Consider the following 56033-nt stretch of genomic DNA (forward strand, 5'->3'; position numbering starts at 1 on the left):
TGAACCAGGTGGCCACGCTGGCCGAATCCACCGGCACCAACCAGATCAACCGCCGCGCCATGCTGCGCGAGATCCAGATCACCGCCAACACGCACGGCCGCGCCACCGGCGAGGTGTCCAGCGACATCCGCGCCGCGCTGGACCGGATGGCCTTCGCGCCCGGCTACGGCTACACCTTCGGCGGCGCCACCAAGAACATGCAGGAGTCCTTCGCCTACGCGCTGCAGGCGCTGGCCATGGCCATCATCTTCATCTACATGATCCTGGGCAGCCAGTTCAAGAGCTTCCTGCAGCCCTTGGCGCTGATGACCTCGCTGCCTCTCACGCTGATCGGCGTGGTGCTGGCGCTGCTGCTGTTCGGCTCGGCCATGTCGATGTTCTCCATCATCGGCATCGTCATGCTGATGGGCCTGGTCACCAAGAACGCCATCCTGCTGGTGGACTTCGCCATCCGCGCGCGCGAGGGCCGCGCCGGCGAGGCCGGCCACGCCGGCCCGATGGGGCGCGAGCAAGCCCTGCTGGCCGCCGCGCGCGTGCGCTTGCGCCCGATCCTGATGACCACGCTGGCCATGGTGTTCGGCATGGTGCCGCTGGCCTTCGCCGTCTCCGAGGGCTCGGAGCAGCGCGCGCCCATGGGCCAGGCGGTGATCGGCGGCGTCATCACCTCGTCGCTGCTGACCCTGGTGGTGGTGCCGGTGGTGTACTGCCTCCTGGACGACCTGGCCGCGTGGCTCAAGCGCCGCGCCCGCCCGGCCGCGCCGGAAGGCGCCCGATAGAATTCCCCGTCACCCCCACGCACCCTTTCCGGAGCACAGCGCCATGAACGTCGAACAAGCCCGCTTCAACATGATCGAGCAGCAGATCCGCCCCTGGGACGTGCTCGACGCCCACGTCCTCGAACTGCTGGCCGTGGTGCGGCGCGAGGACTTCGTGCCCCCCGCGCACCGCGCGCTGGCCTTCGCCGACCTGGAGATCCCGCTGCGCGGCGGCGAGGACGCCATCGCCCGCGGCCAGGTCATGCTGGCCCCGCGCGTCGAGGCGCGCATGCTGCAGGACCTGCAGGTCGCCAAGCACGAGAAGGTGCTGGAGATCGGCACCGGCTCGGGCTTCATGGCCGCGCTGCTGGGCCACCGCGCCCAGCGCGTGCTGACGCTGGAGATCGACCCCGGCCTGGCCCAGGCGGCGCACGCGAACCTGCAACGCGCCGGCGTGCTCAACGTCGAGGTCCGCGTGGCCGACGGCGCCAGCGCCGACCTGTCGGCCGACGGCCCGTTCGACGCCATCGTGTTGTCCGGCTCGGTCGCGCAGTTGCCCGAGCCGCTGCTCGCCCTGCTCAAGCCCGGTGGCCGCCTGATGGCCATCGTGGGCGACGAGCCCATGATGCGCGCCACCCTGGTGCACCACGCCGGCAATGGCCTGGTCAGCACCCAGCCCTGGGACGTCGTGGCACCGCGGCTGGCCAACTTCCCGGAGCCGGCGCGCTTCCGTTTTTGAAGCGCTCCGCGCAGGCAGGACGCGAGCTTGAGCCACTTTTTACCATGATCGAGCAAATCACCCCGCGCGACCTGCCGGCCTGGCTGCACGCCGCGGCCGAGGACGGCGCGCCGCTGCTGCTGGACGTGCGCGAGCCTGCGGAATGGCAGGCCGCCAGCGTGCGCGCGGCCGGCGCCGAGCTGCTGCAATGCCCCATGCACGGCGTCCCCGCGCGGCTGGCCCAGCTCGACCCCGACCGCCCGGTGGCCGTGCTGTGCCACCACGGCGGGCGCAGCATGCAGGTAGCGATGTTCCTGCAGCGGCACGGCTTCGCCCGCGTGGCCAACGTGGCCGGCGGCATCGACGCCTGGTCGCTGCAAGTCGATCCCACTGTGCCGCGCTACTGATCCGCCGCCGAAAGCCGTCCATGCCCCTGCCCTCGTCCCTGCGCTGCTTCCAAATCCTGGCACTCGCCGCCGCGCTCGCCGCCGGTGGCGGCGCCCAAGCGCAGTCGCTGCTGCAGCTCTACGACACCGCGCACGGCTACGACGCCGCCTACCAGTCGGCCCTGGCCCAGGCGCAGGCCCGCCAGGCCCGCGCCGACCAGGCGCGCGCCGGGCTGCTGCCGCAGGTCGGCCTGCAGGCCGGGGCGCAGCGCAACTGGGCCGAGACCAGCGTGCTGGACAACCGCGGCAGCCGCGTGTTCAACGTGCTCAACGCGGCGGTGGTCGGCTCGCAGCCGCTGTACCGGCCCGCCAACCGCATCACCTGGGACCAGGGCCGGCGCGCGGCCGAGGCGGCGCAGGTCAACCTGGCCGGCGCCGGGCAGGACCTGATCGTGCGCCTGTCGCAGGCCTACTTCGACGTGCTGGGCGCGCAGGACGCGCTGGCCTCGGTGCGCGCGCTGAAAGCGGCCGTCGCCGAGCAGCTCGAATCGGCCAAGCGCAACTTCGAGGTCGGCAACGCCACCATCACCGACAGCCGCGAGGCGCAGGCGCGCTTCGACCTGGCGATGGCGCAGGAGATCGCCGCCGACAACGACCTGCGCGTCAAGAAGCTGGCGCTCGACCAACTGGTCGGCCAGACCGGCATCGACCCGCGCCCGCTGGCCCAACCCATCGTGCTGCCCGCGCCACGGCCCGACGACGTGAACGCGTGGGTCGCCCAGGCCACCGACCAGCACCCCGGCGTGGTGCAAGCGCGCATGGCGCTGGACATCGCCCGGCTGGAAACCGCCAAGGCCAAGACCGGCCACCTGCCCACGGTGGACCTGCAGGCCAGCGTCGGCCAGACGCGCTACCCGGACGGCAATCCCAGCCTCTCGGCCGCGCCCAGCGCCCGCTACCGCACCACCAATGCCGGCATCGGCGTGGTGCTGAACTGGCCGCTGTTCGCCGGCTTCGCGGTCGAGAACCGCGTGCGCGAGACCCTCGCGCTGGAGGAAAGCGCCCGCGCCGACCTGGACAACGCCACGCGCACCGTCGCGCAAGCCACGCGCGCGGCCTTCTTCGGCGTGCGCTCCGGGCTGGGCCAGGTCAAGGCGCTGGAGGCGGCCGAGCGGTCCAGCCTGACCGCGCTGGAAGCCAACCGCCTGGGCTACCAGGTGGGCGTGCGCATCAACATCGACGTGCTGAACGCGCAAAGCCAGCTCTACCAGACCCAGCGCGACCTGGCGCGGGCGCGCTACGACGTGCTGGTGGGCCTGCTGCGGCTGAAGCAGGCGGCCGGGGCGCTGACGGCGGCCGACCTGGGGCCGGTCAACCAAATGCTGGCGCCCTGAGCGGGCCACGGCCCCGATTTTCAAGACGAATCGGGCCCAAGCCCGCGCGGATATTACGCCGGAAGCTATCAATAAAGTAGCGACCTCGGGTTCTCAGCCGTTCCTGGCCCGCGCTCCACCCGAAGCGCACGATCCCCCAGGAGTCCAACGGCCGCAGAGCAGGCCATGCCAGTGCACTCCTGGCCGGGGTCTCCCCGGCCAGCGGGTGCGCGCCCTTGGGGGGGAAGCGCAACATCGCGCAGCGAGTGGAGCCACGGGGGGTGGCTTATTTCATTGGGGTGCTGGCGCGCTGCTCGGGCGCCTCTTCCAGCGCCGCCTCCAGCCACAGCGCCGCCACGAAGCGCTTGTTGAACAGCAGCCACAGCATGATCGGCGCCACCGGCGTCAGCATGAGAAAGCCGAACTGGTAGCCGTAGGCCACCACCTCGGCCACCCAGGACGGGTATTTCAGATACGCCGCGCCGTAGGGCCCCGACAGCAGCACCACGTCGCGCAGCCACTGGAAGCAGATGCCCCAGGCCTGCGCCGGCAGCAGCAGCACGCTGCCGATCAGCCCCTTGAGCCACCAGCGCTCGGTGCGCGAGGCCAGCAGCATGGCCCACAGCAGCACCAGGCCATAGCCGTAGGTCGGGTAGCTGACCTCGGGCGCCAGCTCGCCCAGCGCGTCACCCTGGGGGCCGGTCATGCGCACCTGCACCAGGGTGTGCAGCACCGCGTTCACGCCGTCCTGCGCCCAGCCGTCCACCCAGGAGAACAGGCCTTGCATCACCGTGCCGGCCAGCCAGATCGCCGGCACCGCCAGCCAGCGCGCCGCCCAGTACCACAGCGGCAGCAGCAGCATCAGCCACAGGATGGCCAGCAGCAGGAAGCGGCCGATCAGGCTAGCCCGCATGGCTGGCCTTGCGCAGCGTGGGCTGGGGGTCGCGCTTGGCCACGTAGCGCATCCACAGCAGCCACACCACCAGCACGTCCAGCATGATCAGCGCCTGCCACATGTACAGGTGCGCGAACTCGAACACCTTGAGGTCCCACTGGCCGATGAAGAACAGGCTGACCACGCGCAGCAAGTTGACGAACTGCACCGCGATGAAGCCCAGGCCGATGCCCCAGAGCTTCATCTTCCAGCTCGACGGGAAGGCCAGCATCGCCGCCAGCAGCACGATGGTGGCCTCCACCCCGTTGCAGCCCGGCTCGATCGACACGCCGAAGCCCGTCTTGGCGCTCTGCAGCACCCGGCCGTAGGAGATGACCGAAGGGTCGAAGAAGTGCACGATCAGCGCGCTGGCCTTGGCCACCAGCCCGGTCCAGGGCTGCACCACGGCCTGCTGCACCGGCTGCAGCATCTCGACGCCGAACAGCACGGCCTGCACGCCCAGGAAGATCAGGAAGAAACGGAACATGGTGGATCAGGGGGCTGGGGAACGGCCGTCGGGCGCGTCCCCGCATGATGGCGATGCGGCGACTGTAGCATCGTGTTGTCCTTTTGCCCCCACCCGGAGCGCCATCGCCCGCGCCGTGCGCGCCGCCGCGCCCTGGTGCTGGCGCGCGAAGGCGCGGCCGGCCTCGGCCATGCGTGCGCGCCCGGCGCCGTCGGCCAGCAGGACTTGGGCGCGGCGCAGCGCGGCGGCCAGGTCGGGCACGCGCTCGGCGGCGCCGGCGGCCCGGGCCTGCTCGGCGGCCTGGGCGAAGTTGAAGGTGTGCGGCCCCATCAGCACCGGGCAGCCGCAGGCGGCGGCCTCGATCAGGTTCTGCCCGCCCAGCGGGGCGAAGCTGCCGCCCAGCAGCGCCACATCGGCCAGGGCGTAGTAGGCTGGCATCTCGCCCAGGCTGTCACCCAGCCACACATCGGCGGGTTCGGGGCCGTCCGCCCATTGGCTGCGCCGGCCCACGGTCAGGCCGTGCTGGCCGGCGAGCGCGGCCACCTCGTCGAAGCGCTGCGGGTGGCGCGGCACGACCAGCCACTGCGGGCGGATCGCCTCGTTAGCTTCTTTTTCGATAGCTTGTGGCGCAGATTCCGCGCCGGCCAGAGCCCGAATCTGCTTGAAAAACTCGGCCTCTTCCCCTTCACGCGAACTGGCCAGCAGCAGCACCGGCCGGCCGGCCCGGGCGCGCCACGCCTGGCCCTGGGCCAGCAGCGCCTGGGACGGCTGGGCGTCGAACTTGAGGTTGCCCAGCACGCCCTCGACTGGCGCGCCCAACTGGCGCAGGCGGTCGGCGTCCTGGTCGGTCTGCGCCCACACGGCGCCGAGGCCGGCGTAGGCGGCCTTGAGCAGCCGGCCCGCGCGCTGGGCGCCGCGCAGCGACTGGTCGGACAGGCGCGCGTTGGCCAGCACCAGGGGCACGCCCTCGTCCGCGCAGGCGCGCACGAGGTTGGGCCAGACCTCGGTTTCCATCAGCACGCCGATGTCGGGCCGGTAGCGGCGCGCGAAGCGGCGCGTGGCGGCGCGCGTGTCCCAGGGCTGCCAGAGCTGCACGTCGCCGGGCTGCAGCAGCTGCGCGCCTTCGGCGCGGCCGGTGGCGGTGCCGTGGGTGAGCAGCAGGCGCATGCCCGGCCATTGCGCGCGCAGCGCGGGCAGCAGCGCGGCGGCGGCGCGCGTCTCGCCCAGCGACACGGCGTGGAGCCACACCAGCGGCGCGCCATCGGCCGGCTGCGGGCGTTCGGGCGCCGCGCCGTAGCGGCCGAAGCGCTCGTCCACCGCCTGCAGGTAGCCGGGCTCGGCCTGGCCCCGGCGGCGCAGCTTGCGCCGCAGCAGCGGCTGGGCCAGCCACGTGGCGAGGTCGTAGAGGGCGCGCAGCATGGCCGGTGGATGCTACTGATTCAAGAGCTGCCGGCGCAATGCCGGCGCCGGCTGAAAGGCAAAATCATCTTGAACTTCAATGCGCCGCGCCGCCCACCCGCGCGTCGGGCTTGACGCGGCGCAGCAGCGCCAGCATGTCGGCTTCGATGCGCGCCAGCGCGGCCTCGCTCTGCCCCTCGAAGCGCAGCACCAGCACGGGCGTGGTGTTGCTGGCGCGGATCAGGCCGAAGCCGTCGGGCCAGTCCACGCGCAGGCCGTCGATGGTCGAAACGACCGGCGCCCCCACGCTCCCCGCTGCGCGTGGTTCGCTGCCCCCCGAGGGGCCGCTCGCGCCTTGGGACAGCCCGGCGGCGCTCGGCGCCGGCGCGGCGAACACGTCGCCGGCCAGCGCCTGCAATTCAGCCGCCAGGCGATGCGGCTCGCCCTCGGCGCAGGGCACGTTCAGCTCGGGCGTCGAGAAGCTGGTGGGCAGCGCGTTCAGCACCGCGCTGGGGTCGGGGTGGCGGCAGAGGATCTCCAGCAGCCGGCAGCCGGCGTAGGTGCCGTCGTCGAAGCCGTACCAGCGCTCCTTGAAGAAGATGTGGCCGCTCATCTCGCCGCCCAGCGGCGCGTCGACTTCCTTCATGCGGGCCTTGATCAGCGAGTGGCCGGTCTTGTGCATCAGCGGCACGCCACCGGCGGCTCGGATGGCGGGCGCCAGGCGCTGCGAGCACTTGACGTCGAAGACGACGGTGCCGCCCGGCACGCGCGCCAGCACGTCCTGCGCGAACAGCATCATCTGGCGGTCGGGGAAGATGGTCTGGCCGTCCTTGGTGACGATACCCAGTCGGTCGCCGTCGCCGTCGAAGGCCAGGCCCAGCTCGGCGTCGGTGGCGGCCAGCGCGGCGATCACGTCGCGCAGGTTCTCGGGCTTGCTGGGGTCGGGGTGATGGTTGGGAAAGCGGCCGTCCACCTCGGTGAACAGCTCGACCACCTGGCAGCCGATGGCGCGCAGCACGGCCGGCGCGCTGGCCCCGGCCACGCCGTTGCCGCAGTCCACCACGACCTTCATCGGCCGCGCCAGCCGGATGTCGCCCACGATGCGCCGCAGGTAGGCGTCAAACACGTCGTGCCGGCGCACCGAGCCGCCTTCGCGGCGCTGCCAGCCTTCAGCCTCCATCACGGCGCGCAAGCCCTGGATCTCGTCGCCGTGAATCGCCCGGCCGCCCAGCACCATCTTGAAGCCGTTGTCGTCGCGTGGGTTGTGGCTGCCCGTGACCTGGATGCCCGACGTGGCCAGCGTGTGCGCGGCGAAGTACAGCATGGGCGTGGTGGCCAGGCCGATGTCGATGACCTCGACGCCGGCCGCCGCCAGCCCCCGGATCAGCGCCTGGGCCAGCGCCGGCCCGGACAGCCGGCCGTCGCGGCCCACGGCCACCACGCGCTCGCCCAGGGCCAGGGCCCGCGTGCCAAAGGCCAGGCCCAGGGCCTCGGCCACGCCCTCGTCCAGCGTGGCGGGCGTGGTGCCGCGGATGTCGTAGGCTTTGAAGATGGCGGGATGGAGCTGCATGAGGCGGCATTGTAGGCAGCGCGGGGAACTATACTTTCAATAGCATCTTACGCAGTGTGCGAGCGGTCTGAAGCCCGGAATGACTTGAAACCCGACGCTGGCGGGCACGAACCGGAGGAGGACGGGGATGGAATCGGTGGTTCTCGTGGTGGCCCTGGGCGCCGCGGTCGCGGGCTTCGTGCAGGGGCTGTCCGGCTTCGCCTTCGGCATGGTGTCGATGTCGTTCTGGGCCTGGGTGCTGGAGCCGCGCCTGGCCGCCACGCTGGCGGTGTTCGGCGCGCTGCTGGGGCAGGTGCTGGCGGCGCTGACGGTGCGGCGCGGCTTCGACGGGCGGCGCCTGCTGCCCTTCGTGCTGGGCGGGCTGGCCGGCATTCCGCTGGGCGTGGCGCTGCTGCCGCACCTGGACATGGTGTGGTTCCGGGCCGTGCTGGGCACGCTGCTGGCGCTGTGGTGCCCGGCGATGCTGCTGTCGGCCCGGCTGCCGCGCCTGACGGCGGGCGGGCGCGTGGCCGACGGCGCCGTGGGCCTGGCCGGCGGCGTGATGGGCGGGCTGGGCGGCTTCACCGGCGCGCTGCCCACGCTGTGGTGCACGCTGCGCGGCTACCCCAAGGACGCGCAGCGCGCCGTGATCCAGAACTTCAACCTGTCGATGCTGGCGGTGACCATGGCCATCTACCTGGCCACCGGCATCGTCACGCGCGAGATGCTGCCCATGTTCGCGGTCGTGGCGCCAGCCATGCTGGTGCCGACGCTGCTGGGCACGCGCGTGTACATCGGCATCAGCGAGGCGCGCTTCAGGCAGATCGTGCTGGGGCTGCTGACGGCCTCGGGGCTGGCGATGCTGGCGTCGTCGCTGCCGCGGCTGCTGGAGCGGCTGGGGTGACCGCCGCCACGCCGGTGGACAGGTCCGGAAACGACCAGCCGCGCCGCGCACGCCGCCTATCATGGCCGGCGTGGGCCCGCTCGCCCCCGTGCTCGATGCCGACGCCTGCTACCGCGCCCTCGAGTCGCGGGACGCGCGCTTCGACGGCGCCTTCTTCACCGGCGTCACCTCCACCACTGGCCCGACGCCTTTCCCGCCGGCGACGTGGCCCTTCAGAAGGCCCTGGGCGTGCCCAGCGCGCGCGCCGCCGAGGCACTGGCCGAACGCTGGCGCCCGTGGCGCGGCCATGCCGTGGTCCGCGCCTGGCACGGCGCGCACCAGGCCGTGTCCGCCGGACTATGAATTCGATAGCTGCCACCGCTGGACCCGCGCCGGCAAAACCGCGAAAACCATGAAAAACCCTGCCCTCACCGCGCCCCCCTTTGCCCAGGACTGGCCGCCGGGCAATTCGATTGATGCCGCGCCGACATCAAAGCAAGGCGGCAATTTCATCGCCGCCGGCGCCGGCCACGGCGGCCGCCTCGCCCATACTCTCGGCCATGCCGGCATCGGTCGCACTCGAATTCATCCTCCTGGCGGCGCTCTGGGGCGCCTCCTTCATGTTCCTGCGCATGGGTGCGCTGGAGTTCGGGCCGCTGCCCACGGCGGGGCTGCGCGTGGCCATCGCCGCGCTGGCGCTGCTGCCGGTGATGCTGGCGCGCGGCCTGGGGCCGCAGTTGCGCCAGCACTGGAAGCCGGTGCTGTTCTGCGGCGTCATCAACTCGGCCGTGCCGTTCGCGCTGTTCAGCCATGCGCTGCTGTCCATCAGCACCGGACTGTCGTCCATCCTCAACGCCACCGTGCCGCTGTTCGGCGCGCTGGTGGCCTGGGGCTGGCTGGGCGACCGGCCGGGCGCCTCGCGCGCGCTGGGGCTGGCCATCGGCTTCGTCGGCGTCGCCATGCTGGCGGGCGGCGAGGCCGGCTTCAGGCCGGGCGCCTCGGCGTCGGCCACCTTCTGGGGCATCGCCGCCTGCCTGCTGGCCACCCTCAGTTACGGCGTGTCGGCCAGCTACACGCGGCGCTACCTGGGCGGCCTGAACCCGCTGATGACGGCCACCGGCAGCCAGATCGGCGCCGCGCTGGGGCTGGCGCTGCCGACGCTGCTGCTGTGGCCCGCGCGGATGCCCCGCCCGCAGGCTTGGCTGGGCCTGCTGGCGCTGGGCCTGCTGTGCACGGCCGTGGCCTACGTGCTGTTCTTCCGTCTGATCGACCGGCTCGGCCCGGCGCGCGCCATCACCGTGACCTTCGCCATCCCGGTGTTCGCGGTGTTCTACGGCGTGACGCTGCTGGGCGAAACGCTGACGCCCTGGATGCTGCTGTGCGGCCTGGTCGTGCTGTGCGGCACCGCGCTGGCCACGGGCGCGATCCGTCTGTTCGGCCGATAGCTATGATTTACAGAGCGCCTTGTGCTTGGCTGGCGCCAGTTGCGAGCATTCTTTCCACGTAGCGCGCAATCAGGTCGATCTCCAGGTTGACCGGCGCGCCCGCCGCCAGCGCGTGCAGCGCGGTGTTCTGCACGGTGTGCGGGATGAGGTTGATGCTGGCCTCGCAACCCGCCGCCAGGTCGGCCACGCGGTTGACCGTCAGGCTGACGCCGTTGACGGTGATCGAGCCCTTGTAGGCCAGATACTTGCCCAGCGCGCTCGGGGCCAGCACGCGCAGCTCCCAGCTCTCGCCCACCGGCGCGAAGTGCGTCACCTGGCCGATGCCGTCCACGTGCCCCGCGACGATGTGCCCGCCCAGCCGGTCGTGCGCGCGCAGCGCCTTTTCCAGGTTGACCGGGCCGAGCCGGTCCAGCCCCGCCGTGCGCGCCAGCGATTCGGCCGAGATGTCGATGGCGAAGCGCCCCGCAGGCCGGTCCACGGCCGTGGCCGTCATGCACGCGCCGTTGATGGCAATGCTGTCGCCCAGCCCCACGTCGTCCAGGTAGCCGGGCGGCGTCTCGACCGCCAACTGCTTGCCGTGCGCGCTGCTCGCGCCCAGATCGCGCACGTCGGCGATGCGGCCGACGGCGGTGATGATGCCTGTGAACATTGAGCGGCGCCCCTCAAAAAAATGCCCCACGCTCCCCCGCCGTGCGTGGTGCGCTGCCCCGGATGAGACGCTTCTGGCGTGGAGCGGCCCGGTGGCGAAACTCCCAAAAAACCTCGCCGGAGCACCAGAAGATCGAGGGCAGCCATCCGCGAACAACAAAGCCGCTGACGACGATCTCGTCAGCGGCTTCATGATACCAAGTGGTAGGCCGTGCTGGGCTCGAACCAGCGACCAAAGGATTATGCTTGCCACTTCGGTTTTCACCGCCCGTTTCCGGTTCGTGGTCTGGACTCTGTCTTGCCTTTCGGCCTTCCCGTCGAGTCTCTACACGTTCCCTCTGACGAAGGCTTCGCTCGGCGTTGGCATAGCGCCTCAGCGCCTTAGCGTTCACCGAATTTGAGAAGTTCTACCATCAAGGCAGAGTGAACTTACCTTGAGCAACCCGATGGGATGCTTCCGTTCCTTGGCAACGCCAAGGGGCAGGAATCCTCCCGTTAAGTCCTCTGCTCTAACCAACTGAGCTAACGGCCCACAGCTTTTGATTATCGCACTCAGATGCCGGTCGAGGTAAGGCAGCTCGCAAGGACGGCACGCTTGCGCTGATGCAGCGTGGCGCGCGCGGCACGCGCTGCATACCGGTGGTTGACGCTGTTAATATCCGCGCATCCTGAGCCGAAACGCCCTGGTCATCCTCGCGGCCCCAGGCAGGCCGCACTTCATCGGGTACCGACGTGATCAACAGGCCGAACCCCCTGCCGATGCCACTGGATTGACCTCGTTACCGCACACCTTTTTCCATGCGCCGCTGGCTCGCCATTCTTTTGCTCGTGCTGTTGCCTGCCCAGACGACCTGGGCAGTGGTGGCCAGCTATTGCGCCCACCAGCCAGGCGCGGCGGCAAGCCACCTCGGGCACCATGAGGACGGCTCGCATGGCCACACTTCCCCCCTGCTCGATGGATCGGGCACGCCGGATCCCAGCAGCAATGCCACGGCCAGCGCCAGTCACGACTGCGAGCACTGCCACGGGCAACACGCGGCCATGCCGTTCCGTGTCGAGCCGCTTGGACTCGACTTCATTCCAGGTTCATCCGCTTCGGCCAGCGATGATCTAGAGACTGCATCCGCGCCAGCCAGACCCGAGCGCCCCAAATGGGTTCACCTCGCCTGATCGGCGAGGCGGGATCTTCTTTTCCCTGATTCCCGTTCGTATCCGAGCGTCCTCTACGCTGGGCGTTCGAATCCGGCGCGGCCGCTTGGTCGCTGTTCGCCGATCTCCTGTGTGTCCCCCTCAACACTGGAGCATCGGATGCATCCGAAAACACGAATACCGATCCGTCTGCGGCAAGCCGTGCTTGCCATCACCGTGGCCGGCATGAATGCCGGCACATATGCCCAATCAACAAAGCCGCCAGCCAGCCTGAAGGATCTCTTCGACGCGGCCTGGGCGCAGCAGCCCGAATCTCAGGCACTGTTGGCGCGCAGGGACGCCGTGCAGGCACAGCGGCGTGCGGCGGCGGCCTGGGCGCCGGAGGCACCCGCACTCGAAGTCACCCACAAGACTGATCGGCTCAACCGCAACAACGGTGCCCGCGAGTTCGAGGTCGGCATTGCCATCCCCCTGTGGCTACCAGGCGAACAGCGCGGCAGCAGTGCGCTGGCGGATGCCGAAGCGGCAGCACTGGCGAGCCGGGTGGAAGCGGCGCGACTGCGACTCGCCGCCACGGTGCGTGAGGCGTGGTGGAACTGGCAGCTCGCACACACAGGTGCCGAAATGGCGCGCGCGCAGTTGGACAATGCGCGTCGCATTGCCGCCGACGTCGCGCGGCGCGCCAAGGCCGGCGACTTGGCACGGGCCGACCAGCACCAGGCCGATGGCGCCGTCGCTGCGGCCGAAGCCAGCGTGGCGCAGTCCGGGGCAGGGGCGACGACGGCGTTGCAGCAACTGAAAGCGTTGACCGGTGGCGTTGCCCTCCCAACGCTTGCGGACACGTCATCTGCCGAGCCTGAACCTGCGCCGGAAGACACGTCCGCACATCCCGCGCTGAGCGAACTGCAGGACCGTGCCACCGTGGCCGAGCGCACCGCGGCCCTGGCTGCCAGGCAGTCACGCGCGAACCCGGAGCTGATGCTGTCCACCACACGCGACCGTGGGGCGCTCGGCGAGCGTTACGACCAAACCATCACGCTGGGGATTCGAATTCCGCTCGGCGCAAGCCCTCGCCACGACAGCCGCGTGGCGGCTGCTCGGGCCGATGCGGTGGAAGCGCAAGCCCAGCTCGCGCTGGACAGGGCGCGGTTGCAGTCCGAGCGAGAGGCCGCCGCCGTCCGCGTCGATGCCGCTCGCGCCCAACTCGCAGCCACCGAACGCCGTTCCACTCTGGCGCGTGAGACCCGCGGATTCTTCGACAAGTCCTTCCGCCTGGGCGAGACCGATCTTCCGACACGCCTGCGCATCGAGGCTGAAGCCACCGAGGCCGAACGCCAAGCGGCACGCAGCCGCATCGAGTTGGCCGCGGCGATTTCCGCATGGCGCCAGGCGCTGGGCCTGCTGCCGCAATGAACCCGCTGACCGGCCACGAACCTTCTTCCGGATCTTCAACATGAAATTCACCTCCTTACTGGCAGTGCTGAGCGTCACCACAGCTCTCCTACTGTCTCCGCTGGCGCACGCCGATGATGGCCATGACCATGGCGATGCCACCCCTGTCGCCACCGGGCCCGCACTCCCGCGATTCGCCGCCGTCTCCGACATCTTCGAGCTTGTCGGAGTGCTCAACGGCAAGCACATCACCCTCTACCTTGACCGCGCCATCGACAACGCGCCAGTGACCGACGCCCAGATCGAACTCGAAGTCGCGGGCGAGAAGCACACCGCCGAGAAACATGAAGACGTCTACGAGGTCGTGCTGGCGGCCGAGCCCGCGCCGGGTTTACTGCCGATCACAGCGACGGTCACCGCGGGAGGCGACGTCGATCTCCTTGCCGGTGAATTCGACCATCACGGGGATGCGCATGCCGATACGACCGCGCCCGCCAAACCCTGGATGCGCCATGCGGCCTGGGCCGCAAGCGTGACCGCTGCGCTGGCGATCCTGTTCGTCATCGGCCGCCGCTTGACGGCCTCTCGTCAACGCCGCGCAGGAGATGCCGCATGACCTCGAAGCACATTCTTCTCGCAGTCACCGCCGGGCTGTCACTGGGCGCGGCCTCCTGCGCATTCGCTGGCGAAGGTCATGACCACGGCGGCGCGCCCGCGGCGCCGAACGCCAATGGCCCCCAGCGCCTGCCCGATGGCGGCGTATTCCTGCCCAAGCCCGCGCAACGGCAACTCGGCGTGCGCACCCTGCTCACCGACGAGGGAGCGTTGCCGCGTTCGTTCGAGCTGAACGGCAAGGTGGCGATGGACCCCAACGCCGGAGGCAAGGTACAGCCGTTGAACGCCGGCCGCCTCGAACCGGGGCCCCGAGGTCTGCCGAACCCCGGCCAAGTGGTGCGCAGGGGCGAGGTCCTGGCCTATGTCGTGCCCTCCTCAGCGCCCATCGAACGTTCGAACCAGGCCGCGCAACTGGCTGAACTGCGCGCGGCCAAGAGCCTGGCCGACAAGCGCGTCGCGCGCTTGCAGGAACTGGCCGACACCGTGCCACGCAAGGACATCGAGGCGGCCGAGAGCGAGGCACGCAGCCTGACCGAGCGCGTCGCCGCCGTTGGCCGAGGCCTCTCCAGCCGCGAGGCACTGGTCGCACCTGTTTCGGGCGTGATCGCCTCCGCCAACGCCGTGACAGGCCAGGTGGTCGATGCCCGCGAACTCGTCTTCGAGATCGTCGACCCGGCCCGGCTGCGCATCGAAGCGCTCGCCTTCGACACGACGATCGGCTCGGACATCGGCAGCGCCACGCTCGCCGTCGGCAAGGAGCGCGTGTCACTGACCTTCGTCGGTGCCGCGCGCAGCCTGCGCGAGCAAGCGTTGCCGCTGGCGTTCCGCGCGGAAGGGGCCGCGCTGTCGGCGCTGGCCGTCGGCCAGCCGGTACGCGTCTTCGTTCAGAGCAAGGCAAAGGTAAAGGGCATCGCGGTGCCGGTGGCCTCCCTGATGAAGAACTCCGCCAACCAGACCATCGTCTGGGTGAAAACCGCACCCGAGCGATTCGAGCCGCGCCCTGTCACGGCTGAGCCGCTGGACGGTGTGAACGTGGCGATCACGTCGGGCTTGGCGGCCGGCGACCGTGTGGCTACGCAAGGGGCCACACTGATCAACCAGGTGCGCTGAGGAGTCCACATGTTCAAGTGGCTTCTCGATAACAGCCTGGCCAACCGGCTGCTGGTGATCATCGCCAGCGTGGTGCTGATGGCCTACGGGGCATTCACGCTGTCCCAAACACCGGTGGACGTATTCCCGGACCTCAACAAGCCCACCGTCACGGTCATGACCGAGGCCGGCGGCATGGCCGCCGAGGAGGTGGAGCAGCTCATCACCTTCCCGCTGGAGACGACGATGAACGGGCTGCCCGGCGTCGAGTCGGTGCGCTCGACCTCATCGGCCGGCCTGTCCTTCCTCTACGTCACGTTCAACTGGAGCACGGACATCTTCCGCGCCCGGCAGTTGGTCTCCGAGCGGCTGGCCTCGATGGAGGAAGGCTTGGCCGAAGGTGTCGTGCCGCGCATGGGGCCGATCAGTTCGATCATGGGCGAGATCATGCAGATCGCGATTCCCGTCGATCCGCAAAAAATCAGCGCGATGGCCGTGCGCGAATACGCCGACTGGGTACTGCGTCCCAGGCTGTTGTCGGTGCCGGGCGTGGCGCAGGTGATCCCGATCGGCGGCGAGGTACGGCAATTCCAGGTGCAGCCGAACACGGCCCGCATGGCCGAACTGGGCATCACGCACGATCAGCTTGAAGCCGCGCTCAAGGGCTTCTCGGCCAACACCTCGGGTGGATTCCTGGAGCTGAACGGTCGGGAGTACCTGATCCGCAACCTCGGCCGCACCTCACGCCTGGATGATCTGAAGAACCTTGCGCTCACCGCCCATCAGGGCCAGCCCATCCTGCTGCGCCAGATCGCCGAGGTGAGTTTCGCCGCCGCCATCAAGCGCGGCGATGCCGGCTTCGAGGGCAAGCCGGCCGTGATCCTGGGCATCCAGAAGCAGCCCACCGCCGACACGATTGCCTTGACCACTGCCATCGAAGACGCATTGGCCGGGCTGCAGGCCTCGCTGCCCGCGGGCATGGAGGCGCCCCGCGTCACCTTCCGCCAGGCGAGCTTCATCGAGGCATCGATCACCACGCTGCAGGGCAAGTTGATCGGCGCGTCGGTGTTCGTCGCGGCAATTCTGTTCTTCTTCCTCGGGACGCTGCGGCCGACCGTCATCGCGTTGACGGCGATTCCCGTCTCGATCTTCATCACCGCCCTGGTCTTCCGCTATTTCGGCTTGTCGATCAACACGATGACGCTCGGCGGCCTGGCCATCGCGATCGGCGGTTTGGTGGACGATGCGGTGGTCGGCGTGGAGAACGTGCTGCGCAGGCTGAAGGAGGACCGGGCGAAGCATGCCGACAAGCGGCTGCACCCGCTCGAAGTGGTGGGCCGCGCGACGATGGAGGTGCGCTCGGCCATTCTCTATGCCACGGTGATCATCGTGCTGGTCTTCATCCCGCTGTTCGCGCTGCCGGGGCTGGAAGGCAAGCTGTTCGTGCCGCTGGGCATCGCCTTCATCGTCTCGACACTGGCTTCGCTGGTGGTGTCGGTGACGATCACACCGGTGCTGAGCTTCTTCCTGCTGCCACGCATGAAGAACCTCGATCACGGTGACACCAAGGTGCTCGCCTGGCTGAAGGCGCGCTACCGCAACGGCCTGGAGGCCGTGCTGGAACGGCCCAAGGCCGCGCTCGCCGCGGCGGCCATCGCGGTGATGGCCGCCACGGCCGCGGTGCCCTTCTTCCCGACCACCTTCCTGCCGCCGTTCAACGAAGGCACGCTGCTGATCGGCCTGCGGCTGAACCCTGGAGTCACTCTGTCCGAAAGCTCCGCCGTGGCGCGCCAGGCCGAGGTGCTGGTGAGCCAGGTGCCGGAGGTCACGCATGTCGGGCGGCGCAGCGGTCGCGCCGAGCTGGACGAGCATGCCGAGGGCGTGCACGTCAGCGAACTCGATGTCGGCCTCAAGCCAACCGCCGAACTCACACGCAGCATGGATGAGGTCAGGGCCGACATCCGCGCACGCCTGGCCAACCTGCCGGCCGCCATCGAGATCGGGCAGCCGATCTCGCACCGCATCGACCACATGCTCTCGGGTGTGCGTTCGCAGATCGCGATCAAGGTCTTCGGCGAGGATCTGGATGCACTGCGCGGGCAAGCCGAGGCGCTGCGGCAGCGGCTGGCGGCGATTCCCGGGATCGCCGACCTGCAGGTCGAGAAGCAGGTGCTCGCGCCGCAGATCAAGGTGCATATCGACTACGCCGCGGCCGCGCAGTACGGCGTACCGGCACCGCAGGTGCTGGCCACATTGCAGAGCCTGGTCGAAGGCGAGAAGATCGCGCAGATCGTCGAAGGGGGGCGGCGCTTTGCGCTGGTGGTGAAACTGCCCGAGGCGGCGCGGTCGATCGACGGGCTGAACCAGATCCTGATCGAAACGCCGACGGGCCGCATCCCGCTCTCGAAGGTCGCGACGATCGAGGACGGCGACGGCCCCAACCAGATCAGCCGCGACGACGGCAAGCGCCGCATCGTGCTGTCGGCCAACGCGTCAGGTCGTGCGCTGTCGGAGATCGTCGCGGACATTCGCAAGGTCGTCGCCGAAACCCGATTGCCCGAGGGGACCTTCATCACGCTGGGCGGCCAGTTCCAGGCACAGGAAGAGGCCTCGCGGCTCGTCGGCCTGCTGTCCATCGTGTCGCTGGTGCTGATGTTCGTGGTGCTGTACAGCCGCTACAAGTCGAGCACTCTCTCGGCACTGATCATGGTCAACATCCCGCTGGCCCTGGTCGGCGCGGTGATCGGACTGTGGATGTCGGGCCAGCCGCTGTCGGTGGCCGCGCTCGTCGGCTTCATCACGCTGGCCGGCATCTCGGTGCGCAACGGCATCCTCAAGGTCAGCCACTACATCAACCTGATGCGCTTCGAGGGCGAGAGCTTCGACCAGAAGATGATCGTGCGCGGCTCTCTCGAACGGCTGAGCCCGGTGCTCATGACGGCGCTGGTCACGGCCTTTGCGCTGGCACCGCTGCTGTTCGAGGCAGAGCAGCCCGGCACCGAGGTGCTGCATCCGGTGGCCGTGGTGATCTTCTCGGGCCTGATCAGCTCGACGCTGCTCGACACCTTCCTCACGCCCGCGATGTTCTGGCTGTTCGGCCGTAAGGATGCCGAGCGGCTGGAGAACGACAAGGATGTCGAGGCGCTGTGATTCCCAAGTTATCCGTTTTTCCATCCTCCACCCGAAAGGAAACGCCATGAAGACGCATGCTGTTGTCGCTGCCATCACCCTGACTTTCGCCAGCGCGGCTTTCGCCGCTGGCGGCAAACATGACCATGCCCATGAACACCAGCCGATGCACGGCGGCGTCGTGGTCGAGGTCAGGGACATGGGCTACGAACTCCTCGCCACGCCTGTCACGATCCAACTCCACGTGCGCGACCACGGCAAGCCTGCCGATGTCTCGAAGGCCAGTGCGAAAGTTACCCTGCTGACCGGGGCCGAGAAGCAGGAGGTCGAACTCAAGCCGGCTGGCGACAAGCTGGAGGCCACCGGCAGCTTCAAGGTTGGCCCTGGCACCAAGGCCGTGGCGGTCGTCACGATCAACGGCAGGGCGGCGACGGCACGTTTCACGTTGAAGTAGGAATTTCGGCGGCGGGACCCAAGCGGCCTTGCACCGTCGCCGGTTCATCCAGGCTGACCCAGCCCCAACCATCAGGCTGCGCCGGCATCCAGCGTGAACAGCTTGGCCCCGGACGCCGTATCGAAGTCCGGGTTCCGAGAACGTCGCGGCCATCGGTCAGCAGCAGCGTGCGCTGCTCGCCGATGAAGAATGCGTCGTCTACGGCAAACCTTGAAGGATGCCGGGTGGAATTGCCCGCCATCTTGGGTTACGGCGCGGTACAAGCCGTCAAAGGTCAAGGACGGTCACGGGCCACAAGCCCCAGCGGCGCGCAGCCCTTTCACGGTGCGAACGCCGTGATACGGCAGAGGAATAGCAAGCCGCTACACCCTCTCCCCTCTATTTGCTCTGGCTCAGGGCGTTGCTGACCAGGCGCGCGGTGATGTCCACGATCTGGATCATGCGGTCGTAGGGCATGCGCGTGGGGCCGATCACGCCCAGCGTGCCGACCACCTGGCCGTCCACCTCGTAGGGTGCGCTCACCACCGACAGGTCCTCGACCGGCACGATCTGGCTCTCGCCGCCGATGAAGATGCGCACGCCCTCGGCCTGGCTGGACACGTCGAGCAGGCGGATGAGCTGCGCCTTCTGCTCGAACAGGCCGAAGGCGCGGCGAAGCTGGTTCATGTCGCTGGAGAAATCGGTCACCGCCAGCAGGTTGCGCTCGCCGGAGATCACCACCTCGTCCTGCGCCTGGCTGATGGCCTCCGAGCCCACTTGCACCGCGGCCTGCATCAGCGTGGCGATCTCGCCGCGCAGCCGGTCCACCTCCTGGCGCAGGCGGGCGCGCACCTGCTCGATGGCCATGCCCGAGAAGTGCGCGTTGAGGTAGTTGGAGGCCTCGACCAGCTCCGACGCCGAGTAGTCGGCCTCGGTGAACGGCACGCGGTTCTGCACGTCGCCGTCGGGCGAGACGATGATGACCAGCAGGCGCCGCTCCGACAGCCGCATGAACTCGATGTGGCGGAACACCGACGAGCGGCGCGGCGCCATCACCACGCCCACGAACCGCGACAGGTTGGACAGCAGTTGCGCCGCGTTGGCGATGACCTTCTGCGGCTGCTCGGCCGGCAGTTGCGGCGTCTGCAGCTCGGCGCGCCGGGCCGTGAGCATGGTGTCCACGAACAGCCGATAGCCGCGCGCCGTGGGCACGCGCCCGGCGGAGGTGTGCGGGCTGGCGATCAGGCCCAGCTCCTCCAGGTCGGACATCACGTTGCGGATGGTGGCGGGTGACAGATCCAGCCCCGACGCGCGCGACAGGGTGCGCGAGCCGACAGGCTGGCCATCGGCGATGTAGCGCTCGATCAGGGTCTTGAGCAGCCGCCGGGAACGGTCATCGAGCATGGAGCCTGGGTGTGTCGCCAATTCAGCTTCCGGTTCAGCGCCCTCGCGCGGCGGGCGAGAAGTGTCGAATCATTATGATGTAATTTGCCGATGAGCCTGAAGTTCCCGCGTGTCGCCCTGGTCGGCAAGTACCACGAATCGGTCACCGGCAACCCCGTGGAATCGACCCTCGAACTGGTGGCCGAGATCGGCGACTTCCTGGCCGCGCAGGGCTGCCAGGTGAACCTTGAGGAACGCACCGCCGCCATCACCGGCCTGGCGCGCTTCTCCTCCCTCGACGTGCCCGGCATCGGCGCCGAGTGCGACCTGTGCGTGGTGGTGGGCGGCGACGGCACCATGCTGGGCGTCGGTCGCCAGCTGGCGTGCTACGGCACGCCGCTGATCGGCATCAACCAGGGACGGCTGGGCTTCATCACCGACATCCCGCTGGGCGAATACCGCGAGGTGCTGCCGCGCATGCTGGCCGGCGCCTTCGAGGAAGACCACCGCGCCCTGATGCACGGGCGGGTGATGCGCGGCGGCGCCTGTGTCTTCGAAACCTTCGCCATGAACGACGTGGTCGTCAACCGCGGCGCGGCCTCCGGCATGGTGGAGCTGCGGGTGGAGGTGGACGGGCATTTCGTCGCCAACCACCGCGCCGACGGCATCATCGTGGCCACGCCGACCGGTTCGACAGCCTACGCGCTGTCGGCCGGCGGGCCGCTGCTGCACCCGCTGCTGCCGGGCTGGGCGCTGGTGCCGATCGCACCGCACACCTTGTCGAACCGGCCGATCGTGCTGGCCGACCCGGTGGAGATCGCCATCGAGATCGTCGCCGGGCGCGACGCCAACGCCAGCTTCGACATGCAGTCGGTGACCTCGCTGCACCACGGCGACCGCATCATCGTGCGGCGCTCCGAATTCCGCGTGCGCTTTCTGCACCCCCGGGGCTGGAACTACTTCGACACCCTGCGCGCCAAGCTGCACTGGAACGAGGGAGGCGTCTAGCCATGGCGCTGCGCCACCTGAGCCTGCGCGACTTCGTCATCGTGCCCGCGCTCGACCTGGCGCTGGGCGCGGGCTTCTCGGCGCTGACGGGCGAGACGGGCGCCGGCAAGTCGATCCTCATCGACGCGCTGCAACTGGCGCTGGGCGGACGCGGCGACGCGCTGTGGGTGCGCGAGGGCCAGCCGCGCTGCGAGATCGGCGCCGAGTTCGACACCCCCGCCAGCGCCCAGCCCTGGCTGGAAGAGCGCGGCTTCGACACCGCCGCCGGGACGCTGCTGCTGCGCCGCACCATCGACGCCTCGGGCAAGAGCCGCGCCTGGATCAACGGCTCGCCCGCCACCGTGGCCCAGCTGCGCGAACTGGGCGAATGGCTGGTCGACATCCACGGCCAGCACGCCTGGCAGAGCCTGACGCGGCCCGCCGCCGTGCGCGCGCTGCTCGATGCCTACGCCGGCGCCGACGCGCGGGCGCTGGCCGCCGCCTGGCAGGACTGGCAGCGCGCCCAGACCGCCCTGGCCGAGGCCCGCGCCGCCCAGGACAGCCTGGCGCAGGAGCGCGAGCGCCTGCTGTGGCAGATCGGCGAGATCGACAAGCTGGCCCCCCTGGCCGGCGAGTGGGACGAGCTGAACCAGCGCCATGCCCGGCTGTCGCACGCCCAGGCCCTGATCGACGCCGCGCAGGCCGCGGGCGCCGCGCTGGAGGGCGACGAAGGCGACGCCGGCGCGCTGCCCGCCCTGGCGCGGGCGCAGGACGCGCTGGCCGCGCAGCAGGCCATCGAGCCCGAGTTCGCCGCCTTGCTGGAGGTGCTGCAAGCCTGCGAGGCCCAGGCGCGCGACGCCGCGCACAGCCTGCACACCTACCTGCGCCGCGCCGAGCCGGACCCGGATCAACTGGCCGCGCTGGACGAGCGCATGGGCCAGTGGATCGGCCTGGCGCGCCGCTACCGCCGGCCGCCGGAAGACCTGCCCGCGCTGCTGGCCGGCTGGCGCGAAGACCTGGCCCGGCTCGAATCGTCCGCCGACCTGGAGCGCCTGCAAACCGCCGCCGCGCTGGCCCGCGCCGCCTACGACCAGGCGGCTGGAGAAGTGTCCCGCCTGCGCCGCCAGGCCGCAGCGCGCCTGGCCGCCGCCGTGACCGCCGCGATGCAGGCGCTGGGCATGCCCGGCGGCGTGTTCGAGGTGCGGCTGGAGCCGCTGGCGGAACCTGCCGCCCATGGCCTCGAAAACACGTCTTTTCTGGTCTCAGCCCACGCCGGATCTGCGCCAAGAGCTATCGAAAGAGTAGCATCCGGTGGTGAACTGTCGCGCCTGGCCCTGGCCATCGCGGTCACCACCAGCACGCTCGGCCCGGCCGGCACGCTGGTGTTCGACGAGGTGGATTCCGGCGTCGGCGGCGCCGTGGCCGCCGCCGTGGGGCGCCTGCTGCGGCGCCTGGGTCAGGACCGGCAGGTGCTGTGCGTGACCCACCTGCCGCAGGTGGCCGCCTGCGCCGACCACCACCTGCGGGTCAGCAAGCAGCGGGACGATGCCGGCGCCACCGTCAGCTCGGTCACGCCCATCGAGGGCAAGGCCCGCACGCAGGAAGTCGCCCGCATGCTCGGCGGCGAGCACATCTCCGCGGCCACGCTGGCGCATGCGCTGGAGATGCTCCAACCCCCGACGTCAGCCCCCGCGGGCAAAGGCAGGCCGTCGCCGCCGTCGCGGCCGAAGGCGCGCGCGTGAGCCGCCGGGCCGATCCCAAGGCGAACACCTCGGCGCGCAGCGCGGAGGTGTTTCGATGAGCACCGAACTGGTCGTCATCACCGGCATGTCCGGCTCGGGCAAGTCCATCGCGCTGCACGCGCTGGAGGACGCCGGCTACTACTGCGTGGACAACCTGCCGCCCGAGCTGCTGGAGCCCTTCATCGGGCTGAAGGACGAGCTGCGCGCGCGCCAGCTGGCCATCGCCATGGACGTGCGCAGTGGCCACGCGCTGCCGCAACTGCCGCTGCTGCTGCACGGGCTGCGCGACAAAGGCATCGCGCTGCGGCTGATCTTCCTGGACGCCAGCGACCAGACGCTGGTGCGGCGCTTTTCCGAAACCCGCCGCCGCCACCCGCTGTCGCGGCCGGGCGACGGCGACGCGCAGCAGGCGCTGATGCAGGCCATCGCGCGCGAGCGCGAGCTGCTGGCCGACCTGCGCGAGCGCTCGCACGTCATCGACACCAGCTTCCTGCGCCCGGCGCAGTTGCTGGCCTTCGTCAAGGACCTGATCGCGGCGCCCGCCTCGAACCTCACGCTGGTGTTCGAGTCCTTCGCCTTCAAGCGCGGCATCACGCTGGACGCCGACTACGTGTTCGACGTGCGCATGCTGCCCAACCCGCACTACGAACCTGGCCTGCGCCCGCTGACGGGGCGCGACGAGCCGGTGATCGAGTACCTGGAACGCCAGCCCGAGGTGGCGCTGATGCTCGACCAGATCGCCACCTTCCTGCGCACCTGGCTGCCCGTGCTGGCGCGCGATCACCGCAGCTACGTCACCGTCGCCATCGGCTGCACGGGCGGCCAGCACCGCTCGGTCTACCTGGTGGAGAAACTGGCGGCGATGTTCGGCGGCGAGTGGCTGACGCTGCGGCGGCACCGCGAACTGGGCGCGCCCTGAATACTCCTCTTTTGATAGCTACTCGCGCAATATCCGCGCCGGCTTGAGGCCTGTTTGATTCAAGAAACGGCGCCCGGCCGGGCCGCTTCCGCCTGAGCGGCCAGAAAGCGGCGCACGGGCGCGGGCAGACCCAGCGCGGGCAACTGGCCGGCCGCGTACCACCGGCCGTCGCCGCCCGGCGGCGCGCCCTCCGGCAGCGTCGCCGTCAGCACGTGGATGAGGAGGTCGCGGTGCGTCAGCACGTGCGTGAACGGCGGATGCTCCACCACGCTATCGCGCGCGCCGGTGGGCACGCCGCGCAGCAGCGCGTCGCGGTCGTCGTGGGCGGGCAGGCAATACAGGCGCGCCCAGATGCCGCTGGCGGGGCGCTGCGCGAGCCAGACACGCCCGCCCCCGTCGATCGCGTGCAGCAGCCACAGCGTCTGCTGGCGGCGCACCAGCCGCCGGGTCTTGACGGGGTAGCGCTCGGGCTGGCCCTCGCGCGCGGCGGCGCAGCGGTCCACCACCGGACAGACCGTGCAGGCCGGGCGGCGCTGCGTGCACACGGTGGCGCCAAGGTCCATCAGGCCCTGGGTGTAGGCGGGCATGTCGCGTTCCGCGGCAGGCAGCAGGTCCTGCGCGCGCTGCCACAGCGCGCGCTCGTGCGCCGCCACGCTCAGGTCGTCGCCAATGCCGAGGACGCGCGTGAGCACCCGCTTGACGTTGCCGTCCAGGATGGCGCTGCGCTCGCCGAAGCAGAACGCCGCGATCGCGGCGGCGGTGGACCGGCCGATGCCCGGCAGCGTCTGCAAGTCCGCCGCCGCGCGGGGAAACCGGCCGCCGAAGCGCGCCACCACCTCCTGCGCGCAGCGGTGCAGGTTGCGGGCGCGCGAGTAGTAGCCCAGCCCGCTCCAAAGCGCCAGCACCTCGTCCTGCGAGGCCGAGGCGAGCGCGGCGACGTCGGGAAAGCGCTGCAGGAAGCGGGCGTAGTAGTCCAGCACGGTGCTCACCTGCGTCTGCTGCAGCATGATCTCGGACAGCCAGACGCGGTACGGCTCGCGCGTGCCCTGCCAGGGCAGGCCGTGGCGCCCCTGGCGGCGCTGCCAGGTGACGATGCGCTCGGCGAATTCGCCCGGCGCCCAGTTCACGCGGCGACGGCCTCGGGCTCTTCGGACCGCGCGGCCCGCAGCGTCGAGACCTGCAGCTCGCCCGTCAGGCGCGCCAGGCGGGCTTCGACGCCCATCGGCGCGGCGTCCTGCTCCGCGAGCATGCGCTGGCGGGCGCCCGGCGTTTCCTTGCCCAGCATCACCTCGTCGGAGCGCAGCAACTCGATCAGGCGCTGGATGCCCTCCTGCGCGCCGTCGCCGAACAGATGCTGCTCCCGCAGCCAGTCGCCCAGCACCTTCAGGCGCAATCCCATCTCGCGGCGCCACGTGCCATGTCTGTCGAACTGTTCGGTGAAACCTGTCACGGCCGGCGCCCCTTCCAATGATCGCGGCATATTACACCGGGCCTTTGCGCAGGGTGCCCCGGACGACGGGTGCTCAGGCACGCTGGCACAGCGGGCAGAAATAGGTCGATCGCTGGCCCTGGCGCAGCAGCCGGATCGGCGTGCCGCAGCCGTGGCAGGGCTGTCCCGCCCGGCCGTAGACCGCCGCCTCGAGCTGGAAATGCCCGGCCTCGCCCGCCGCGTTGGAAAAGTCGCGCAAGGTGCTGCCGCCCCGCTCCACCGCCCGCGCCAGCACCGCGCGGATGGCGGCGTGCAGCCGATCGGCGCGCGGGCGCGAGAGCCGGCTGGCGCGCACCGTGGGCCGGATGCCGGCCATGAACAGCGCCTCCGACGCGTAGATGTTGCCCACGCCGACCACCACGTCCCCCGCCAGCAAGACCTGCTTGATCGGCGCGCGGCGCGACTTCAGCCCCGCGTGGAAGGCGGCGGGGTCGAACTGGTCGCCCAGCGGCTCCGCGCCCAGCCGCGCCAGCAGCTTGCGCGCCGGCTCCACCTCGGTGCCGGGCGACCAGACAACGGCGCCGAAGCGGCGCGGGTCGTGCAGGCGCAGCACGCCCTGGCTGGTCGCCAGGTCGAAGTGGTCGTGCGAGCCGGGCGCCGGCGGCGTGGGCTGGAAGGTCAGGCTGCCCGACATGCCCAGGTGCACCAGCAGCACCCCTTCGTCCAGGTGCAGCAGCAGGTACTTGCCGCGCCGCCCCACGTCCTGCACGATGCGCCCGGCCAGGGCCTCGGGCGGCAGGCCCAGCGGCCAGCGCAGGGGCAGGCCAGGGCGCGCCGCCACGATGCGGGCGCCCTGGATGCGGTCGGCGAAGCTGCGCCGGGTCACTTCGACTTCAGGCAGTTCGGGCATGGTCGCGGCAGGGCATGGAACATGAAAAAGGGGGCATGGATTATTATGATTCGATGCTCCATTCCACCCGTGTCCTGGCCTGGCTGGCGCTGTCCCTGGCCAGCCTGCCCGCGCTGTCGCAAACGCCCGCCGCGCCGGCCGCATCCGCCCCGGCAGCCGGCGGCGCCGAGGCCCCGCTGCGCTCGCGCCTGACCGCGCGGCTGATGTACGAGCTGCTGCTGAGCGAGCTGACCTTCGACGAAGGCAACGGGCAGGCCGGCTCGGCCTACATGCTCAACGCCGCCCGCCGCACCGGCGAGGAGTCGCTGTTCCGGCGCGCCACCGAAATGGCGATTCAGTCGCGCTCGGGCCCGGCGGCGGTGGAGGCCACGCGCGCCTGGCGCCAGGCACACCCGGATTCCGCCGACGCCAGCCGCTACGAGCTGCAGGTGCTGATCGTGCTGGGCCGCGTGGCCGAGTCCGAAAGCCCGCTGCGCGCGGTGCTGAATTCGCTGCCCGCCGCCGACAAGGTGTCCTTCATCACCGCCCTGCCCGCGCTCTACCAGCGCGTGCCCGACAAGAACGAGGCCGCGCAGGCCATCGAGCGCGGCCTGGCCGAGGCCCTGAAGACCCCCGCGCTGGCGCCGGCGGCCTGGACCACGATCGGCCGCATGCGCCTGCAGGCGGGTGACCAGGCCGGCGCGCTGTCGGCCGCCACGCTGGGCCAGGACGCCGACGCCCACTCCGAATGGCCCGCGCTGCTGGCGCTGCAGTTGCTGGCCGGCGCTGGCGAGGCGCAGGCCGAGCCGCTGATCCGGCGTCACCTGGCCAGCCCCGCCGCCAAGCCCGAGGTACAAATCGGCTACGCGCGCGCCCTGGCCGAGCTGGGCCGCCCAGTTGATGCCCACGCCCAGTTGTCCGCCCTGACGCAGCGCCTGCCGCGCTACCCCGATGGCTGGCTGGTGCAGGGCGCGCTCTACGCCGACGAGCGCCAGGACGCGCAGGCCGAGCAGGCGCTGCAGCGCTACCTGGATCTGTCGCGCGAGCAGGCCGACGAGCCTGGCGCCGACGGCGGCGCCGGCCGCAACCAGGCGCAGTTGGCGCTGGCGCGCATCGCCGAGCGGCGGGGCGATTACGCCACCGCCGAGAAGCTGCTGGCCGCCGTCGATTCGCCCGACCAGATGCTGACCGTGCAGACCCGCCGCGCCAACCTGCTGGCGCGCCAGGGCCGCATCGAGGAAGCGCGTCAGGCCATCCAGTCCGTGCCCGAGCAGCAGCCCGAGGATGCCCGGCTCAAGCTGCTGGCCGAGGCGCAACTGCTGCGCGACCACGGCCAGGCGCAACTGGCCTACCAGCTGCTGAGCAACGAGCTGAAGCGGAACCCCGACGACGACGGCCTGCTCTACGACGCCGCCATGGCCGCCGAGCGCATCGACCGCATGGACGAGATGGAGCGCCTGCTGCGCCGCGTGATCGAGCTCAAGCCCAACGCGGCCCACGCCCACAACGCGCTGGGCTATTCGCTGGCCGATCGCGGCGTGCGGCTGACCGAGGCCAAGACGCTGATCGAGAAGGCCGTCCAATTGTCGCCGGACGACGGCTACATCCAGGACAGCCTGGGCTGGGTCGAATTCCGCCTGGGCCGCCCGCGCGAAGCCCGCCGCATCCTCGAAGCCGCGTACAAGAAACGCCCCGACGCCGAGATCGCCGCCCACCTGGGCGAGGTGCTGTGGACGCTGGGCGAGCGCGAGGCGGCCCACGCCATGTGGCGCGAGGGGCTGCGCCTGGATCCCGTGAACGACACCCTGGTCAAGACGCTGAAGCGCCTCCAGGTGGCGCCATGAGCAGGGCCGTGCGCGCCGGCCTTTGCCTGCTTGCGGTTGCTACATTTTTAATAGCTGGATGCGCAACACCGGCGCCGGCTATAGGCCAATTCGACTCGAAAATCGGGCCCTGGAGCGGACGCCTCGGCCTCACCGTCGCCGCCGAGCCGCCCCAGCAGTTCTCCGCCGGCTTCAGCCTCAGCGGCGGCCCGCAGGCCGGCGAACTCAGCCTGACCTCGCCGCTGGGCAGCACCCTGGCCGTCATGCAGTGGCAGCCCGGCCAGGCGGTGCTGCGCCAGGGCGAGCAGACGCGGCACTACGTCTCCCTGGACGCCCTGGCGGCCGAGGTCACGGGCACCGCCCTGCCCGTGCGCGCCCTGTTCGCCTGGCTGCGCGGCCTGCCGCAAGCCGTGGAAGGCTGGGAAGCCGACCTGAGCCGCCTGCCCGACGGCCGGCTGCTGGCCCGCCGCCTGGCGCCGCCGCCCGCGGCGGAGCTGCGCGTGGTGCTGGATCGATGACCCACCCCAGGCGCGAGCAGGCAGCACGCGGCGCCATGGACAGTTGACCATGCGCGCCCTCCACGACGTGCCGGCGCCGGCCAAGCTCAACCTGTTCCTGCACGTCACGGGCCGGCGGACGGATGGCTACCACCTGCTGCAATCGGCCTTCATGCTGATCGACTGGTGCGACACCCTGCACTTCGAGCGGCGCGCCGATGGCGCCGTCACGCGCGAGGACCTCGGCGCCCCCCTGCCGCCCGACGACCTGGTGCTGCGCGCCGCCCACGCGCTGCGGCAGGCCACCGGCTGCGCCGAGGGCGCGCACATCGGCGTGCACAAGCGCATCCCCGCGCAAGCCGGCATGGGCGGCGGCTCCTCCGACGCGGCGACCACGCTGCTGGCGCTCAACCGGCTGTGGGGGCTGGGCTTGCGCCGGGTGCAACTGGCGCGCATCGGCCTGGGGCTGGGCGCCGACGTGCCCTTCTTCCTGCATGGCGGCCACGGCTGGGTCGAGGGCATCGGCGAGCACATCCAGCCCCTGGCCCTGCCTCGCGCGCATTTTGTGGTGCTGAAACCACCCCAGGGGCTGGACACGGCAGCGATTTTTCAGGCCTGGGACCTGAAACGTGACACGGAGCCTGCTATACTCTCGGGCTTTGCTGCAGACCCATACGGCTTTGGCCGCAACGATCTGCAGTCGGTCGCCGAGCGGCTTTGCCCGCAGGTCGCCGAAGGGCTCGGGCTGCTGGCGCGGCACGGCCTTTCAGGCAGGATGACCGGCTCGGGCAGCGCGGTTTTCGCGCGGGTGCCGCAGATGCAGGTTCAGGAAGGCATCGCCTTCCAGGCCCCGCCGGACTGGCGGATGCGTCTGTGCAGCAATTTGGAGGTTCATCCGCTCAGCGGCTGGGCCGCCAGCGACGATTGAAAAGGTGGCAGGCAGCACGTTGCAGCCGGCAGCCGGTGTAGGGGAGTCGCCAAGTTGGTTAAGGCACCGGATTTTGATTCCGGCATGCGAGGGTTCGAGTCCTTCCTCCCCTGCCAAACCACCGTCCCGGGCGGGCAGCCCGGGGACCCACGGGGTCTCTTGTGATCCGCCGGAAAGCGCATGCAGCCGTCATCTACCTCTGACTTTCTGGTGTTCACCGGCAACGCCAACCCGGCCTTGGCCGCCGAGATCGCCAGCAACCTGGGCATCACGCTGGGCGCGGCCGACGTCGGCCGCTTCTCCGATGGGGAAGTCACCATCGAGATCCAGCAGAACGTGCGCGCCCGCGACGTCTTCGTGGTCCAGCCCACCTGCGCGCCGACCAACGAGAACCTGATGGAGCTGCTGATCATGGTCGATGCGCTCAAGCGCGCCTCGGTCGAACGCATCAGCGCCGTCATCCCCTACTTCGGCTACGCCCGCCAGGACCGCCGCCCGCGCTCGACGCGCGTGCCGATCTCGGCCAAGGTCGTGGCCAACATGCTGCAGGCCGTGGGCGTGAACAGCGTGCTGACCATGGACCTGCACGCCGACCAGATCCAGGGCTTCTTCGACATCCCGGTCGATAACATCTACGCCTCGCCCGTGCTGCTGGGCGACCTGCGGCAGCAGAACTACGACGACCTGCTGGTCGTCAGCCCCGACGTCGGCGGCGTGGTGCGCGCGCGGGCGCTGGCCAAGCAGCTGGGCTGCGACCTGGCGATCATCGACAAGCGGCGCCCCAAGGCCAACGTGAGCGAGGTGATGCACGTCATCGGCGACATCGAGGGCCGCAACTGCGTCATCATGGACGACATGATCGACACCGCCGGCACCCTGGTGAAGGCGGCCGAGGTGCTGAAGAAGCGCGGCGCCAAGAAGGTGTACGCCTACTGCACGCACCCCATCTTCTCCGGCCCCGCCATCGAGCGCATCGCCAAGGGCGCGGCGCTCGACGAGGTGGTGGTCACCAACACCATTCCCCTGAGCGACGGCGCCTCCCGGTGCGGCAAGATCCGCCAGTTGTCGGTGGCGCCGCTGATCGCGCAGACCATCCAGCGCATCGCGCGGGGCGAATCGGTGATGAGTTTGTTCCAGGAGCAGGAAAACCTGTTCTGAGGAACGTCCAGCGGCCGCGCCGCCCATCGGGCGCTCGCGGTCTTTTTCAAACGGAGCCGCACTGGTCGCGGTCGGCTCATCCAGGAGTTACACCATGAAATTCGTCGCTTTCGAGCGCACCAAGCAGGGTACGGGTGCGAGCCGCCGTCTGCGCAACGCCGGCAAGGTGCCCGGCATCGTCTATGGCGGCGAGGGCGAACCCCAGCTCATCGAACTGGACCACAACGCCCTGTGGCAGGCCCTCAAGAAAGAAGCCTTCCATTCGAGCGTGCTCGACATGGAACTGGCCGGCCAGGCCAGCCAGGTGCTGCTGCGCGACGTGCAGGTCCACCCGTTCCGCCAGCAGGTGCTGCACATCGACTTCCAGCGCGTGTCGGCCAGGCAGAAGATCCACATGAAGATCCCGCTGCACTACCAGGGTGAGGAAGAGTCGCCTGCCGTCAAACTGGACAAATGCCTGATCAGCCACATCCTGACCGAACTCGAAGTTTCCTGCCTGCCGGCCGATCTGCCGGAGGCGATCAACGTCGACCTGTCCACGCTGGAAAAAGGCGCCACCCTGACGCTGAGCGACGTCCAGTTGCCCAAGGGCGTGGAAGCCGTGCTGCACGGCCAGGACAACCCGGTGCTCGTCTCCGTGGTGCAGCCTGCCGCCGAGGCCGAGCCTGCAGCCGACGCGCCCGCGGCCGACGCCGACAAGAAGTAAGCCCGCGTCCGCCGCCACGGCACCCCACGGCCCGCTTCGGCGGGCCGTTTCGTTTGGGCCAGGATAATCGCCCCATGATCAAGCTCCTCGTCGGCCTGGGCAACCCCGGCCCCGAATACGAGTCCACGCGGCACAACGCCGGCTTTTGGTGGATCGACGCAGTGGCGCGCGCGCTCGGCGCGCACCTCGCCCTCGAACGCGGCTTCCACGGCCTGGTGGCGCGCGCCAGCGTGCAGGGGCGCGGCGTGTGGCTGCTGCAGCCGCAGACCTTCATGAACCTGTCCGGCAGGTCGGTGGCCGCGCTGGCGCGCTTCTACAAGATCGCGCCGGAGGAAATCCTGGTCGTCCACGACGAGCTGGACCTGCCGCCCGGCCAGGCCAAGCTCAAGCAGGGCGGCGGCCACGCCGGCCACAACGGCCTGCGCGACATCCATGCGCAGTTGGGCAGCGCCGACTACTGGCGCCTGCGCCTGGGGATCGGCCATCCCGGCGCCAAGAGCGAGGTCGTGGGCTGGGTGCTGAAGAAGCCGCCGCTGGACGACCGCATCGCCATCGACCAGGCCATCGACCGTTCGGCCACCGCGCTGGCACCGCTGTCGGCCGGCGACATGGCGCAGGCCACCCTGCTGATCCACACCGCCAAGCCGCCGCGGCCCAAACCGCCGCGCCCGGCGGTGGCTACGCCGGCCACTGCGTCGGCGGGTCCGCCGGCCGATCCATCGGCGGGCTGACCAGCCCGGCTGCGCGCTCCCGCGGCGACAGCGTCATGCGCAGCGCCAGCCGGGTGCCCTCGCCCGGCCGCGACTGCAGGTGCAGCGTGCCGCCCAGCGCGTGGGCCCGTTCGCGCAGGCTGCCCAGGCCCAGCCCCTGCCCTGGCGCGCGCTCCAGGTCGAACCCGGCGCCATCGTCCTCGACCACCAGCCCCAGCACGCCGCCATGCTGCTGCAGCAGCACCCGCACGCGGCGAGCGCCGCTGTGTTTGACGACGTTGGTCAGCGCTTCCTGCAGCGTGCGCAGCACGTTCAGGCCGCGCGAGCCGGCCAGGCGCAGGCCTTCCAGGCCCTGCATGTCCCAGCGGGTCTCGATGCCCAACTGTTCCATCCGCTCCTGCAGGCGCAGGCGGGCCGGTGCCAGCAGGGCGATGAAATCGGCGTCCGCCGCCGCCCGCGCGCTGTCGATGATCAGCCGCAGGTCGTCGTCGATCTGCTGCAGCACCTCCAGCGACTGGGAGACCACCGGCGCCCGCGGCTCGGCGCGCCCGACCCGCAGGCGGGCGATGGCGCTGGCCAGCGAGCCGCCCAGCCCGTCGTGCAGGTCGCGCACCAGGTTCAGGCGCTCGGCGTGGCGCACGGCGGCCAGCTCCAGCTCGTGCTGACGCCGCAGCGCGGCGCCCAGCTCGGCCTGGACGGCCCTCACCTGCTGGCGCAGATCGGCGCTGTAGAAAGCCGCGCGTTCGAACGCGCGGCGCAGGCGCCAGGCCATGATCAGGGCCATGGACATCATCAGCAGCGTGGAGGCGCTCACCCGGTAGTGGCGGTCGCCCGGCAGCCACTGCAGCACCACGGCCATGTCGTGCAGGCCCGCGGCGCAAGGCAGCAGCACGGCGACGGCCAGAGCCACGGCAGGCGGCTCGCGCACGCGCCAGGCATGCGCCACCAGGTACGCCGCCACGGCCATGAAGCCCGCCACCGCCGCCAGCAGCAGCCCCAGCCGCATGGCGCCGCGCGCCTGCGGCAGACCCACCAGCACCAGCACGCCGAGCGCCACCGCCAGCACGAACACCGCCGCCAACCCGCGCTCGATGCGCGGGTGGCGCGCTTCCGCGAAACGGAACGCGAACTTCGTGAAGCAGACGACGAAAGCCAGCGCCACCAGGGCCATCGCCATCTGCCACTGGTGCGTGTCGCGCAGCGGCCAGGGGCTGCGCGCGGTCAGGTTGCAACTGAACAGCGCCCAGCACATCGACGCGGCGGCGTACCAGCCGTACAGCTGCTCGCGCGGCCAGCACACCCAGAGCATCAGGAACAACAGCCCCACCGCGAGGTTCATGCCCAGGCTCCACTGCTGCAAGCCCAGGCGCGCCCATTGCTCCTGGGCGTGCAACGCCTGCAGGCGCCCAGCGTCGCCCAGCCAGACCCGGCCCAGGCCGCCCAGGTACTCGGCATGGCCGGCCACCTCGATCAGCAGCGTGTGCTCGGTGCCCCGGCCCAGCGGCCCGGCCGCGCCCACGCCACCGCGTCCCAGGCGCCACAGGCGCGGCTGGTTCCAACTGCGCGAAAGCGGCTCGGACAGGCTCGCGTCGCGCCAGATCGGCACGCCGTCCAGCGTCACGGCGCCGGCCATGTTCAGATAGGTCATCAGCAGACCCACGTCGCGGTCGGCGGGCCAGTCGGCGGGCACGGCAAAGCGCAATCGGTACCACACGCGCCCCTCGTGGCCGGGCCAGCGCTGGTGCCACGCGTCGGGCAGGACGACGGGCGCCCATCCGCCGGACGGCGTGTGGCCGGGCAGTCGGCCGCGCGCGGATTCAAGACCCCGCATTTCGATCAGTTGGCCCGTCTCGAACTCGGCCACCGGCGGCAGCATGGCCCGGGCCAGCAGCAGGCCGACCGCCAGGGCCAGCAGCGCCGCCAGCCCCACGGTCAGGCCCACGCCGCGCCGGCCGCGGCCGGTACTCGGAAAGGCTGCTTGCGGCAAAAAAGCCTGGAGCATCGGATGGTTCGCCGTACAGCTTGATGAAGAGTCGCATTGTAACGTTTAGAAACTCAACGTTACCCCGCGCTGCCCTTGACCTGCTTTCGAAGCCAAGGTTCGGCAGGCGCCCTCGCCCGCTGGATCAGGCCTCGGCGCGCCCGGCCGCCTGCAGCCGGTGGAACTTCCGCCACAGGGTGTCCTGGTCCTCGGCGTGGCGCGGGTCGAGGGGGATGCACTCCACCGGGCACACCTGCACGCACTGCGGCTCGGCGAAGTGGCCGACGCATTCGGTGCACTTGCGGGGGTCGATCTGGTAGATCTCGGGGCCCATCGAGATCGCCTCGTTCGGGCACTCGGGTTCGCAGACGTCGCAGTTGATGCACTCGTCGGTGATCATCAGCGCCATGGCGGGGCTCCAGGGATGCGTGGCATAGGGAAACCGGGATTATCCCCCGGCCGCCGCACGGGCGTCCAAGCCACCAGGGATTGTGTTGATAATGCCACCGACCCTTCGGCCAGGTGCATATGCTATCTATTCAGTAGCATCCGGCGTAATACGGGCACTGGCAAACGGCCTATTTCATTCAAAAAGCAGCACGCCATGACCCACCTGCACGACCTGAGCGCCCACGAACTGCTGGCGGGCTATCGCATCCGCGCCTTCTCGCCGGCCGAGGTCACGCAGGCCGTCATCGCCCACATCGACCGCTGGGAGCCGCGCCTGCGGGCCACCTACCTGTACCGCCCCGAGGCCGCGCTGGAACAGGCCCGCGCCAGCGAGGCGCGCTGGCTGAAGGGGCAGCCCATCGGCCCGCTGGACGGCGTGCCCGGCACGCTGAAGGAAAACATCGCCACCGTCGGCGACCCCCTGCCCGCCGGCACGGCCGCCGTGCCGCCGCGCATCGCCGCGCAGGACGCCCCGCCCGCCGCACGGCTGAAGGAAGCAGGCATGGTGGTGGTGAGCAAAACCACCATGCCCGACTACGGCATGCTGTCCTCCGGCCTGTCCAGCTTCCACCGCCTGGCGCGCAACCCGTGGGACCCGAGCCGCACGCCCGGCGGCAGCAGCGCGGGCGCCAGCGCGGCGGCGGCGGCCGGCTACGGCCCGCTGCACGTGGGCACCGACATCGGCGGCTCGCTGCGCTTGCCGGCCGGCTGGTGCGGCATCTTCACCCTCAAGCCCAGCCTGGGGCGCGTGCCCATCGACCCGCCCTACATGGGCCGCTGCGCCGGCCCCATGACGCGCACCGTGCAAGACGCCGCGCTGATGATGCAGGTGCTGAGCCAGCCCGACGCACGCGACAGCATGAGCCTGCCAGCGCAGGCCATCGACTGGGCCTCGGCCACCCAGGCCGGCCCCGAGCACCTGAAAGGCCTGCGCATCGGCCTGCTGCTGGACGCCGGCTGCGGCCTGCCCGTGGACGCCGGGATCCGCGCCGCCGTCGATGCCGCCGCGCGCCTGTTCGAGCAGGCCGGCGCCCTCGTCACGCCCATGCGCCCCTTCCTCACGCGCGAGATGCTCGACGGCCTGGACCACTTCTGGCGCACGCGCTCCTGCGTCGACCTGCAGGCGCTCGAACCCGGCCAGCGCGACCGGCTGCTGCCCTTCATCCGCCAATGGGCCGAAAGCGCGGCCGGCTTCAGCGGCGCGCACGTCTTCCAGGCCTACAGCCAGACCCACGCCACCCGCGTCGCCACGGTGGCCGCCTGCGCGCCCTTCGACTATGTGATCTCGCCCGTGTCCCCCAACATGCCCGCGCCAGCCGAGGCCCCCTCGCCCACCAACGACCCGCTGCGCGCGCTGGAGCACATCGCCTTCACCGTGCCCTACAACATGAGCGAGCAGCCGGCGGCGTCGATCAACTGCGGCTATTCGGCCAGCGGCCTGCCCATCGGCCTGCAGATCGCCGGAGCGCGCTTCGACGACCTGGGCGTGCTGCGGGTGGCGCGAGCGTTCGAGCAGATGCGGGGGGCGCAGCGAGACTGGCCAGCGGCTTGACGATGGCCCGCACCGCGGCCCCAAGCCCCTCCGCCCTTGTCTCCGCGCCGGCACGCGGGGCACGACCGACCCGGGCTTCGTAGAATGACCGTGTGACCACCCCCCTCAACCCCGACCTACACTGCCACTCCGTGTTCTCCGACGGCACCCTCACGCCCGAGGAGTTGGCCGCGCGCGCCAAGACCAACGGCGTGGACCTGTGGGCCCTGACCGACCACGACGAGGTCGGCGGCCAGCAGCGTGCCCTGGAGGCGGCGCGGGCGCAAGGGCTGGACTGCGTGACGGGCGTGGAAGTTTCCGTCACCTTCGCCGACACCACGGTGCACATCGTCGGCCTGGGCTTCGACCACGCCGACCCGCGCATGGCCGAGGGCCTGGCCGACACGCGCGACGGGCGCGGCCCGCGCGCGCGCGAGATGGCGGCGCAACTCGAAAAAGCCGGCATCCCCGGCGCCTACGAAGGCGCGCTCAAGTACGTCGGCAACCCGCGCCTGATCGCGCGCCCGCACTTCGCGCGCTACCTGGTCGAGACCGGCGTGTGCAGGGACACGGCCGAGGTGTTCCGCAAGTACCTGACCGAGGGCAACCCCGGCTACGTACCCCACCGCTGGGCGCGGCTGGGCGACGCGGTGCGTTGGATCGTCCAGAGCGGCGGCTTGGCCGTCATCGCGCACCCGGCGCGCTACAGGTTCACGCCGATCGAGGAATACGCGCTGTTCACCGAGTTCAGGCAGCACGGCGGCCAGGGCGTGGAGGTGATCACCGGCGCCCACTCGACGCAAGAGGCGCTGCGCTACGCCGACATGGCGCGCGAGTTCGGCCTGGCCGCCTCGCGCGGCAGCGACTTCCACAGCCCCGACGAGAGCCACACCGACCTGGGCAAGCTGCCCGCCCTTCCCGCCGACCTGACACCCGTGTGGTCGCTGCTGGCCGGGCGGGTGCACGGGGCGGCCAGCGCATGAGTTTTTGAACGTTTTCTGGCTGTAGCCAGCGCCGATATTGCGCAGACAGCTATTAATCAAATAGCATATCATCGATCCGGCCATGGCCCAGCTGTTCACCGTCCACCCCGACAACCCGCAGCCCCGCCTGCTCAAGCAGGCCGTCGCGCTGCTGCACCAGGGCGGCGTGCTGGCCGTGCCCACCGACTCCAGCTACGCCCTGGTCTGCCACCTGGACGACAAGGTGGCGGCCGACGCGCTGCGGCGCATCCGCGGCCTGGACGACAAGCAGCTGCTGTCGCTGATCTGCCGCGACCTGAGCGAGCTGGGCAGCTACGCGCGGGTGGACAACGCGCAGTTCCGCCTGCTCAAGCTGGGCATGCCCGGCCCCTTCACCTTCATCCTGGAGGCCAGCAAGGAAGTGCCGCGCCGCGTCAGCCACCCGCAGCGCAAGACCATCGGCCTGCGCGTGCCCGAACACCGGGTGCTGCTCGAACTGCTGGCGCTGCACGGCGCGCCGCTACTGGCCACCACGCTGATCCTGCCCGGCGAAACCGCGCCGCTGAACGACCCGCGAGACATCCGCGACCGCCTCGAAAAGCAGGTGGCCGGCGTGATCGACGCCGGCGCCTGCCCGCTGGAGCCCACCACGGTGATCGACCTGACCGGCGACGTGCCCCGGATGCTGCGGCGTGGGCGCGGCGATCCGGCACGGCTGGGCCTGTAGCCGCCCGGCGCCCTGGCGGGCGTCTGAGACAATCCCCGCCGTGGACATCGCCAACATCATCCAGACCATCGCCATCTACGCCCTGCCGGTGCTCTTCGCCATCACCGTGCACGAGGCCGCGCACGGCTACGTGGCGCGCCATTTCGGCGACGGCACGGCCGCCTTCCTGGGGCGCGTCACGCTCAACCCCTTCAAGCACATCGACCCCATCGGCACCATCGCGATGCCGCTGTTCCTGTACGTCGCCACGGCCGGCGCCTTCCTGTTCGGCTACGCCAAGCCGGTGCCGGTCAACTTCGGCAACCTGCGCAACCCCAAGCGCGACATGGTCTGGGTCGCGCTGGCCGGACCGGCCTCGAACCTGCTGATGGCGCTGGGCTGGGGCGTGCTGCTGTACGTGCTGGCGGGCGCGGGCGTGACCGAGCGCTTCTTCCTGGAAATGTGCCGCGCCGGCATGCTGGTGAACGTCGTGATGTTCGTGTTCAACCTGTTCCCGCTGCCGCCGCTGGACGGCGGCCGCGTCCTGGTCGGCCTGCTGCCGCACGGCCCGGCGATGGCGCTCAGCCGCGTCGAGCCCTGGGGCTTCTTCATCGTCATGGCGCTGATCGTGGCCGGCGTCATCAGCAACCTCTGGATGCGGCCCCTGATGCAGCTCACCTTCGGCCTGCTGGGCCTCGTCCTCTCGCCGCTCGAAGCGCTCCTGCCATGACCTCACCCACCCCGACCCGCGTCCTCACCGGCATCACCACCACCGGCACGCCGCACCTGGGCAACTACGTCGGCTCCATCCGCGCCGCCGTGCGCGCCAGCCGCCGGCCGGGCGTGCGGAGCTTCTACTTCCTGGCCGACTACCACGCGCTCATCAAGTGCGACGACCCGGCGCGCATCCAGCGCTCCACGCTGGAGATCGCCGCGAGCTGGCTGGCCGCCGGGCTGGACCCGGAGCAGGTCACCTTCTACCGCCAGTCCGACATCCCCGAGATCCCGGAGCTGACCTGGCTGCTCACCTGCGTCACCGGCAAGGGCGTGCTCAACCGCGCCCACGCCTACAAGGCCATGCTGGACAGGAACGCCGCCACCGGCGCCGACCCCGACACCGACGTCACGGCCGGCCTGTTCATGTACCCGGTGCTGATGGCCGCCGACATCCTGATGTTCAACGCCCACCAGGTGCCGGTCGGGCGCGACCAGATCCAGCACATCGAGATGGCGCGCGACATGGCCGCCAGCTTCAACCACCTGTACGGCGAGCACCTGGTGCCGCCCGAGGCGCTGATCGACGACAACGTGGCCCTGCTGCCCGGCCTGGACGGCCGCAAGATGAGCAAGAGCTACGACAACACCATCGCCCTGTTCGGCCCGCGCGAGCAGATGCGCCGGCAGATCATGGGCATCGTCACCGACTCGCGCGCGCCGGGCGAACCCAAGGCCACCGAGGGCTCGGCGCTCTACCAGATCTACCGCGCCTTCGCCGCCGACGACGAGGCCGCCGCCTTCGCCCGCGCGTTCGCGGACGGCATCGCCTGGGGCGACGCCAAGCAGCAGTTGTTCGAGCGCATCGAGCGCGAGATCGGCCCCATGCGCGCGCGCTACGAGCACCTGGTCACCCACCCCGAGGAAGTCGAGGCCGCGCTGCAGGCCGGCGCGCGCAAGGCCCGCGCCATCGCCGCGCCCTTCATGCGCACGCTGCGGCACGCCGTGGGCCTGCGCCCGCTGGAGGCCCCGGCCGCCCTGGCCCAGGCTGCGCCCGCGCCCAAAGCGGCGCTGCCCACCTTCAAGCAGTACCGCGAGAAGGATGGGCGCTTCTATTTCAAGCTGGCCGACGCTGGCGGCCAGGTGCTGCTGCAAAGCAAGGGCTTCGACTCGCCGCGCGACGCCGGCCAGGCGGTCAAGCGCCTGCAGACCGAGGGCCCGGCCGCGCTGGCGGCGCTGGGCGGCCAACTCGAATTGCCCGCGGAGCAAGCGCCTCCCGCCCTCGTCCAAGCGCTGGAACGGCTGGCGCAGGAGGCCATGGTGTGAACTATTGCTTATTAATCAACGCTCACTTATACATTCGATAGTTCAAACGCCGAATATCCGAACCCCCGGGCCACAATGGGACACAACATCCTGAATCCGTGACCTGATTTGAGTTCACCCCAATGCACCAGCAATTGAAGCGGCAATCAGGGTTCACTGTAGATTTCGACCTATGGGGTAACCGATGGGCGATTTCTCGTGCGCGAGCCCGTTCGAGGTTCGGGTTTTGTTGCCCAGTGGCCACCACTGGCCCCACCTCCGCAGCACCCTGGTTTTGTGAGATCCGTGAACTTGCCAGCGCCTTGGCCAGCCTTGGCGCTAGCCGCCTTCATACGCCCAAAGGCGCGCTCGAACATCGCAAAACCCGAGTCGCTGCCCGATATCCCCAGCACCCAGCGCCTGGCGTGGCTGATGATGCGGGGCCGTACATCAACCCTGCATCACCGTCTTATGCGACGGCGCAGCGCCGCCTTTCTGAGCGGGCTGGTCGCTCGTGCGGTGTGCTGACCCCGATGCGCAGCAGATTCATCGCCACCGCCGCCAGCGCACACACCAGATGATTGGTGGCGAACTTGCCGAGGGCAGACGGTTCAAGTCCATGTCGGTCTTGAACTCAGCATGGACTGCTCATGTGTGGCGTGATCGCGGTACAGCGCAATCACCTGTTCTGCGCTGACCTCTGGGCCCAGCGTGGTCCAGCCCTCGAGCACGTACTCGGGCAGCAGCAAGGCGTTGCCCTTTGTCGATGGTGCGCTCGGTGAGGCGGTAGACGCGTCGCAGCGCGCGGTTGCATCCGGCTTTGAGCTCACCGCCATCCAGCGCTTCGCTCCACAGGCATTCGCGCTTGCCCACTCGAAGCTGCATCCACGCGGTGCTCGTGTCGGCGCAGCGCTGCGCGGCAATCGCCTCCACCGGCGCACTGCGCGGGTTCCACTTGATCAGCAGATCGACCTGGCGGCCCAGCCGGCGCTTGCGCCAGCGTCTGCGTGATCAGGTGCCGCGAGCAAAGCCCGAGTCCGCGCGCAGCAAGGGTGCGCTACTCACCGCGCAGGCCGTGCCCAGCGCGCGCTCGATGTTGTATTCTCTCGCACCGGGGGCGGCAAGTCCAGCTCAGCAGCCGCGCGTGCCCAGGTCAGCGCGATGGGGCGAGCGTCGACCCCGGCGTAGGTCCAGCACGCCCCTTGGCCGTGTCGCCTGGTCCATGACGAAGGTGTCGATGTCCAGCGGCAGGTGGCCGGTGGGCAGGGCGCCGAAGTCGATGGGCGCGCCGTTGATGTGCAGGCCCAGCACGGCGCGGTTGATCTGATCGGCCAGCTCGCTCCACTGGGTGCCCATGGCGTCAAAGCGCTGGCGCAGTGTGGCGCTGGACGGCACGGCACGCAGGCCCAGTGCCTGGTGGGCAAAGCGCTGGGAGCGAAAGCCCTCAACAGCCTCGAAGTCGTTCTTGCCCAGGGTGAGCAGGGCCAGGTAGCACTTGATGATGTCGCTGTTGGCGATGCCGCCACGGGGTATGGGGATCGATCATGGCGGGCAGGTTGATGCGCTTGAACAGGCGCCCAACCAAGGCCAAACCGCCATGGCTGCTCAAATCGTAGGGCAACTTCTGACAACAAATTCCACCGGTTCAGCCATTTGCGCTTCCTTCACCTGCTGGGTGAACTCAAGATGTGGCCCAAGTGCTTGATTTCTATGGGGATTTACCCTAAACCCAGGAGCGAGGTCACGGATTCAGGAACATTACAGCCAGGGAGTTCGGCATTGGCAATCTACGTGATCGACGACCATCCCTTGATGCGCGAGGCGGTGGTCATGCTGCTGCGGCGGGTGCGCCCGGGCTCGGACGTGGTCGAGCTGTCGCAACTGTCCGAACTGGAGCGCGCCGTCGCCACGCACGGCGCGCCCGAGCTGTTCTGCCTTGACCTGAAGCTGCCCGACACCCTGGGCCTCTCCGGCGTGAGGCTGCTGCGCGGACGGTACCCCGACGTGCCGCTGGCGGTGATCTCCGCCACGCCCGCCGCCGACGTCGAGGAATGGTGCCGCGAATCGGGCGCCGACATCTACATCGAAAAATCCGCCGGCGCCAGCGAGATCGCCACCGCCCTGCGCGCCATGCTGCAGAGCGACAGCGAACTCGGCGAGCTGGACGACCCGGGCGAGTTCAAGCCCGACACCAAGCTGTCCAAGCGCCAGAAGCAATTGGTGGTGATGCTGGACGAAGGCCTGTCCAACCGCGACATCGCCGAGCGCCTGGGCATCAGCGAGCACACCGTCAAGGTGCACCTGTGGCGCCTGTTCCGCAGGCTGGGCGTCAAGAGCCGGACGCAGGCGCTGCACTTCGCGCGGATGAACGGCCTGCTGGGTCAGTGAGCACCTTGAACACCGAGCCGCGCCCCGGCTGGGAGCACATGGACACCGTGTAGCCCAGGCGGTCGGACAGCCGCTGCACGATGGCCAGCCCCAGGCCGAAGCCCTCCTCGGTGCCGTTCCGTGGCACCTTGTAGAACTCGCCGAAGACCCGCTGCTGCTCGTGGCTCGCGATGCCGATGCCGGTGTCCCACACCTCGAAGCTGACCGCCTCGCCCCTCCGGCGCGCCGCCACCAGCACGCCGCCGCGCGGGGTGTAGCGGATGGCGTTGGCCACCAGGTTGCCGACGATGCGCCGCAGCATGACCGGGTCCGCGGACAGCGTGACGTCGATGGCGCGCACGCGCAGCCGCAGACCCTTCTGCAGGGCCGTGGGCTGGTACTGCACCTCTAGTTCGCTCAGCAGCCGGCCCACGTCCACGGGCCGCGGGTCGGCGTCGAGGCGCCCCGTGTCCAGCCGCGCCAGGTCGAACAGCGAATCGAACAGGCCGTTGACCGCCTGGGCCGCCTGGGCGATCTTGGGGGCCAGCTCGTCCACCAGCATGGGCTCGGCGCTCAGCCACTCGGCGTAGATGCTCAGGGCGTTGACGGGCTGCTTGAGGTCGTGCGCGGCGCTCGCCAGGAAGCGGTCCTTGAAGCGCGCCGCCTCTTGCGCGGCGCGGGTCTGCTCGCGCAGGGACTGGATCAGGCGCTCGTTCTGGTAGCTCAGGTCGGCGCTGGCCTGGTACGTCTCGTGCAGGCGCTCGACGTGGCGGTGCATCAACCCCCAGTAGACGAGCAGCATACACGGCACCCAGAAATAATGCAGCCCGCTCGCCAGCGGCTCGTGATAGGGCAGCACCTCCTGCAGCAAGTTGCTGGCGATCAGGGTGAGGACGAAGGCGCGCAGGAACACGCGGGCGACGCCCAGGTGGGCCGATATCCAGGTGCTGACCATCAGCCCCGTGCCCAGCAACAGTATCCAGGACGTGGCCGTGGCCCACGACGGCATGTCCTCCAGGATGGTCAGCGGCCACAAGCCCAGCGCCGCCGCGTAGGTCCACCAGAACCAGCGGTGGCGCCGCAGGAACGCCAGTTGCGCGTCGGCGTCGGTCCACCCGGTCCCGGCCAGCCGGCGCCAACCGCGCAGCAGCCGCGCCCGCAGGACCAGCCCCAGCCCGGACAGCGGCACCACGGCCGCCCAGACCGGCAGCGGCGCGAAGCCCACCGCGAGCAGCGCCAGCACCACCCAGCCCCCCACCGCCAGCACCTGCGAATTCTTCAGGCCCCGCATCACCGTGGTCATGCTGGCCGCTTCGAGCCAGTCCGACTCGGTGCAGCGCGCGGTGGACTCCGAGTTCGGGCCAGGCATCTGTTTGCTATTGAAAATATATCTTCTGGCTCAACACTGGCACGGGTTACTGGCCGAAACGGCTCAGAAACCAGCCGGCACCGGCACGTCCGCGCACTGCGCACGGTGGCGCAGCGCGTGCTCCATCACCACCAGCGCCAGCAGCGCCTCGGCGATGGGCGTGGCGCGGATGCCCACGCAGGGGTCGTGGCGCCCCTTGGTGACCAGCTCCACCGCCTCGCCGGCGGTGTTGACCGACTGGCGTGGCACCAGGATCGAGCTGGTGGGCTTGATGGCGATGGCCACCTCCAGGTCCTGCCCGGTGCTGATGCCGCCCAGCACGCCGCCGTCGTGGTTGCTGGCAAAACCGCCGGGCGGACTGGGCCGCAGCGAATCGCCGTGCATGCTGCCCTTGTGCGCCGCGCTGGCGAAGCCGTCGCCGATCTCCACGCCCTTGACCGCGTTCAGCCCCATGAGCGCGTGGGCGATGTCGGCGTCCAGGCGGTCGTACAACGGCTCGCCCAGGCCCACCGGCACCCGCTGCGCCGTCACGCGCACGCGCGCGCCGCAGGAGTCGCCCGACTTGCGCAGCGCGTTCATGTAGTCCTCGATGGCCGACACGTCGGCCACCGGGGCGAAGAAAGGGTTGTCGGGCACGTGGTCCCAGCTCTCGAAGCCGATGGCCAGCTCGCCCACGTGCGTCATGCAGCCGCGGAAGGTGGTGCCGAACTTCTCCCGCAGCCACTTGCGCGCCACCGCGCCGGCGGCCACCGTGGGCGCCGTCAGCCGCGCCGACGAACGCCCGCCGCCGCGCGGGTCGCGCAGGCCGTACTTGCGCCAGTAGGTGTAGTCGGCGTGGCCGGGGCGGAAGGTCCGGGCGATCTCGCTGTAGTCCTTGCTGCGCTGGTCGGTGTTGCGGATCAGCAGGCAGATGGGCGTGCCGGTGGTCCGGCCCTCGTACACGCCCGAGAGAATCTCCACCTGGTCCGGCTCGTTGCGCTGGGTGACGAACTTGCTGGTGCCGGGGCGGCGGCGGTCCAGCTCGGGCTGGATGTCGGCCTCCGACAGCACCATGCCGGGCGGACAGCCGTCGATCACGCAGCCGATGGCCGGCCCGTGCGATTCGCCGAAATTGGTGACGGCAAACAGGTTGCCTAGGGTGTTGCCGCTCATGGCGCGCGATTATTCCAGAGCGGCACGCCCGCCCCGCCGCGCACGGCCTGCTTCAGGAAACGCCCGGCCCGCTCTGGCCGTCCTCGGCGGGCCAATCGCGGATGTAGGCCTTGAGCAGGCCGTTCTCGAAGTCCTGGCTGTCCACCACCGCCTTGGCCACGTCGTGGAAGCTGACCACGCCGACCAGTTCGCGGTTCTCGATCACCGGCAGGTAGCGCGCGTGGTGGCTCAGCATCATGCGCCGCACCTCGTCCAATTCGGTGGCGGGCGTGCAGATCAGCGGCCCGGAATCCATCACGCGGTACACCGACGCGCCGCCGAACTGCCCGCCGTTGCGCACCACGGCCTGGATCACCTCGCGGAACGTGAGCATGCCCACCACGCGGCCGTGCGACAGCACCACCAGCGAGCCGATGTCCTCGTCCGCCATCAGGCGAGCGGCGTCGGCCAGGCTGTCCTCGGGGGTGATGGTGTAGAGGGCCTGGCCCTTCAAACGCAGGATGTCGCTGACTTGCATGCTGGTGCTCCGCCGGGGAATATAGCCCACAAATCACCCACAATGGGCCCAGCCCAGCCCCCAAGGAAACCCCATGCCCGGCCACGCCGACCCCGGCTTCGACACCCTCGCGCTGCACGCCGGCAGCGGGCCCGACCCCGCCACCGGCGCGCGCGCGGTGCCCATCCACCTGACCACCTCCTTCGTCTTCGAATCGACCGATCACGCCGCAGCGCTGTTCAACCTGGAGCGCGCCGGCCATGTCTACAGCCGCATCAGCAACCCCACCACCGCCGTGCTGGAGCAGCGCGTGGCGGCGCTGGAAGGCGGCATCGGCGCCATCGCCACCGCCAGCGGCCAGGCCGCGCTGCACCTGGCCGTCGCCACGCTAATGGGCGCCGGCGGCCACGTCGTCGCCAGCACCGCCCTGTACGGCGGCAGCCAGAACCTGCTGCACTACACGCTGCGCCGCTTCGGCATCGAGACCACCTTCGTCGCGCCCGGCGACCTGGACGGCTGGCGCGCCGCCCTCCGCCCCGCCACGCGCCTGCTGTTCGGCGAGACGGTGGGCAACCCCGGCCTGGACGTGCTGGACATTCCCGCCGTGGCGCGGATCGCGCACGACGCCGGCGTGCCGCTGCTGGTGGATTCGACCTTCACCACGCCCTACCTGCTCAAGCCCTTCGACCACGGCGCCGACCTGGTCTACCACTCGGCCACCAAGTTCCTCTCCGGCCACGGCACCGTCATCGGCGGCGTGCTGGTGGACGCGGGCAGCTTCGACTGGGAGCGCTCGGGCAAGTTCGCCGAACTCACGCAGCCCTACGACGGCTTCCACGGCATGGTGTTCAGCGAGGAAAGCACCGTCGGCGCCTTCCTGCTGCGCGCGCGGCGCGAGGGGCTGCGCGACTTCGGCGCCTGCATGAGCCCGCACAGCGCCTGGCTGATCCTGCAGGGCATCGAGACGCTGCCGCTGCGCATGGAGCGGCACATCGCCAACACCGAGCGCGTGGTGCGCTTCCTGGCCGACCACCCCTTCGTCGCCCGCGTCGGCCACCCGCTGCTCGAATCGCACCCCAGCCACGCGCTGGCGGGCCGCCTGCTCAAGCACGGCGCGAAAGGGGCCGGCAGCGTGTTCAGCTTCGACATGAAAGGCTCGCGCGCGCAAGGCAAGGTCTTCATCGACAGCCTGCGGCTCTTCAGCCACCTGGCCAACGTGGGCGACTGCCGCAGCCTCGTCATCCACCCGGCCAGCACCACGCACTTCCGCATGAACGACGAGGCCCTGGCCGCCGCCGGCATCGGCCCCGGCACCATCCGCCTGTCGATCGGGCTGGAAGACCCCGACGACCTGATCGACGACCTCCAGCGCGCCCTGAAGGCGGCCGAGAAGGCGGGGGCCTGACCATGCGCCTGACCGTCCACGGCCACGACCTCTACGCCTACACCGGCGGGCGCCCCTTCGACCCCGCCCAGCCCACCGTGGTGTTCATCCACGGCGTGCTCAACGACCACGGCGTCTGGATCCTGCAAAGCCGCTACCTGGCCCACCACGGCTTCAACGTGCTGGCCATCGACCTGCCCGGCCACGGCCGCAGCGGCGGCGCGCCGCCGGCCAGCGTCGAAGCGGCGGCCGGCACGGTGCTGGCGCTGCTCGACGCCGCCGGCGTGCCCCGGGCCGCGCTGGTGGGGCACAGCTTCGGCTCGCTCATCGCGCTGGAGGCCGCCGCCCAGGCGCCCGGGCGCGTGACGCACCTGGCCCTGCTGGGCACCGCCTGCCCGATGAAGGTCTCCCCCACGCTGCTGGACAGTTCGCTCAACACGCCGGAAAAGGCCATCGCCCTGGTCAACACCTTCTCGCACTCCACCCTGGCGCCGCCGCCCTCGGCGCTGGGGCCGGGCACCTGGCTGTACGGCAGCTCGCGCGCGCTGATGCGGCGCGTGCTGGCCGGCAACGCCCAGGCCAACGTGTTCCACACCGGCTTCAAAGCCTGCGACGACTACGCCAACGGCGAGCAGGCCATGGCGGCCGTGCAATGCCCGACGCTGTTCGTCATCGGCCGGCACGACCAGATGACGCCGCCCCGGTCCGCCCGCGCGCTGGCGCGGCTCGCGCGGCAGGGCCGCACCGTGGAGGTGGACGCCGGCCACGCGCTGATGAGCGAGGCGCCCGACGCGGTGCTGTTCGCGCTGCGGGACTTCCTGGCCGCTTAGCCGGGCGGCGCCTTTGCTTCATGTTTGATAGCTTATAGCCCAATATCCACGCAGGCTTCAGGCCGATTTGTCTTGAGATTCTTCCTCGGGCGGAAGAATGTCCGCCAGCAGCAGATCGGCCAGCGGCTTGCGGCGCCAGGCGCCGTCCAGCTTGCGGTCCGACGCCAGCAGCAGCCGGGCCATCAGCGGCGCCAGCGGCGTCAGCGCGGGGTCGGCCAGCAGCACGTGGCGCGGCTCCTCGTTGCCGGCGGAGGTGGCCAGTTGGCCCACCCAGTCCAGCGACCCCAGCACCGCCATCACCGGGCTGAGCTGCAGCGTGTCCACCTTCAGCCAGCGCGCCAGTTGCGGCAGCGTCAGCCCGCGCGTGCGCGTGCGGCGCACGCGCGCCAGCGCCTGCAGCACCTCGCTGGCCAGCAGGAAGTCCCAGCCCGGCCCGCCGCCGCGCCGCGCCACGCCGGACAGCAGGCTGGGCAGGTAGGCCGCGATCACGGCGCCGAACAGCACGATCAGCCACGACACGTAGATCCACAACAGCAGGATCGGCACCGTGGCGAAGGTGCCGTAGATCATCGAATAGGTGGGAATGCTGGCCAGGTACCAGCTCAGCACCTGCCGCGCCAGCGCCAGCCCCAGGGCCACGAACACGCCGCCGGCCAGCGCGTGCTTCCACTTCACCGGCGTGTTGGGCACGAAGCGGTACAGCAGCGCCAGCCCGCCGGCCATCAGCGCGAACTGCAGCACGCCCAGGGCGAAGTCCACCCCGCCCGGCAGATCGGGCAGCCAGCCGCGCGAGTGCGTGACCAGGTAGGACGTGATCGCCAGGCTGGCGCCCATCACCAGCGGCCCCAGCGTCAGCGCCGCCCAGTACACCAGCACGCGCTGGCCCAGCGGACGCTGGGCGCGCACGCGCCAGATGTCGTTGAGCGTGTGGTCGATGGTCATCACCAGCGACACGGCGGTGAACGTCAGCGCCGCGAAACCCGCCAGGCCGAGCTGGCTGGCCTGGCTGGCGAACTGCGTGAGGTAGTCCATCACGTTGCTGGCGATGCCCTTGGGGATCAGGCTGGCCACCAGGTACTGCTCCAGCGCGTCCTGCAGGCGCCCGAAGATCGGGAACGCCGTGAACACCGACAGCACCACGGCGAAGAACGGCACCAGCGCCAGCGTGGTGGTGAAGGTGAGCGAGCTGGCCGTCAGGCCCAGCCGGTCCTGCTGGAAGCGCTCCCACAGCGTGGCGGCGGTGGGCAGCACGGGGAAGTCCGTCACGCCCGTGACGAAGTCGCGCAGCCGGGCCCGAAGCGCGGTGAGATTCATGCCCGTATGATGCCATCGCCCCATGTCCGACACCCCCGCCGCCACGCCCTCGCCCGCCGTCCGCGCCACGCGCGCCGCCGCCGTGCTGGGCCTGCTGGCGCTCATCGCGCTGGGGCTGGCGTGGGAGCTTTGGCTGGCGCCGCTGCGGCCCGGCGGCTCATGGTGGGCGCTCAAGGTGCTGCCGCTGCTGCCGGCGCTGCCCGGCCTGCTGCGCTATCGCATGCTCACCTACCGCTGGGTGGCGCTGCTGGTGTGGCTGTACTTCACCGAGGGCGCGGTGCGCGCGGCCGGCGATGCGCCGCCCTCCTCCTGGCTGGCGCTGGCACAGGTGGCGCTGGTGCTGGCGCTGTTCGCCGCCTGCACCGCGCACGTGCGGCTACGGTTGCGGCAGACGCGGGCGGCGCGCCCTTCCTGACCGCCGGACACCGCCCCGTGCTGCCAGTCCATGCAGCCCGGCGATGCGCCATGGCGAGGCCGAGATCACGGCGGCGATGAGCGATTCGCAGCCCTGCATGGCCATTGCATATCACTGGATAGCGTGAGCGCGTGACTTGAAAACAACGCATCGAATGATCCTGCATCAAGAAAATGCCGCGCCGTCATGTCTCACCGCGCTCCCGAATAATTAAGTCAAAAGCACACAGTTTCTTAAAAACCGAACGCCGAGATCGCGCGGCGTACGCAAGGGCCGCGCTGATCTTGGGGGGCCGTGGCCGGCGACGTGAACGCCCGGGCCACGCACTTCTCCACCCTCTGGCGACCGCCTTCGCCGACACGCTGGGGAGCACGACCCCATCGGCATGGAAGCGGTGCCACCGGGCATGGCAACGGCAGGCCGCGTGAACCCGTGCAAACGTCACGCTCGGCGGCCATTGGTCCACGGCTCCTGTTGCCATGTGTTTCGAATCCATGATAATGCACGTGAATTTTGACAATCTTCTTGTAATAATGACCGCGAAAAGGGGATAACTGTGTTTTTATTCAGTAAGTTTGATAAAATCGGCCATCGGCCATCGGCCATCGGCCATCGGCCATCGGCCATCGGCCATCGGCCATCGGCCATCTAAGTCCTAGTCCCAGGCTCCGCGCCAGTCTCGCTCTCCTGCTCGGCGCCTTGCTGGGCACCGCCCCCGCCTTCGCGGGGGTCATCCAGTTCAACTACGGCATGCTGGCCTCGGGCTCGGCGCCCTTCAGCGGCGTCCCCTTCGTGGCGGGCCAAGACCCTGGCGAGGGCGATCAGTACGTCCGCACCTTCGATACCGTCGATTACCGCGTTGGCTATTCGCTCGCGCCCGCGGCGGCCAACCGGGTGCTCACGGTGTCGATGGGCACCGCCACCTTGCCGGGCGGCTACGCCGGACCGGCCCTGACGCCGGCCCAGATCGCGTTCTTCCGCGTCACCGATCTGCCGGTCGACGCCAACGGCTGCAAGAACATCAGCGCCACGCCCGTGCCGGCGCCCACCCCAGGCACCACGCCCACGCAGTCCGGCATCACCGCCGACGGCCAGACCATCGTCTGCGTGCAGCCCGACTCGGGCAGCGCCAGCACGCTCAGCTTCCGCGCCACCGTGGGCGGCGCGGTGCCGGGCGGCACCACCATCGCGCCGCCCACCATCACGCTGTGGTCCGCCGGGAATGCGCCGCAGTCCAGCCCCACGGTGCTGACCGACGCCAACGCCCAGCCGCCGCGGTACGGTAGTCCCACACTCACCGTGTCGGCCGCGCCGCGCTGGGTGGTGGACAAGCGGCCTTCCCAGTCGGCCAACGCCCGCTTCATTCCCGGCTCGGGCCCGGCCGGACAAGACGGCTACGTCGTCGGCTTTCACATCGGGGTCAAGGCCGTGGGCTCGCGCAAGGGCCTGGAGGCGCTGCAACCGGACTGGAGTTTCGCTGACGACTTCAGCAGCGGTGGTGCTTATCCCAATTCCCAGTTGGTGACCTGGGACATCGTCAACGACTACGCCAATATCCGCATGGGAGCAGGCGTTGAACCGGCCCAGCAAAATGCCTGCGGAGACTATCGCGGTCAACTGAGCTTTGCCAGCAACGCATTCGACAATGGCTTTTATCTGGCGAACGATGTTGGCAACACCGCCAGCTTGGCGAGCATCGCAGTGGCGCGCGGCGGTGTGTGCGGCAGCGCCAGCGTGGACAACATCCTCAAGGCGGCCAGCTTCAACGTCACCAACACCGATTTCTCGCTTGCTCACTTTCCCACCCAGGGTGGCAGCGGCGGCGCAACCTTGGTGAATACCAGCGACCCCGATGCCGCCTCCAACGAATGGTGGGTGGCCAACAAGACGGTGCTGGTGTGGATGCCGGTGACGGATCTGGCCCCGGGCCAAGCCTACCAGTTGACGAACCGCGCCACTCTGCGGGGCAAGACGCTGACGGGTGGCGACTACACCAGCCCAGTGGCCCAGGCTATAGCGCGTTTCGAGCACGACGTCCGCGGCGGTTTCAGCAAGATCTACACCAACTTGGGCGCTTGGCTATCCACCGACTTGACCGCCGCCGGCATCGACATCTTGCCGGCCGATCCCAATCAATCAGGCGACGCATGGATCAATCAGGTCGCACCGGGCCAGAGGCTGGCGGCGCGGACAAACATGGTAGCAAGGGCGCAGAGTTTCAACGCGGGTTATGTGTGCGAGAAGATCGACAACGCCCGGCTGAGCTTTGCCGACTTTCGCTTGATCCAGCCGAACGGGCCCCCCGGGCGTTTTCGCCAGCATGCGGGCACGGGCATCTTGACGTGGGCCACTGCAGGGGATCCTGATTTCACCTTGAACTGGCAGCTGGGCGTGGGCGGCATGGGCACCAGCGGCAACGGTTGGGTCAGCCACAGCAGTGTCACTGGTGAATATCCGGTGGCGGGGGTGGGCAATCCCCTGACGGTTGGGGCCAACGCGGGCACCCAAGCCACCGCCGGGTGCGATGATGCCGATAACGCCGAGTGGTATAGCTCCATCGCCGCGCTGGAAACCGCTGGCTACACTTTGGCCGACGTGACACGCGTGCGCGGCCGGTACGAGCAGTTTCCCGCCGGCGGCGCGATGCAGTCCTACATTCCCTTGCAGGTCAGAACCAACTACCGCCACGCCACGACCGACCTGGTGCGGCAAAACTCCAACGCCAACCCACCCATCACCACGGTGACACATGCAGTCGGCGATGACACGCTGGAGTCGATCAGCCCCAACCAGGCGTTCTGGCAGGGTGAAACCGGCGTCGGCGACCCACTCCGCCATTCCGATGCGCTGCGCATCACCCGCACCGAATACGTGGGCATCACCAAGACCGCGCTGGCGCCTTACAACTTGCCTGGCGGGCTGGTCAACCGCGCCTCGGCCGTCACCTACCGCCTGGTGGTCAACGCCACCAGCAGCACCGACGCGCATTCCAACCACATCACGGTCTGGGACGTGCTGCCAGAACATGTGGCGTTGCGGCCCGGCAGCTCCAGCTTTGGCGGCACGCCGATCGCCGACCCGGTGTGCGCGGCGACCGGCGTGACGCCGGCCAGCGGGCCGTTCGCGCCCGGCTCGGTGGCTGCAGGCTTCCAGGCGTGCAGTTGGACGCTGTCAAACCTCAACTTCGTCAAGGCGCCCATCGGCGACGCCAGCGGTAACCAGCTTCCGCTGGAGTTCACGGCCGTGGTGTCACCCACGGCGCCCACCGGCATCACCTTGCTCAATACCTCGGTGGCTGATTCGCCGCTGAACCGCCGCTTCGTCGCGCGCTACGAAGGGCCCACCCAGGGTTTTCAGTGCGGCGCGCCACAGCCCGGCATCAGTGGACAGGTCGGCTCGTGCAGCGTCGGTAACTTCAGCCTGCGCATCTCCAGCGATTCCGGCCTGGTGATCGACAAAGCCGTGAGCGCGGGCGCGGTGCCGGCCAACACGGGCTTCGAGTACGTGCTCAGCTACACGGCCGTGGGCAACCCGCTGAACGACGTGCGCCTGCTCGACGTGCTGCCTTACGCCAGCGGCGATGCGCGCGGCAGCGCTTACGCGGGCACCTTGCGCCTGGCTGGCCCCATCGCCGCGCCCGTGGCTGAACCTGGCGCCGTGGCGGATGCCGCCATGGCGGTGCGCTACACCAGCAATGCGCCGGGCGACATCCACCGCGATCCTTACCACGCCGGGCACAACCTGGTGGGCACGGGCACCAACTCTGCCCTCGGCACCAACTGGTGTACCTCGGCGCAGTTCGGGGAGGCCAACTGTCCGGTCGATGCGGGCGCGGCCACCGCCATCCTGGCGCGGCCCCTGGGCAGCGCCCAGATGCCGGCCGGGGGCAGCTATCGCCTGCACGTGCCGGTGCTGGCGGCGGGCAATGCCCAGGGCAACGTGTACTGGAACGACTTCATCGCCGATTCGTCCAGCCTGCAGGCGCGCCGGCCCAGCTCGAACCTGGTGCAAACGCGCGTGGTGATGCCCGACCTGGTGCTGGGCAAGACGGCCGCGCCGGGGGAGCTGAAGCACGGGGAGACGGCGGTGTTCACCATCCGCGTGGCCAACAACACGGGTGAGGACATGGGTGCCATCCTGGCCAACCCCGCGCCGACCATCGTGATGACCGATCCGATGCCGGCTGGCCTGCTGGCGCAACTGCCGGCGACGGGCACCGACTGGAACTGCGGCGCCTCGACGCCGGCCGAGGTGCGCTGCCAGTACACCGGCGCGCTGCCGATCCTGCCGGGCGCCCAAGTGGGGGGCGACATCACCGTCACCGCCCTGGCCACGCCCGCGCCGCCACTGGCGTGCGGCTGGACAACTGCGCCGGCGTGGGTCTGTCGGGACAGGCCGAGGCGAGCACCGGCAACAACGGCGGCTGCGCGGGGGTGACGGTGAGCGCGGTGGAGGGGCTGGCGGTGTCGGGCCGGGTGTATGAGGAGAAGAGCGGCAACACGACCGATGATGGCAACGCCACCGACCCCGGCATCGCGGGCACGAGCGTGCGGCTGGTGTGCACCAACCCTGCGTTCGACCAGAGCACCACCACGGACGCCGAGGGCGGCTACAGCTTCACCGGGCTGCAGTCGGGCGCGCAATGCACGCTGACGGAGACGCAGCCCAGCGGCTACACCAACGCCTACAACACGCCGGGGGTGGGCGGCACCGGCCAGACGGGGGACAGCGGCACGGGCGACAGCACCATCACCCTGACGATGGGGACGGTGGATTCCACCGGCAACAACTTCGCCGAGAAGCGCACGGCTGCGGCGCCGACGCCGGTGCCGGTGATGGGCTGGCCGGGGCTGGCGCTGCTGGCGCTGCTGCTGGGGCTGTTCGGCGCGCGCCGGCGCATGGCCGCCTGAGCGCGGGACCAGCGGTCCTTGGGAGAAGCGAGCCTGCGGGCTCGCTTTTTTTGTGGGCAGCAGCAGGTGTGAGCTTTCCGGGGAACAGCCGCGCGGCCCGGCAAAAAAAAACCGAGGTGAATGGTCAATAATGAAAAAAACCTGACCCCGCTGAAAAAAAACGATGGACTGCATCGGATACGAATGGCTGCGCCGAAGCTTGGACCTGACGGCCTTCGAAGTCCGTCACCCAGCCCGGGTGCGCCCGGTCACGCGGGTGCTGCCGGGAGACGGCCTGCTGGCCGTGCCCGCGCACGTGGCGCCTCAGGGCGACGATCCGCTTGAGCATGTGCTTTTCGCGCTCAAGCACGAGGGCGTCGATCTGCAGGTGCTCGCGCAGGCCCTGCCGAGGGTCGAGGCCGAGCGGCTGGCAGCGGTGCTGGCGCAGACCCCCAATGGCCAGTACATCCGCGTCGCCTGTTTTCTGTGGGAACGTTTCACCGGCCGGATGCTGCCCTCGAACGCGCGGATCGGCGGGCGCTACGTAGAGGTCTTCGATCCGGAGCGCTACGTCACCGGGCCCGCGCGGCGCGATCCGCGGTGGCGGGTGAGCTTCAATGGGCTGGGCACCTTGCACTATTGCGCGACGGTGCGTCGAACGCCCGCCATCCGGGAGGGCATGGCCTCGGACATCCTGGGCCGGTCGCAGGACTTTGCCGCCAGCCTCGGCCCGGCCATGCTGGACCGGGCGCTGGCATGGGCTTATCTTCATGAAACCGAGGATTCCTATGCCATCGAGAACGAGCGGCCCGGCGAGGACAGGGCCCGCGCATTCGTGCAACTGCTCCAGCAGGCACACGAGCGCAAGCCGCTGACCGAGGAGTACCTGGCCGAACTGCAGTCCTCGACGGTCACGAATCCGTTCGACAAGGCGGTGCAGTTCCGCACCGGGCAGAACTGGCTGCGCGGCCCTGGACGAGGCGCCATGGGCGTGTCTTACGTGCCGCCCGGGCCGGATCTGGCGGCCGAATTGATGCAGGAACTGATGATGTTCGCCAATGAAACGCCCGGGCACGTCGATCCCATCGTCGCGGCCAGCGTGGCGTCGTTCGGACTGGTGTTCATCCACCCGTTCATGGATGGCAATGGGCGCCTCTCGCGTTTCGTGTTCCATCAGGCGCTGTGCAACTCGGGTCGGCTGGCCAAGGGCTTCCTGCTGCCGGTGTCGGTGGCGATGAAGCGTCACGAGGCCGACTATCTGGCGGCGCTTCAGTCCTTTTCGCGGCCGGCGCGCGAGCGGGTGCAGGTCACCTGGATCGACGAAGGTGAGTATCGGTTCCGGTTCGTGGCCGGTGACGCCATCTTCCGCTACTGGGATGCAACGGCCTGTGCCGAATTCGGCTTTCGCATGGCCGCCCAGGCGCTGGACGTGGAACTGAAGCAGGAAACCCGGTTCCTGTCGCGCTACGACGAGGTGGTTCGCCGCGTCAACGAGCGGGCCGACCTGCGCGGCAGCGACCTGGGCACGCTGGCGATGATCTGCCTGGACAACGATGGCACCATCTCCCACAGGAAGCGCAAGCGCTTCGCGGATCGCGTGCCGGAGGGTGTGTTCGATCTCATCGAGTCCACGGTGCGCGATGTGCTGGCGGCGACGCCATAGAAGCCTGTATCCCTCATGGATTCTTGGCCAACAGCTCCTGAAGAGATAGCAAACAGAGGTTCCGAGATGACCGACCGCCCCGCCCTGCTCGACGCCCTGCGCGCCATCGTCGGCGCGCCGCACGTGCTCGCCGAGGGCGATTTGTCCGCCTACGAGCAGGACTGGCGCCGCCGCGCCCATGGCCGCGCGCTGGCGGTGGTGCGGCCCGCCGGCACGGCCGAGGTCGCTGCCGTGGTGCTGGCCTGCGCGGCGCAAGGCGTGGCCATCGTGCCGCAGGGCGGCAACACGGGGCTGGCCGTGGGTGGCGTGCCCGACGGCAGCGGCACGCAGGTGGTGCTGAGCCTGCGCCGCATGGACGCGGTGCGCGCCATCGATGGCGCCAACCTGACGCTGACGGTGGAGGCCGGCTGCATCCTGCAGAACCTGCAGGACGTGGCGCAAGGCGCGGGCTACCTCTTTCCGCTCAGCCTGGCGGCCGAGGGCAGCTGCACCATCGGCGGCAACCTGGCCACCAACGCCGGCGGCACGCAGGTGGTGCGCTACGGCAACGCGCGCGAACTGTGCCTGGGGCTGGAAGTGGTCACCGCGCAGGGCGAGGTGTGGGACGGCCTGACCGGCCTGCGCAAGGACAACACCGGCTACGACCTGCGCGACCTGTTCATCGGCAGCGAGGGCACGCTGGGCGTGATCACCGCCGCGACGATGAAGCTGCACCCCCTGCCCGCCGCGCGCCTGACGGCCTGGGCCGCCGTGCCGTCGATGCAGGCGGCGGTCGATCTGCTGGGGCTGGCGCACCGCCACCTGGGCGCGGGGCTGACGGGCTTCGAGGTGATGGGCCGGTTCGCCCTGTCGCTGGTGGACCGGCACTACCCGCAGCTGCGCGTGCCGCTGTTCAGGGATTCGCCGTGGTGTGTATTGCTGGAAAACTCCGACCACGAGAGCGAGGCGCATGCGCGCACTCAGTTCGAGCGC

General features: G+C 70.0%; 53 protein-coding genes, 1 tRNA gene and 1 pseudogene (2 of these 55 only partly in view). 37 read left to right on the top strand and 18 right to left on the bottom strand.

The window, feature by feature from the left end; translation table 11 throughout:
* The 4 genes in view from IPG65_RS18590 to IPG65_RS18605 are tightly spaced (at most 44 nt apart) and all read left to right on the top strand, a layout consistent with a single transcriptional unit that may run on beyond the window.
* Nucleotides 1–776: the 3' end of an efflux RND transporter permease subunit gene (locus IPG65_RS18590; protein WP_293192695.1), read on the top strand. The gene continues 2404 nt to the left of window position 1, outside the view; 776 of the gene's 3180 nt are visible here — the last part of the coding sequence; its start codon lies off the left edge, out of view; its stop codon occupies nt 774–776.
* A gap of 43 nt (nt 777–819) precedes the next feature.
* On the top strand, nt 820–1494 hold the full coding sequence (locus IPG65_RS18595; protein WP_293192697.1) for a protein-L-isoaspartate O-methyltransferase: 675 nt from the start codon (nt 820–822) through the stop codon (nt 1492–1494).
* A gap of 44 nt (nt 1495–1538) precedes the next feature.
* Nucleotides 1539–1880, top strand: coding sequence for a rhodanese-like domain-containing protein (locus IPG65_RS18600; RefSeq protein WP_293192699.1), 342 nt, complete (start codon nt 1539–1541; stop codon nt 1878–1880).
* A gap of 20 nt (nt 1881–1900) precedes the next feature.
* Entirely contained in the window at nt 1901–3253 is a 1353-nt protein-coding gene (locus IPG65_RS18605) for a TolC family outer membrane protein (RefSeq protein WP_293192702.1), read from the top strand.
* A 265-nt stretch (nt 3254–3518) separates the two neighbouring features.
* Here the strand turns inward: IPG65_RS18605 and IPG65_RS18610 are convergent, their stop codons facing one another.
* From IPG65_RS18610 to IPG65_RS18625, 4 genes are all read right to left on the bottom strand, one after another.
* Nucleotides 3519–4145 (bottom strand): exosortase H-associated membrane protein, encoded by a 627-nt coding sequence (locus IPG65_RS18610; protein ID WP_293192705.1) that lies wholly within the window; start codon nt 4143–4145, stop codon nt 3519–3521.
* Nucleotides 4135–4653 carry an exosortase H gene (gene xrtH / locus IPG65_RS18615; protein WP_293192707.1) on the bottom strand — a complete coding sequence of 173 codons (519 nt, stop codon included), beginning with the start codon at nt 4651–4653 and terminating at the stop codon, nt 4135–4137. Before xrtH ends, IPG65_RS18610 begins: the two co-directional genes overlap by 11 nt.
* Nucleotides 4654–4659: 6 nt before the next feature.
* Nucleotides 4660–6051 carry a 3-deoxy-D-manno-octulosonic acid transferase gene (locus IPG65_RS18620; RefSeq protein ID WP_293192709.1) on the bottom strand — a complete coding sequence of 464 codons (1392 nt, stop codon included), beginning with the start codon at nt 6049–6051 and terminating at the stop codon, nt 4660–4662.
* Between the two features lie 76 nt (nt 6052–6127).
* On the bottom strand, nt 6128–7600 hold the full coding sequence (locus IPG65_RS18625) for a phosphomannomutase/phosphoglucomutase (RefSeq protein ID WP_293192711.1): 1473 nt from the start codon (nt 7598–7600) through the stop codon (nt 6128–6130).
* A gap of 127 nt (nt 7601–7727) precedes the next feature.
* Between IPG65_RS18625 and IPG65_RS18630 the strand changes: the two genes are divergently transcribed.
* The 3 genes and pseudogenes from IPG65_RS18630 to IPG65_RS18640 all read left to right on the top strand — a co-directional run bounded on the left by IPG65_RS18630 (nt 7728) and on the right by IPG65_RS18640 (nt 9907).
* Nucleotides 7728–8483 (top strand): sulfite exporter TauE/SafE family protein, encoded by a 756-nt coding sequence (locus IPG65_RS18630; RefSeq protein ID WP_293192713.1) that lies wholly within the window; start codon nt 7728–7730, stop codon nt 8481–8483.
* Between the two features lie 177 nt (nt 8484–8660).
* A pseudogene (locus tag IPG65_RS18635) lies at nt 8661–8825 on the top strand (adenosine deaminase); the annotation flags it as partial.
* Nucleotides 8826–9022: 197 nt separating this feature from the next.
* A complete protein-coding gene (locus IPG65_RS18640) occupies nt 9023–9907 on the top strand; it encodes a DMT family transporter (protein WP_293192715.1) in 885 nt (294 codons plus the stop codon).
* A gap of 7 nt (nt 9908–9914) precedes the next feature.
* On the opposite strand, the gene IPG65_RS18645 is transcribed toward IPG65_RS18640, so the two are convergent.
* Nucleotides 9915–10556, bottom strand: coding sequence for a riboflavin synthase (locus IPG65_RS18645; RefSeq protein WP_293192717.1), 642 nt, complete (start codon nt 10554–10556; stop codon nt 9915–9917).
* A gap of 797 nt (nt 10557–11353) precedes the next feature.
* Here IPG65_RS18645 and IPG65_RS18650 point away from each other — a divergent pair.
* From IPG65_RS18650 to IPG65_RS18675, 6 genes are all read left to right on the top strand, one after another.
* Nucleotides 11354–11725 (top strand): hypothetical protein, encoded by a 372-nt coding sequence (locus IPG65_RS18650; protein ID WP_293192719.1) that lies wholly within the window; start codon nt 11354–11356, stop codon nt 11723–11725.
* A gap of 138 nt (nt 11726–11863) precedes the next feature.
* Nucleotides 11864–13117 (top strand): TolC family protein, encoded by a 1254-nt coding sequence (locus IPG65_RS18655; protein ID WP_293192722.1) that lies wholly within the window; start codon nt 11864–11866, stop codon nt 13115–13117.
* A 40-nt stretch (nt 13118–13157) separates the two neighbouring features.
* Complete coding sequence (locus IPG65_RS18660) at nt 13158–13712, top strand: hypothetical protein (protein ID WP_293192725.1); 555 nt, start codon at nt 13158–13160, stop codon at nt 13710–13712.
* The gene (locus IPG65_RS18665) at nt 13709–14821 is read left to right on the top strand and encodes an HlyD family efflux transporter periplasmic adaptor subunit (protein ID WP_293192727.1); all 1113 of its coding nucleotides are present in this window, start codon (nt 13709–13711) and stop codon (nt 14819–14821) included. The genes IPG65_RS18660 and IPG65_RS18665 overlap by 4 nt, the downstream gene beginning before the upstream one ends.
* Before the next feature lie 9 nt (nt 14822–14830).
* Nucleotides 14831–17950, top strand: a complete 3120-nt coding sequence (locus tag IPG65_RS18670; protein ID WP_293192729.1) for an efflux RND transporter permease subunit — start codon at nt 14831–14833, stop codon at nt 17948–17950.
* A 46-nt stretch (nt 17951–17996) separates the two neighbouring features.
* Nucleotides 17997–18383, top strand: coding sequence for a hypothetical protein (locus IPG65_RS18675; protein WP_293192731.1), 387 nt, complete (start codon nt 17997–17999; stop codon nt 18381–18383).
* Here IPG65_RS18675 and IPG65_RS18680 read toward each other — a convergent pair.
* Both IPG65_RS18680 and hrcA read right to left on the bottom strand, forming a co-directional pair.
* The gene (locus IPG65_RS18680; protein ID WP_293192733.1) at nt 18370–18624 is read right to left on the bottom strand and encodes a hypothetical protein; all 255 of its coding nucleotides are present in this window, start codon (nt 18622–18624) and stop codon (nt 18370–18372) included. The two genes, IPG65_RS18675 and IPG65_RS18680, sit on opposite strands and share 14 nt — an antisense overlap.
* A gap of 137 nt (nt 18625–18761) precedes the next feature.
* The gene (gene hrcA / locus IPG65_RS18685; RefSeq protein WP_293192736.1) at nt 18762–19766 is read right to left on the bottom strand and encodes a heat-inducible transcriptional repressor HrcA; all 1005 of its coding nucleotides are present in this window, start codon (nt 19764–19766) and stop codon (nt 18762–18764) included.
* Nucleotides 19767–19856: 90 nt separating this feature from the next.
* Between hrcA and IPG65_RS18690 the strand changes: the two genes are divergently transcribed.
* Genes IPG65_RS18690 through rapZ form a run of 3 tightly spaced genes read left to right on the top strand, consistent with a single transcriptional unit; the run spans nt 19857 to nt 23393 of the window.
* Nucleotides 19857–20753, top strand: a complete 897-nt coding sequence (locus IPG65_RS18690; RefSeq protein ID WP_293192739.1) for an NAD kinase — start codon at nt 19857–19859, stop codon at nt 20751–20753.
* Nucleotides 20754–20755: 2 nt separating this feature from the next.
* Entirely contained in the window at nt 20756–22474 is a 1719-nt protein-coding gene (gene recN / locus IPG65_RS18695; RefSeq protein WP_293192741.1) for a DNA repair protein RecN, read from the top strand.
* A gap of 55 nt (nt 22475–22529) precedes the next feature.
* Nucleotides 22530–23393, top strand: a complete 864-nt coding sequence (rapZ, locus tag IPG65_RS18700) for an RNase adapter RapZ (protein ID WP_293192744.1) — start codon at nt 22530–22532, stop codon at nt 23391–23393.
* Nucleotides 23394–23452: 59 nt separating this feature from the next.
* On the opposite strand, the gene mutY is transcribed toward rapZ, so the two are convergent.
* The 3 genes from mutY to mutM form a co-directional block, all read right to left on the bottom strand.
* Complete coding sequence (gene mutY / locus IPG65_RS18705; RefSeq protein ID WP_293192746.1) at nt 23453–24520, bottom strand: A/G-specific adenine glycosylase; 1068 nt, start codon at nt 24518–24520, stop codon at nt 23453–23455.
* Nucleotides 24517–24843, bottom strand: a complete 327-nt coding sequence (locus tag IPG65_RS18710) for a hypothetical protein (protein WP_293192748.1) — start codon at nt 24841–24843, stop codon at nt 24517–24519. Before IPG65_RS18710 ends, mutY begins: the two co-directional genes overlap by 4 nt.
* A gap of 73 nt (nt 24844–24916) precedes the next feature.
* Nucleotides 24917–25732 carry a bifunctional DNA-formamidopyrimidine glycosylase/DNA-(apurinic or apyrimidinic site) lyase gene (gene mutM, locus IPG65_RS18715; RefSeq protein ID WP_293192751.1) on the bottom strand — a complete coding sequence of 272 codons (816 nt, stop codon included), beginning with the start codon at nt 25730–25732 and terminating at the stop codon, nt 24917–24919.
* Between the two features lie 53 nt (nt 25733–25785).
* On the opposite strand from mutM, the gene IPG65_RS18720 reads away from it, so the two are divergent.
* The 7 genes from IPG65_RS18720 (at nt 25786) to pth (ending at nt 31554) form a co-directional block, all read left to right on the top strand.
* A complete protein-coding gene (locus tag IPG65_RS18720; protein WP_293192754.1) occupies nt 25786–27555 on the top strand; it encodes a tetratricopeptide repeat protein in 1770 nt (589 codons plus the stop codon).
* Complete coding sequence (locus IPG65_RS18725) at nt 27552–28052, top strand: lipoprotein insertase outer membrane protein LolB (RefSeq protein ID WP_293192757.1); 501 nt, start codon at nt 27552–27554, stop codon at nt 28050–28052. Before IPG65_RS18720 ends, IPG65_RS18725 begins: the two co-directional genes overlap by 4 nt.
* A gap of 49 nt (nt 28053–28101) precedes the next feature.
* Complete coding sequence (gene ispE / locus IPG65_RS18730) at nt 28102–28959, top strand: 4-(cytidine 5'-diphospho)-2-C-methyl-D-erythritol kinase (protein WP_293192759.1); 858 nt, start codon at nt 28102–28104, stop codon at nt 28957–28959.
* Between the two features lie 39 nt (nt 28960–28998).
* A tRNA-Gln gene (locus IPG65_RS18735) sits at nt 28999–29075 on the top strand.
* 64 nt (nt 29076–29139) lie between these two features.
* Nucleotides 29140–30117 carry a ribose-phosphate pyrophosphokinase gene (locus tag IPG65_RS18740; RefSeq protein WP_293192762.1) on the top strand — a complete coding sequence of 326 codons (978 nt, stop codon included), beginning with the start codon at nt 29140–29142 and terminating at the stop codon, nt 30115–30117.
* Nucleotides 30118–30211: 94 nt separating this feature from the next.
* Nucleotides 30212–30823, top strand: coding sequence for a 50S ribosomal protein L25/general stress protein Ctc (locus IPG65_RS18745; protein ID WP_293192765.1), 612 nt, complete (start codon nt 30212–30214; stop codon nt 30821–30823).
* A 74-nt stretch (nt 30824–30897) separates the two neighbouring features.
* Complete coding sequence (gene pth / locus IPG65_RS18750; protein ID WP_293192768.1) at nt 30898–31554, top strand: aminoacyl-tRNA hydrolase; 657 nt, start codon at nt 30898–30900, stop codon at nt 31552–31554.
* Here the strand turns inward: pth and IPG65_RS18755 are convergent.
* Nucleotides 31502–33535: a 7TM diverse intracellular signaling domain-containing protein gene (locus IPG65_RS18755; protein ID WP_293192770.1), complete on the bottom strand. Its 2034-nt coding sequence runs from the start codon at nt 33533–33535 to the stop codon at nt 31502–31504. The two genes, pth and IPG65_RS18755, sit on opposite strands and share 53 nt — an antisense overlap.
* Nucleotides 33536–33659: 124 nt before the next feature.
* Entirely contained in the window at nt 33660–33923 is a 264-nt protein-coding gene (locus IPG65_RS18760; RefSeq protein ID WP_293192772.1) for a YfhL family 4Fe-4S dicluster ferredoxin, read from the bottom strand.
* Nucleotides 33924–34118: 195 nt separating this feature from the next.
* Between IPG65_RS18760 and IPG65_RS18765 the strand changes: the two genes are divergently transcribed.
* The 5 genes from IPG65_RS18765 to IPG65_RS18785 all read left to right on the top strand — a co-directional run bounded on the left by IPG65_RS18765 (nt 34119) and on the right by IPG65_RS18785 (nt 39203).
* Entirely contained in the window at nt 34119–35516 is a 1398-nt protein-coding gene (locus tag IPG65_RS18765) for an amidase (protein ID WP_293192774.1), read from the top strand.
* A gap of 92 nt (nt 35517–35608) precedes the next feature.
* Entirely contained in the window at nt 35609–36478 is an 870-nt protein-coding gene (locus IPG65_RS18770) for a 3',5'-nucleoside bisphosphate phosphatase (protein ID WP_293192776.1), read from the top strand.
* An 82-nt stretch (nt 36479–36560) separates the two neighbouring features.
* Nucleotides 36561–37184, top strand: coding sequence for an L-threonylcarbamoyladenylate synthase (locus IPG65_RS18775; protein WP_293192778.1), 624 nt, complete (start codon nt 36561–36563; stop codon nt 37182–37184).
* A gap of 40 nt (nt 37185–37224) precedes the next feature.
* Nucleotides 37225–37893, top strand: a complete 669-nt coding sequence (locus IPG65_RS18780) for a site-2 protease family protein (protein ID WP_293192780.1) — start codon at nt 37225–37227, stop codon at nt 37891–37893.
* A complete protein-coding gene (locus tag IPG65_RS18785) occupies nt 37890–39203 on the top strand; it encodes a tryptophan--tRNA ligase (protein ID WP_293192782.1) in 1314 nt (437 codons plus the stop codon). Before IPG65_RS18780 ends, IPG65_RS18785 begins: the two co-directional genes overlap by 4 nt.
* Nucleotides 39204–39793: 590 nt before the next feature.
* Here the strand turns inward: IPG65_RS18785 and IPG65_RS18790 are convergent.
* Complete coding sequence (locus IPG65_RS18790; RefSeq protein ID WP_293192783.1) at nt 39794–39931, bottom strand: hypothetical protein; 138 nt, start codon at nt 39929–39931, stop codon at nt 39794–39796.
* A gap of 4 nt (nt 39932–39935) precedes the next feature.
* On the opposite strand from IPG65_RS18790, the gene IPG65_RS18795 reads away from it, so the two are divergent.
* Nucleotides 39936–40193 carry a hypothetical protein gene (locus IPG65_RS18795; protein WP_293192785.1) on the top strand — a complete coding sequence of 86 codons (258 nt, stop codon included), beginning with the start codon at nt 39936–39938 and terminating at the stop codon, nt 40191–40193.
* A gap of 120 nt (nt 40194–40313) precedes the next feature.
* On the opposite strand, the gene IPG65_RS18800 is transcribed toward IPG65_RS18795, so the two are convergent.
* Nucleotides 40314–40577, bottom strand: a complete 264-nt coding sequence (locus tag IPG65_RS18800) for a hypothetical protein (RefSeq protein ID WP_293192787.1) — start codon at nt 40575–40577, stop codon at nt 40314–40316.
* Nucleotides 40578–40961: 384 nt separating this feature from the next.
* Here IPG65_RS18800 and IPG65_RS18805 point away from each other — a divergent pair, with 384 nt between their 5' ends.
* Nucleotides 40962–41570, top strand: a complete 609-nt coding sequence (locus tag IPG65_RS18805) for a response regulator transcription factor (protein ID WP_293192789.1) — start codon at nt 40962–40964, stop codon at nt 41568–41570.
* Here the strand turns inward: IPG65_RS18805 and IPG65_RS18810 are convergent.
* The 3 genes from IPG65_RS18810 to IPG65_RS18820 all read right to left on the bottom strand — a co-directional run bounded on the left by IPG65_RS18810 (nt 41512) and on the right by IPG65_RS18820 (nt 44587).
* Nucleotides 41512–42918 carry a HAMP domain-containing sensor histidine kinase gene (locus IPG65_RS18810; RefSeq protein ID WP_293192791.1) on the bottom strand — a complete coding sequence of 469 codons (1407 nt, stop codon included), beginning with the start codon at nt 42916–42918 and terminating at the stop codon, nt 41512–41514. The two genes, IPG65_RS18805 and IPG65_RS18810, sit on opposite strands and share 59 nt — an antisense overlap.
* 63 nt (nt 42919–42981) lie before the next feature.
* Entirely contained in the window at nt 42982–44070 is a 1089-nt protein-coding gene (aroC, locus tag IPG65_RS18815; RefSeq protein WP_293192793.1) for a chorismate synthase, read from the bottom strand.
* Between the two features lie 52 nt (nt 44071–44122).
* Nucleotides 44123–44587, bottom strand: a complete 465-nt coding sequence (locus tag IPG65_RS18820) for a CBS domain-containing protein (protein ID WP_293192795.1) — start codon at nt 44585–44587, stop codon at nt 44123–44125.
* A gap of 73 nt (nt 44588–44660) precedes the next feature.
* Between IPG65_RS18820 and IPG65_RS18825 the strand changes: the two genes are divergently transcribed.
* Both IPG65_RS18825 and IPG65_RS18830 read left to right on the top strand, forming a co-directional pair.
* Nucleotides 44661–45971, top strand: coding sequence for an O-acetylhomoserine aminocarboxypropyltransferase (locus IPG65_RS18825; RefSeq protein ID WP_293192797.1), 1311 nt, complete (start codon nt 44661–44663; stop codon nt 45969–45971).
* A 2-nt stretch (nt 45972–45973) separates the two neighbouring features.
* The gene (locus IPG65_RS18830; protein WP_293192799.1) at nt 45974–46780 is read left to right on the top strand and encodes an alpha/beta hydrolase; all 807 of its coding nucleotides are present in this window, start codon (nt 45974–45976) and stop codon (nt 46778–46780) included.
* A gap of 57 nt (nt 46781–46837) precedes the next feature.
* Here the strand turns inward: IPG65_RS18830 and IPG65_RS18835 are convergent, their stop codons facing one another.
* Nucleotides 46838–48094 (bottom strand): YihY family inner membrane protein, encoded by a 1257-nt coding sequence (locus tag IPG65_RS18835; protein ID WP_293192801.1) that lies wholly within the window; start codon nt 48092–48094, stop codon nt 46838–46840.
* A gap of 22 nt (nt 48095–48116) precedes the next feature.
* Between IPG65_RS18835 and IPG65_RS18840 the strand changes: the two genes are divergently transcribed.
* The 5 genes from IPG65_RS18840 to IPG65_RS18860 all read left to right on the top strand — a co-directional run.
* Complete coding sequence (locus tag IPG65_RS18840) at nt 48117–48509, top strand: DUF2069 domain-containing protein (protein ID WP_293192803.1); 393 nt, start codon at nt 48117–48119, stop codon at nt 48507–48509.
* A gap of 699 nt (nt 48510–49208) precedes the next feature.
* Entirely contained in the window at nt 49209–52946 is a 3738-nt protein-coding gene (locus IPG65_RS18845) for a hypothetical protein (protein ID WP_293192805.1), read from the top strand.
* The gene (locus tag IPG65_RS18850) at nt 52862–53419 is read left to right on the top strand and encodes an SdrD B-like domain-containing protein (RefSeq protein WP_293192807.1); all 558 of its coding nucleotides are present in this window, start codon (nt 52862–52864) and stop codon (nt 53417–53419) included. The genes IPG65_RS18845 and IPG65_RS18850 overlap by 85 nt, the downstream gene beginning before the upstream one ends.
* Before the next feature lie 163 nt (nt 53420–53582).
* Entirely contained in the window at nt 53583–55061 is a 1479-nt protein-coding gene (locus IPG65_RS18855) for a Fic family protein (RefSeq protein ID WP_293192809.1), read from the top strand.
* A gap of 66 nt (nt 55062–55127) precedes the next feature.
* Nucleotides 55128–56033, top strand: partial view of an FAD-binding oxidoreductase gene (locus tag IPG65_RS18860; RefSeq protein WP_293192811.1) — the 5' portion only. 516 nt of this gene lie beyond the right edge of the window; 906 of the gene's 1422 nt are visible here — the first part of the coding sequence; its start codon is at nt 55128–55130; the stop codon falls past the right edge of the window.

The organism is Ottowia sp. (assembly GCF_016703145.1).
Classification (GTDB): Bacteria; Pseudomonadota; Gammaproteobacteria; order Burkholderiales; family Burkholderiaceae_C; genus Ottowia.

Bases quoted from the DNA above. Each gene is read 5' to 3' on its own strand.
- IPG65_RS18595 (WP_293192697.1), top strand. From the start codon at position 820: ATGAACGTCGAACAAGCCCGCTTCAACATGATCGAGCAGCAGATCCGC.
- IPG65_RS18600 (WP_293192699.1), top strand. From the start codon at position 1,539: ATGATCGAGCAAATCACCCCGCGCGACCTGCCGGCCTGGCTGCACGCC.
- IPG65_RS18605 (WP_293192702.1), top strand. From the start codon at position 1,901: ATGCCCCTGCCCTCGTCCCTGCGCTGCTTCCAAATCCTGGCACTCGCC.
- IPG65_RS18610 (WP_293192705.1), bottom strand. From the start codon at position 4,145: ATGCGGGCTAGCCTGATCGGCCGCTTCCTGCTGCTGGCCATCCTGTGG.
- xrtH (WP_293192707.1), bottom strand. From the start codon at position 4,653: ATGTTCCGTTTCTTCCTGATCTTCCTGGGCGTGCAGGCCGTGCTGTTC.
- IPG65_RS18620 (WP_293192709.1), bottom strand. From the start codon at position 6,051: ATGCTGCGCGCCCTCTACGACCTCGCCACGTGGCTGGCCCAGCCGCTG.
- IPG65_RS18625 (WP_293192711.1), bottom strand. From the start codon at position 7,600: ATGCAGCTCCATCCCGCCATCTTCAAAGCCTACGACATCCGCGGCACC.
- IPG65_RS18630 (WP_293192713.1), top strand. From the start codon at position 7,728: ATGGAATCGGTGGTTCTCGTGGTGGCCCTGGGCGCCGCGGTCGCGGGC.
- IPG65_RS18640 (WP_293192715.1), top strand. From the start codon at position 9,023: ATGCCGGCATCGGTCGCACTCGAATTCATCCTCCTGGCGGCGCTCTGG.
- IPG65_RS18645 (WP_293192717.1), bottom strand. From the start codon at position 10,556: ATGTTCACAGGCATCATCACCGCCGTCGGCCGCATCGCCGACGTGCGC.
- IPG65_RS18650 (WP_293192719.1), top strand. From the start codon at position 11,354: ATGCGCCGCTGGCTCGCCATTCTTTTGCTCGTGCTGTTGCCTGCCCAG.
- IPG65_RS18655 (WP_293192722.1), top strand. From the start codon at position 11,864: ATGCATCCGAAAACACGAATACCGATCCGTCTGCGGCAAGCCGTGCTT.
- IPG65_RS18660 (WP_293192725.1), top strand. From the start codon at position 13,158: ATGAAATTCACCTCCTTACTGGCAGTGCTGAGCGTCACCACAGCTCTC.
- IPG65_RS18665 (WP_293192727.1), top strand. From the start codon at position 13,709: ATGACCTCGAAGCACATTCTTCTCGCAGTCACCGCCGGGCTGTCACTG.
- IPG65_RS18670 (WP_293192729.1), top strand. From the start codon at position 14,831: ATGTTCAAGTGGCTTCTCGATAACAGCCTGGCCAACCGGCTGCTGGTG.
- IPG65_RS18675 (WP_293192731.1), top strand. From the start codon at position 17,997: ATGAAGACGCATGCTGTTGTCGCTGCCATCACCCTGACTTTCGCCAGC.
- IPG65_RS18680 (WP_293192733.1), bottom strand. From the start codon at position 18,624: ATGGCGGGCAATTCCACCCGGCATCCTTCAAGGTTTGCCGTAGACGAC.
- hrcA (WP_293192736.1), bottom strand. From the start codon at position 19,766: ATGCTCGATGACCGTTCCCGGCGGCTGCTCAAGACCCTGATCGAGCGC.
- IPG65_RS18690 (WP_293192739.1), top strand. From the start codon at position 19,857: ATGAGCCTGAAGTTCCCGCGTGTCGCCCTGGTCGGCAAGTACCACGAA.
- recN (WP_293192741.1), top strand. From the start codon at position 20,756: ATGGCGCTGCGCCACCTGAGCCTGCGCGACTTCGTCATCGTGCCCGCG.
- rapZ (WP_293192744.1), top strand. From the start codon at position 22,530: ATGAGCACCGAACTGGTCGTCATCACCGGCATGTCCGGCTCGGGCAAG.
- mutM (WP_293192751.1), bottom strand. From the start codon at position 25,732: ATGCCCGAACTGCCTGAAGTCGAAGTGACCCGGCGCAGCTTCGCCGAC.
- IPG65_RS18720 (WP_293192754.1), top strand. From the start codon at position 25,786: ATGCTCCATTCCACCCGTGTCCTGGCCTGGCTGGCGCTGTCCCTGGCC.
- IPG65_RS18725 (WP_293192757.1), top strand. From the start codon at position 27,552: ATGAGCAGGGCCGTGCGCGCCGGCCTTTGCCTGCTTGCGGTTGCTACA.
- ispE (WP_293192759.1), top strand. From the start codon at position 28,102: ATGCGCGCCCTCCACGACGTGCCGGCGCCGGCCAAGCTCAACCTGTTC.
- IPG65_RS18740 (WP_293192762.1), top strand. From the start codon at position 29,140: ATGCAGCCGTCATCTACCTCTGACTTTCTGGTGTTCACCGGCAACGCC.
- IPG65_RS18745 (WP_293192765.1), top strand. From the start codon at position 30,212: ATGAAATTCGTCGCTTTCGAGCGCACCAAGCAGGGTACGGGTGCGAGC.
- pth (WP_293192768.1), top strand. From the start codon at position 30,898: ATGATCAAGCTCCTCGTCGGCCTGGGCAACCCCGGCCCCGAATACGAG.
- IPG65_RS18755 (WP_293192770.1), bottom strand. From the start codon at position 33,535: ATGCTCCAGGCTTTTTTGCCGCAAGCAGCCTTTCCGAGTACCGGCCGC.
- IPG65_RS18760 (WP_293192772.1), bottom strand. From the start codon at position 33,923: ATGGCGCTGATGATCACCGACGAGTGCATCAACTGCGACGTCTGCGAA.
- IPG65_RS18765 (WP_293192774.1), top strand. From the start codon at position 34,119: ATGACCCACCTGCACGACCTGAGCGCCCACGAACTGCTGGCGGGCTAT.
- IPG65_RS18775 (WP_293192778.1), top strand. From the start codon at position 36,561: ATGGCCCAGCTGTTCACCGTCCACCCCGACAACCCGCAGCCCCGCCTG.
- IPG65_RS18785 (WP_293192782.1), top strand. From the start codon at position 37,890: ATGACCTCACCCACCCCGACCCGCGTCCTCACCGGCATCACCACCACC.
- IPG65_RS18810 (WP_293192791.1), bottom strand. From the start codon at position 42,918: ATGCCTGGCCCGAACTCGGAGTCCACCGCGCGCTGCACCGAGTCGGAC.
- aroC (WP_293192793.1), bottom strand. From the start codon at position 44,070: ATGAGCGGCAACACCCTAGGCAACCTGTTTGCCGTCACCAATTTCGGC.
- IPG65_RS18820 (WP_293192795.1), bottom strand. From the start codon at position 44,587: ATGCAAGTCAGCGACATCCTGCGTTTGAAGGGCCAGGCCCTCTACACC.
- IPG65_RS18825 (WP_293192797.1), top strand. From the start codon at position 44,661: ATGCCCGGCCACGCCGACCCCGGCTTCGACACCCTCGCGCTGCACGCC.
- IPG65_RS18830 (WP_293192799.1), top strand. From the start codon at position 45,974: ATGCGCCTGACCGTCCACGGCCACGACCTCTACGCCTACACCGGCGGG.
- IPG65_RS18835 (WP_293192801.1), bottom strand. From the start codon at position 48,094: ATGAATCTCACCGCGCTTCGGGCCCGGCTGCGCGACTTCGTCACGGGC.
- IPG65_RS18840 (WP_293192803.1), top strand. From the start codon at position 48,117: ATGTCCGACACCCCCGCCGCCACGCCCTCGCCCGCCGTCCGCGCCACG.
- IPG65_RS18855 (WP_293192809.1), top strand. From the start codon at position 53,583: ATGGACTGCATCGGATACGAATGGCTGCGCCGAAGCTTGGACCTGACG.